The sequence below is a fragment of the Woodsholea maritima DSM 17123 genome, assembly GCF_000382325.1.
Lineage (GTDB): Bacteria > Pseudomonadota > Alphaproteobacteria > Caulobacterales > Maricaulaceae > Woodsholea > Woodsholea maritima.
The window spans coordinates 288,358-346,028 of record NZ_KB908059.1; the positions used below are offsets into that span (position 1 = coordinate 288,358).

Annotated in this window: 50 protein-coding genes and 3 tRNA genes (2 of these 53 only partly in view); 5 read left to right on the forward strand and 48 right to left on the reverse strand. The window is 55.7% G+C overall.

The window, feature by feature from the left end:
• The 39 genes from lpxB to H151_RS0111845 form a co-directional block, all read right to left on the reverse strand.
• A protein-coding gene (lpxB, locus tag H151_RS0111650; RefSeq protein WP_019961845.1) for a lipid-A-disaccharide synthase crosses the window boundary here: on the reverse strand, positions 1-756 show its 5' portion. 408 nt of this gene lie to the left of the window's left edge; 756 of the gene's 1,164 nt are visible here — the first part of the coding sequence; it begins with the start codon at positions 754-756; its stop codon lies off the left edge, out of view.
• A complete protein-coding gene (locus tag H151_RS0111655; RefSeq protein WP_026353984.1) occupies positions 753-1,625 on the reverse strand; it encodes an LpxI family protein in 873 nt (290 codons plus the stop codon). Before H151_RS0111655 ends, lpxB begins: the two co-directional genes overlap by 4 nt.
• Positions 1,626-1,627: 2 nt before the next feature.
• Entirely contained in the window at positions 1,628-2,416 is a 789-nt protein-coding gene (gene lpxA, locus H151_RS0111660; RefSeq protein WP_019961847.1) for an acyl-ACP--UDP-N-acetylglucosamine O-acyltransferase, read from the reverse strand.
• Between the two features lie 31 nt (positions 2,417-2,447).
• Positions 2,448-2,906, reverse strand: a complete 459-nt coding sequence (gene fabZ, locus H151_RS17575; protein ID WP_019961848.1) for a 3-hydroxyacyl-ACP dehydratase FabZ — start codon at positions 2,904-2,906, stop codon at positions 2,448-2,450.
• Between the two features lie 3 nt (positions 2,907-2,909).
• Positions 2,910-3,920, reverse strand: coding sequence for a UDP-3-O-(3-hydroxymyristoyl)glucosamine N-acyltransferase (gene lpxD / locus H151_RS0111670; protein ID WP_019961849.1), 1,011 nt, complete (start codon positions 3,918-3,920; stop codon positions 2,910-2,912).
• 15 nt (positions 3,921-3,935) lie between these two features.
• Complete coding sequence (locus tag H151_RS0111675) at positions 3,936-4,553, reverse strand: OmpH family outer membrane protein (RefSeq protein WP_019961850.1); 618 nt, start codon at positions 4,551-4,553, stop codon at positions 3,936-3,938.
• Positions 4,554-4,557: 4 nt separating this feature from the next.
• Positions 4,558-6,972 (reverse strand): outer membrane protein assembly factor BamA, encoded by a 2,415-nt coding sequence (gene bamA / locus H151_RS0111680; RefSeq protein WP_019961851.1) that lies wholly within the window; start codon positions 6,970-6,972, stop codon positions 4,558-4,560.
• Between the two features lie 29 nt (positions 6,973-7,001).
• Complete coding sequence (locus tag H151_RS0111685) at positions 7,002-8,201, reverse strand: M50 family metallopeptidase (RefSeq protein WP_019961852.1); 1,200 nt, start codon at positions 8,199-8,201, stop codon at positions 7,002-7,004.
• A gap of 99 nt (positions 8,202-8,300) precedes the next feature.
• Complete coding sequence (gene dxr, locus H151_RS0111690; RefSeq protein ID WP_019961853.1) at positions 8,301-9,479, reverse strand: 1-deoxy-D-xylulose-5-phosphate reductoisomerase; 1,179 nt, start codon at positions 9,477-9,479, stop codon at positions 8,301-8,303.
• A complete protein-coding gene (locus H151_RS0111695; protein ID WP_019961854.1) occupies positions 9,476-10,321 on the reverse strand; it encodes a phosphatidate cytidylyltransferase in 846 nt (281 codons plus the stop codon). Before H151_RS0111695 ends, dxr begins: the two co-directional genes overlap by 4 nt.
• The gene (locus H151_RS0111700; RefSeq protein ID WP_019961855.1) at positions 10,314-11,045 is read right to left on the reverse strand and encodes an isoprenyl transferase; all 732 of its coding nucleotides are present in this window, start codon (positions 11,043-11,045) and stop codon (positions 10,314-10,316) included. Before H151_RS0111700 ends, H151_RS0111695 begins: the two co-directional genes overlap by 8 nt.
• Positions 11,046-11,075: 30 nt before the next feature.
• A complete protein-coding gene (frr, locus tag H151_RS0111705; RefSeq protein WP_019961856.1) occupies positions 11,076-11,630 on the reverse strand; it encodes a ribosome recycling factor in 555 nt (184 codons plus the stop codon).
• A 29-nt stretch (positions 11,631-11,659) separates the two neighbouring features.
• A complete protein-coding gene (pyrH, locus tag H151_RS0111710) occupies positions 11,660-12,418 on the reverse strand; it encodes a UMP kinase (RefSeq protein ID WP_019961857.1) in 759 nt (252 codons plus the stop codon).
• Positions 12,419-12,498: 80 nt separating this feature from the next.
• Positions 12,499-13,440, reverse strand: a complete 942-nt coding sequence (gene tsf, locus H151_RS0111715) for a translation elongation factor Ts (RefSeq protein ID WP_019961858.1) — start codon at positions 13,438-13,440, stop codon at positions 12,499-12,501.
• A gap of 33 nt (positions 13,441-13,473) precedes the next feature.
• A complete protein-coding gene (rpsB, locus tag H151_RS0111720; RefSeq protein WP_019961859.1) occupies positions 13,474-14,325 on the reverse strand; it encodes a 30S ribosomal protein S2 in 852 nt (283 codons plus the stop codon).
• A gap of 303 nt (positions 14,326-14,628) precedes the next feature.
• On the reverse strand, positions 14,629-18,102 hold the full coding sequence (dnaE, locus tag H151_RS0111725) for a DNA polymerase III subunit alpha (protein WP_019961860.1): 3,474 nt from the start codon (positions 18,100-18,102) through the stop codon (positions 14,629-14,631).
• A 306-nt stretch (positions 18,103-18,408) separates the two neighbouring features.
• Positions 18,409-19,092, reverse strand: a complete 684-nt coding sequence (locus tag H151_RS0111735; RefSeq protein WP_019961862.1) for an ABC transporter ATP-binding protein — start codon at positions 19,090-19,092, stop codon at positions 18,409-18,411.
• Positions 19,085-20,401: a lipoprotein-releasing ABC transporter permease subunit gene (locus H151_RS0111740; protein WP_019961863.1), complete on the reverse strand. Its 1,317-nt coding sequence runs from the start codon at positions 20,399-20,401 to the stop codon at positions 19,085-19,087. Before H151_RS0111740 ends, H151_RS0111735 begins: the two co-directional genes overlap by 8 nt.
• Positions 20,394-21,731 (reverse strand): proline--tRNA ligase, encoded by a 1,338-nt coding sequence (proS, locus tag H151_RS0111745; RefSeq protein WP_019961864.1) that lies wholly within the window; start codon positions 21,729-21,731, stop codon positions 20,394-20,396. Before proS ends, H151_RS0111740 begins: the two co-directional genes overlap by 8 nt.
• Positions 21,732-21,825: 94 nt before the next feature.
• Positions 21,826-22,209, reverse strand: coding sequence for a DUF1467 family protein (locus H151_RS17175; protein WP_019961865.1), 384 nt, complete (start codon positions 22,207-22,209; stop codon positions 21,826-21,828).
• The gene (gene mce / locus H151_RS0111755) at positions 22,209-22,649 is read right to left on the reverse strand and encodes a methylmalonyl-CoA epimerase (protein ID WP_019961866.1); all 441 of its coding nucleotides are present in this window, start codon (positions 22,647-22,649) and stop codon (positions 22,209-22,211) included. Before mce ends, H151_RS17175 begins: the two co-directional genes overlap by 1 nt.
• A gap of 21 nt (positions 22,650-22,670) precedes the next feature.
• On the reverse strand, positions 22,671-24,290 hold the full coding sequence (locus tag H151_RS0111760) for a ribonuclease J (RefSeq protein ID WP_019961867.1): 1,620 nt from the start codon (positions 24,288-24,290) through the stop codon (positions 22,671-22,673).
• Between the two features lie 64 nt (positions 24,291-24,354).
• On the reverse strand, positions 24,355-25,125 hold the full coding sequence (locus tag H151_RS0111765; protein WP_019961868.1) for a type III pantothenate kinase: 771 nt from the start codon (positions 25,123-25,125) through the stop codon (positions 24,355-24,357).
• 67 nt (positions 25,126-25,192) lie between these two features.
• Entirely contained in the window at positions 25,193-25,936 is a 744-nt protein-coding gene (locus H151_RS0111770) for a biotin--[acetyl-CoA-carboxylase] ligase (protein ID WP_019961869.1), read from the reverse strand.
• A 45-nt stretch (positions 25,937-25,981) separates the two neighbouring features.
• Entirely contained in the window at positions 25,982-27,433 is a 1,452-nt protein-coding gene (nuoN, locus tag H151_RS0111775) for an NADH-quinone oxidoreductase subunit NuoN (protein WP_019961870.1), read from the reverse strand.
• Between the two features lie 15 nt (positions 27,434-27,448).
• Positions 27,449-28,960, reverse strand: coding sequence for an NADH-quinone oxidoreductase subunit M (locus tag H151_RS0111780; RefSeq protein WP_019961871.1), 1,512 nt, complete (start codon positions 28,958-28,960; stop codon positions 27,449-27,451).
• A 2-nt stretch (positions 28,961-28,962) separates the two neighbouring features.
• Complete coding sequence (gene nuoL / locus H151_RS0111785; RefSeq protein WP_019961872.1) at positions 28,963-31,122, reverse strand: NADH-quinone oxidoreductase subunit L; 2,160 nt, start codon at positions 31,120-31,122, stop codon at positions 28,963-28,965.
• 8 nt (positions 31,123-31,130) lie between these two features.
• Complete coding sequence (gene nuoK, locus H151_RS0111790) at positions 31,131-31,442, reverse strand: NADH-quinone oxidoreductase subunit NuoK (RefSeq protein ID WP_019961873.1); 312 nt, start codon at positions 31,440-31,442, stop codon at positions 31,131-31,133.
• On the reverse strand, positions 31,442-32,050 hold the full coding sequence (locus H151_RS0111795; protein ID WP_019961874.1) for an NADH-quinone oxidoreductase subunit J: 609 nt from the start codon (positions 32,048-32,050) through the stop codon (positions 31,442-31,444). The genes nuoK and H151_RS0111795 overlap by 1 nt, the downstream gene beginning before the upstream one ends.
• Before the next feature lie 140 nt (positions 32,051-32,190).
• Positions 32,191-32,679, reverse strand: coding sequence for an NADH-quinone oxidoreductase subunit NuoI (gene nuoI, locus H151_RS0111800; protein WP_026353989.1), 489 nt, complete (start codon positions 32,677-32,679; stop codon positions 32,191-32,193).
• Between the two features lie 41 nt (positions 32,680-32,720).
• A complete protein-coding gene (nuoH, locus tag H151_RS0111805; RefSeq protein WP_019961876.1) occupies positions 32,721-33,791 on the reverse strand; it encodes an NADH-quinone oxidoreductase subunit NuoH in 1,071 nt (356 codons plus the stop codon).
• Positions 33,792-33,797: 6 nt separating this feature from the next.
• Positions 33,798-35,912 carry an NADH-quinone oxidoreductase subunit NuoG gene (gene nuoG, locus H151_RS0111810; protein ID WP_019961877.1) on the reverse strand — a complete coding sequence of 705 codons (2,115 nt, stop codon included), beginning with the start codon at positions 35,910-35,912 and terminating at the stop codon, positions 33,798-33,800.
• 12 nt (positions 35,913-35,924) lie between these two features.
• Positions 35,925-37,232: an NADH-quinone oxidoreductase subunit NuoF gene (gene nuoF, locus H151_RS0111815; protein ID WP_019961878.1), complete on the reverse strand. Its 1,308-nt coding sequence runs from the start codon at positions 37,230-37,232 to the stop codon at positions 35,925-35,927.
• A 3-nt stretch (positions 37,233-37,235) separates the two neighbouring features.
• Entirely contained in the window at positions 37,236-37,919 is a 684-nt protein-coding gene (gene nuoE / locus H151_RS0111820) for an NADH-quinone oxidoreductase subunit NuoE (protein ID WP_019961879.1), read from the reverse strand.
• Positions 37,916-39,106 carry an NADH-quinone oxidoreductase subunit D gene (locus H151_RS0111825; RefSeq protein WP_019961880.1) on the reverse strand — a complete coding sequence of 397 codons (1,191 nt, stop codon included), beginning with the start codon at positions 39,104-39,106 and terminating at the stop codon, positions 37,916-37,918. Before H151_RS0111825 ends, nuoE begins: the two co-directional genes overlap by 4 nt.
• A 4-nt stretch (positions 39,107-39,110) precedes the next feature.
• Positions 39,111-39,539: a GFA family protein gene (locus H151_RS0111830; protein ID WP_019961881.1), complete on the reverse strand. Its 429-nt coding sequence runs from the start codon at positions 39,537-39,539 to the stop codon at positions 39,111-39,113.
• Positions 39,536-40,153 carry an NADH-quinone oxidoreductase subunit C gene (locus H151_RS0111835; RefSeq protein WP_019961882.1) on the reverse strand — a complete coding sequence of 206 codons (618 nt, stop codon included), beginning with the start codon at positions 40,151-40,153 and terminating at the stop codon, positions 39,536-39,538. Before H151_RS0111835 ends, H151_RS0111830 begins: the two co-directional genes overlap by 4 nt.
• A gap of 48 nt (positions 40,154-40,201) precedes the next feature.
• A complete protein-coding gene (locus tag H151_RS0111840; RefSeq protein ID WP_019961883.1) occupies positions 40,202-40,765 on the reverse strand; it encodes a NuoB/complex I 20 kDa subunit family protein in 564 nt (187 codons plus the stop codon).
• Positions 40,766-40,770: 5 nt separating this feature from the next.
• Positions 40,771-41,136 carry an NADH-quinone oxidoreductase subunit A gene (locus H151_RS0111845; protein WP_019961884.1) on the reverse strand — a complete coding sequence of 122 codons (366 nt, stop codon included), beginning with the start codon at positions 41,134-41,136 and terminating at the stop codon, positions 40,771-40,773.
• A 353-nt stretch (positions 41,137-41,489) separates the two neighbouring features.
• Between H151_RS0111845 and H151_RS0111850 the strand changes: the two genes are divergently transcribed.
• The 3 genes from H151_RS0111850 to H151_RS0111860 are packed head-to-tail and all read left to right on the forward strand — an operon-like array spanning position 41,490 to position 44,859.
• Positions 41,490-42,950, forward strand: coding sequence for an efflux RND transporter periplasmic adaptor subunit (locus tag H151_RS0111850; protein WP_156823491.1), 1,461 nt, complete (start codon positions 41,490-41,492; stop codon positions 42,948-42,950).
• Positions 42,950-43,630 carry an ABC transporter ATP-binding protein gene (locus H151_RS0111855; protein ID WP_019961886.1) on the forward strand — a complete coding sequence of 227 codons (681 nt, stop codon included), beginning with the start codon at positions 42,950-42,952 and terminating at the stop codon, positions 43,628-43,630. The genes H151_RS0111850 and H151_RS0111855 overlap by 1 nt, the downstream gene beginning before the upstream one ends.
• Positions 43,627-44,859 carry an ABC transporter permease gene (locus H151_RS0111860; RefSeq protein WP_019961887.1) on the forward strand — a complete coding sequence of 411 codons (1,233 nt, stop codon included), beginning with the start codon at positions 43,627-43,629 and terminating at the stop codon, positions 44,857-44,859. The genes H151_RS0111855 and H151_RS0111860 overlap by 4 nt, the downstream gene beginning before the upstream one ends.
• Before the next feature lie 57 nt (positions 44,860-44,916).
• On the opposite strand, the gene H151_RS0111865 is transcribed toward H151_RS0111860, so the two are convergent.
• The 4 genes from H151_RS0111865 to H151_RS0111885 form a co-directional block, all read right to left on the reverse strand.
• Complete coding sequence (locus tag H151_RS0111865) at positions 44,917-46,989, reverse strand: S9 family peptidase (RefSeq protein ID WP_019961888.1); 2,073 nt, start codon at positions 46,987-46,989, stop codon at positions 44,917-44,919.
• A 192-nt stretch (positions 46,990-47,181) separates the two neighbouring features.
• The gene (locus H151_RS16310) at positions 47,182-49,143 is read right to left on the reverse strand and encodes a methyl-accepting chemotaxis protein (RefSeq protein WP_019961890.1); all 1,962 of its coding nucleotides are present in this window, start codon (positions 49,141-49,143) and stop codon (positions 47,182-47,184) included.
• Positions 49,144-49,429: 286 nt separating this feature from the next.
• Positions 49,430-49,506, reverse strand: a tRNA-Asp gene (locus H151_RS0111880).
• A 57-nt stretch (positions 49,507-49,563) separates the two neighbouring features.
• Positions 49,564-49,640: transfer RNA gene (locus H151_RS0111885), tRNA-Asp, on the reverse strand.
• A 203-nt stretch (positions 49,641-49,843) separates the two neighbouring features.
• Here H151_RS0111885 and H151_RS16315 point away from each other — a divergent pair.
• A complete protein-coding gene (locus H151_RS16315) occupies positions 49,844-51,094 on the forward strand; it encodes a glucuronyl esterase domain-containing protein (RefSeq protein ID WP_156823492.1) in 1,251 nt (416 codons plus the stop codon).
• Positions 51,095-51,138: 44 nt separating this feature from the next.
• Here H151_RS16315 and H151_RS0111895 read toward each other — a convergent pair.
• A tRNA-Val gene (locus H151_RS0111895) sits at positions 51,139-51,214 on the reverse strand.
• Between the two features lie 95 nt (positions 51,215-51,309).
• Positions 51,310-51,966 (reverse strand): TetR/AcrR family transcriptional regulator, encoded by a 657-nt coding sequence (locus H151_RS16320; protein ID WP_019961892.1) that lies wholly within the window; start codon positions 51,964-51,966, stop codon positions 51,310-51,312.
• 136 nt (positions 51,967-52,102) lie between these two features.
• Here H151_RS16320 and H151_RS16325 point away from each other — a divergent pair, with 136 nt between their 5' ends.
• Positions 52,103-53,239, forward strand: a complete 1,137-nt coding sequence (locus H151_RS16325; protein WP_083918572.1) for a sterol desaturase family protein — start codon at positions 52,103-52,105, stop codon at positions 53,237-53,239.
• Here H151_RS16325 and H151_RS0111910 read toward each other — a convergent pair.
• From H151_RS0111910 to lon, 3 genes are all read right to left on the reverse strand, one after another.
• A complete protein-coding gene (locus H151_RS0111910) occupies positions 53,236-54,066 on the reverse strand; it encodes a response regulator (RefSeq protein WP_019961894.1) in 831 nt (276 codons plus the stop codon). The genes H151_RS16325 and H151_RS0111910 overlap by 4 nt on opposite strands.
• A gap of 164 nt (positions 54,067-54,230) precedes the next feature.
• Positions 54,231-55,391, reverse strand: a complete 1,161-nt coding sequence (pheA, locus tag H151_RS0111915; RefSeq protein WP_019961895.1) for a prephenate dehydratase — start codon at positions 55,389-55,391, stop codon at positions 54,231-54,233.
• A gap of 219 nt (positions 55,392-55,610) precedes the next feature.
• Positions 55,611-57,671 carry the 3' portion of an endopeptidase La gene (gene lon / locus H151_RS0111925; RefSeq protein ID WP_019961897.1) on the reverse strand. The gene runs 342 nt beyond the window's last position, so the window shows 2,061 of its 2,403 coding nt (coding positions 343-2,403); its start codon lies off the right edge, out of view; its stop codon occupies positions 55,611-55,613.

The following is a 57,671-nucleotide window of genomic DNA, read 5'->3' on the forward strand; positions in this document are numbered from 1 at the left end:
GGATAAGCCCTCTTCAGCGGCCACCAGGGTGCGGGCCAGATCCGCCGTCGCACGGGCCAAAGGCGCAACCATCACCAAATGCGGATAGCGCGCCTTCAATTGACGCAAGGCTGCAGCAAAGGGGGCAACCAGACGGGTGATTTCACTCTTACGGCTACCAAAAAGAACCAATAATAATGGTGCCTCTGGGGCGATGCCATGGCGCGCTTTGAAGTCTTCGCCATCGCCGCGCACAACACGCTCCAAGACCGGATTACCCACAAAAGTGGTTTTTAAGCCATGGGGCTCAAAATACTCCGGATCGAAGGGGTGAATGGCCAGCAAATGATCAACGGTTTGAGCCAAAACCTTGGCCCGGCCCCGGCGCGCGGCAAAAACCTGCGGGCCGACATATTTGATCAGCTTCACATCAGGCATGGCTTCGCGCAGCTTCCACGCCGCACGTAGCATAAAGCCCCAGCTATCGACCAGCACGACCATATCCGCGTCAAAGGCCTTGGCGGCGGCAGCGGTTTCTTCTGCACGCTGATGAACCAGCTTAATGATCTTCAATCCATCAAATAATCCGAATACGGAAAGTTCGGATATATCAATGGGGCTGACAACGCCCTCACGGGCCATAGCATCCCCACCGACCCCAGCAATCTCAACATTGTCGTTGGCAGAGCTTCGTAACGCCTTGATCAAATCGGCGGCCAAGGCATCACCAGAGGGTTCGGCGGCCACGATGAAAATGCGTTTGGCCCGACTTGTCATTGCGGCGCTCCCTTCTGCGGGGCGGGAAGATCCTCGGCCCCGACGCCGACCAGAAAGATCCCAGCCGCGTTCGCCGCACGAATAACCGCCTCGCGCCCTAAAAGAAAGGCCCCACCAGCCGGGGCAGCAATTCCGGCCAAGCCCGCAGCTTTAACATTCTCAATCGTCGAAAGGCCAATCACCGGCAAATCAACACGCTTTTCCTGATGCGGTTTAAGGCGCTTGGCCAAGACCCCACGTGGATTTTCCACACTGCCGCGAATATCACCGGGCAGCGCCATAATGCGCGACAGCATCGCATCAGTGCCTTCCTGGGCCTCAACAGCCAGTACCAAGCCTTCGCACACAATCGCACCCTGGCCAATATCCAAGGCACCAATGGCCCCGGCCATGGCCAAGGCGCGGGTGATGTCGCCCTTCGCCGTCTCATCCGGCATAATTTCAGTCAGGCAGCCTTCAGGGATCAGCAAGCTATCGGCCAGCTCATGCGCGCCCACAACGCTAAAGCCCTCGGCTTCAAAAATATTGACCATGAAGCGCAACAAAGCATCATCCCCGGTCATCGCGGCTTTGATGGCTTTGGGCAATTGCTTGGCCGCCGTCCAGTCGACTTTGAGGGTGGAAAAATCAGGACGCTTCACAATGCCCGCAAAGCACACCGCATCACACTCAGCGGCTTTAAGGTCTTTGATCACCCCGCCCAACTCACCCAGGCTGCGCTCCACCGCGAAGGGATAGCGCGCAGGCTCACCAAAGCCTTTCAGGCAAATCACTTGGGCCAGCTTGTTATCTTGAACACAGGCTTCGGCGACATGAACAGGTAAATCCCCGCCCCCGGCAATCAATCCTAATTTCGTCCACGACTTCATGACTATTTTTCAGGCATACACAAAGGACGCGCCGCAGGGGCCTTGATAAAGGCGAGAATTTCACCGACCTCAGGACGCTCGGCAAAGATCCGCGCAGCATCCTCAACGCGCTCAGAGAAGGCCCCTTCCAGCGCGAAGATCAAACGATAGGCCGCGCGCAAATCATGGATGCAATCGCGCCCAAAGCCGCGACGCTTCAGCCCCACCAGGTTCAACCCCGCCAGCTGGCCATGATTATCCACCATGCCATAGGGGATGACATCGCCTGTCACCGGTGCGCCGCCGCCAATGAAAGCATGCTTTCCAACCCGGCATTTTTGGTGAATCGCAGACAGCCCGCCCATAATCACCTTGTCCTCAACGGTGACCTCGCCGCCCAAAGTGGCGTTATTGGCAAAGACCACCCCATCGCCGACGATGCAATCATGGCCAACATGGGCGCCGACCATGAAAAAGCTATTCGATCCAATCACCGTTTGACCGCGCGCAAAGGCAGTGCCGATATGAAAGGTGACTTGCTCGCGGATGATGTTTTTCTCGCCCACGATCAAGCGGGTCGGATCATTGGCATATTTGAAATCTTGCGGCGGCGCGCCCAAAACGGCGAACGGATAAATCTCACACTCCGCGCCAATCTCGGTATGGCCCATGATCTGAACCTGGCCATGCAAACGGCAGTTATCCCCAATCTGCACATGCGGTCCAAGGATGCAATACGGACCAATCTCGACATTTTCACCCAGCTTCGCTTTGGGATCAACAAGGGCGGTGGGGTGAATGAGTGTGCTCACAACAATATATCCTTAGGGTTCGCTTATGGGCTTAAGCGTTAGTCTTTTGTGCGGTGGCTGAAAACTCACATTCTGTAACCAATTGATCACTCACCAGAACGCGACCATGGAACTTAAAAATGCCGCGCTTGGATACGATAATTTCAACCGGCATGGTCATCACATCCCCCGGCCGTACAGGACGCTTAAATCGCGCCTTCTCAATACCCATGAAATAAATCGTTGTGTCATGACCCGAGACATCCAGGGTTTTCGTCATGAGAAGCGCACCGGTTTGGGCCATCGCCTCAATGATCATCACACCGGGAAAGACAGGATTATCTGGAAAATGGCCCTGAAAACAAGGCTCCGTCCAGGTGACGGCCTTATACCCAGTAATAGACTGACCACTCACGAAATGGTCTGCCCGATCAAGCAACAGGAAAGGCGGACGATGGGGCAAGCGCGCCAGAATTTCGCGGTGTGAGATGACCTCTGAGGCTTCACTCATAATCTACTCTTTCGGTTTGTTTTTCTTCGCAGCAGACCGGCGCAGCCATGCCGTTTCACGCATGAAACGCTGAATGGGCTGGGCGGGCGAACCGGCCCAGGTCTCACCGGCTGGAATATCGCGCATTACCGCGGAATCCGCCGCCAAGCGCGCGCCCTGACCAATGCTCAAATGATCAGCCACACCAACGCGGCCACCAAATTGCGCGCCCGCCCCGACGCTAACACTGCCAGAAATACCCGCAAAGGCCGCCATCACAGCATATTCGCCAATCACGCAATTGTGGGCAATATGGCAGAGATTATCAATGCGGCAGCCCATTTTCAGCTGGGTGTCATCGAACATGCCCCGGTCAACCGTCGCATTCGCGCCCAAGGTCACATAATCTTCGATAATAACACGGCCCACATGCGGCAGGGTCAACAACTCACCCTTCTCATAGGCCAGACCAAAGCCGATCTCACCAATAACAGAACCAGAGCCAATTTCGCACTGTTTACCAATCAGCGCAAAGCTGATCTGCGTGCCGGTTCCAATACGCGTGCCCTCACCGATCACAACTCCGGGACCAATCACGGAATTGGGTCCAATGGAGACGCCAGCCCCGATCACGGCCCCTTGCCCGATCACAACACCCGGGCCGATCATAGCCTCAGGATGGATGTCAGCGTCTGGGTGGCGCATAGCCTCACCCACATGAAGGCGCGCGCGCACAATATGCGGGGCCGCTTTAGCAAAGGCCGCCTTAGGCGAAGGATGAAGAATGGCTGCGCCCACGCTTTGAGCAAAACGCTCCGCCAGTTCACGATTATCCGTCAGGATGAAACCAACCGCAGGTCTGTCAGGTTGATTTTCAGAAAGAAAGAATAACTCACCAGCCCCAACACGTTCGGCAGAAGCAACTGCGTCCACCACAAGCTGAGGATTGCCAAGCAATACCCCACTCGTGATGGACGCCAGTTCACCGATAGTGCGAGGACCGAGAGCGTCATAAAAGCGCGCGTCGGCCACCATCACCTTGGTCCTATATTACTGTTGGGCAGCGCCTTGTTGAGCTTGCTGAGGCATACGCACCCAATTTACAGGCGTCGTCGTAATGCGCGCATTCAAACGCTCAATCGCTGTCGCCGTGATGTCGACACTCTCATTGGCATATACAACAGAGCTACGGTCGATCAAAATGGCACCACCGCGTTCATCAACGATTTCACGCAAAACCTCTTGCAGGGTTTGCAAAACAGGCTGCATCGCAGAGCGCTCACTGGCCACCAATTCACGCGAACGGATCTCACGGGTCCGTTCAAATTGTTGGGCATTGGCCTGCAGGGTTTGAATACGCTGGATCAAGTCAGGGCGTTGCTGAATAGCTTCCTGGCTTAAAGAGGCCGTTTCAGTGTTGAGCGCTTCGCTCTCTGATTGAATTTGGGTTTGCAGGGGAGACAGCTCGGTTTGAACTTCTTGGCCCATAGCTTGAAGGCGTGTGGCGATATGCTGGCCCACAGTGCTTTCAGCGATAATGCGCTCTTCATTCATAACCAAAACGGTGGTCTGCGCCTGGCTCGCAGTGGCCAGGCCCATTGTTGCCACAACGGCCAGAGCCAAAGTGCCAGCGCCTTGGGTTGTCCATTTAATTACATTGCGAAGCATGGTGTTAGAATCCCGTTCTTGTGCTGAAGCGGAAGAATTCCGCGCGGTCATAGTCTTCTTTCATAAAGGCATGGGCAAAGTCAAAGCGCACAGGTCCAAAGGGGCTATCCCAGAACACACTCAAACCAGCAGACGCGCGTAATGACATCTCATCAATCGTGTAGGCTTGATTGAGTACGGTTGGTCCCGGATCAGCAATCTGATCATCATCGGGCAGCACACCAAGGGTCCCAAACTCTGTGAATAAGGCGGCACCTACCCCATATTGCTCCGGCAGACCGGTAGGGAAGGATAGCTCAATTGCACTAATGGCATAAAAGTTACCCCCCAAGGCATCGCCCGAGCGATAATTATCCTCTTGATCGGTGCTGATATTGCTGACGATGCGCGGACCAATACCGGCGGTTTCGAAACCACGGAAGCTGTTACCGCCTTTGAAGAAACGGTCGTTGATCCGGGTGGAATCCCCACCCCACGATACGATCAAACCTGTATCCCCTGTCACACTGAAGACAATGTCATCACGGAACAGGCTTTTATAATAGGCTCCACGCAATTCGGTTCGGATATGACGCACATCACCGCCAATACCCGCAATCTCTTGATCCCAAGACAAGCGGAAGCCATTGCTCGGTTCGCGATAATCGTCCAATCGCGTCCAAGCCACTGTATAACCCAAGATAGAGGTTACACGCGTACCCGCCGCGCGGCGAATGGATTCCGAAGCGTTGGAATAGGCCCGCACATCATCTGAGCGTAGGGTGTAATTCACATTCGCAGACACCGAGCGCGTCAGTGGGAAGCCCGCACGCAAGGTGAAACCCGTTGAATCCGTCTGGAACGAGGCTTGACGCGAGAAATCTGTGCGCACGCGGAAAATATCAAAACCCGCAGCCAGATTGCGTCCCATGAATTTGGGCTCGGTAAAACGAATATCAATCTGCTTACGCGTCGAACTGGCCGAAACCCGCAAGCGCAGGAATTGGCCACGCCCACGCAAATTGCGTTCAGAAATCGAGAAGTCAACGAGGAAAGAGTCTGTAGACGAGAAACCTGCCCCGAAGGCAAGCTCACCCGTAGGCTGTTCCTTAACGGTCACCGCAACACGTGCACGGTCAGGGGCACTACCCTGGCTTGGTTCAACCGTAACATCCTCAAAGAAGCCCAATTGACCTACACGCGAACGCGACACATTCATCAAAGCCTGATTAAAGGCATCGCCTTCGACGATATCAAGCTCACGGCGAATGACACGGTCAAGTGTACGCGTATTGCCGATGACGTCGATGCGTTCAATGTATACCCGTGGCGCTTCAGCGATCACGTATTCAACATCAACACTTTGCGTTTCACGGTTTGTCACGACGCGTGGGCGAATATCCACAAAGGCGTAACCGGCAGCCCCTGCAGCAAAGGTCAAAGTATCAACCGAATCTTCGATCAAGCTGCCGACATAAAGCTGGTCAGGCTGGGTCGCAACGATGGCTTTGAGGTAATCTTCGTTGAGATCTTCGATCTCAGTGGTAACTTTGATGTCACCGAAATTATATCGAGAGCCCTCATCAACCGTGAAGGTGACGTAGAAACCTTCCTGATCGGGGGTCAATTCAGCCACCGCTGAGACCACCCGGAAGTCCGCAAAACCGCGGTCGGTATAGAAAATCCGCAATTGCTCGCGATCATATTCAATCCGGTTGGGATCATAATTGTCGTTTGAGCTGAAGAATTTCCACCAGCGCGCCTCGGTCGTCACGATCTCTTCACGAAGACGGCGATCAGAATAAACTTGGTTACCGATGAAGTTAATCCGACGCACACCAGTGACTGGACCTTCGGTGATTTCGAACACCACGTCCAAACGGTTTTGGGGCAGTTCGACAATCTTCGGCGTGATCTGAGCGGCAAAACGCCCGGACTGACGGTAAACTTCCAACATACGTTGGACATCAGACTGAACACGCGCACGCGTAAAGATCGCGCGCGGCTGAAGTTCAATCTCTTCAGTCAATTTGTCATCTTTTAAAGAGCGATTACCTTCCAGAATGACGCGGTTCACGATGGGGTTTTCCTGAACGTAAACCACCATGGTGCGTCCATCGACGGCGACGCGCACATCGGAGAACAAGCCCGTACCAAATAAGGTCTGGATCGATAAATTGATCAAACGCTGATTAGGCATGTCCCCAGGCTGAACCAGCATATAAGACAGCACTGTATCGGCTTCCACGCGCTGATTACCCTCAACCAACAGGGTTGAAATCGGTAGCACACGTTGCTCGACTTGTTCAGAGCTTTGCTCTTGAACAGGTGCTTGAGAGGCTGCAGGCGCGCTTGCGTCCTGAGCCCAAACAGTTCCGGCCAGCCCGAGCGAAACGCTCGCAGCGAGAGCCGTTTGGATCACCTTGAAGATGCCCGCCATATTTGCCTCTCTCCCCCTTGCCCGGCACGTCATGAAGTTAACAGACCGTGCAAATAACCTAAATCGTTCCAGGTGGCTACCAGCAAGATCCCCAAAACCAGCACCAAACCCACTTTAAAACCCATTTCTTGCACCGCAAGACTGGGTGGACGTTGTGTAATTGCTTCATAGGCACAAAACACCAAATGCCCACCATCCAGCATCGGAATAGGCATTAAGTTCATCAAGCCCAGACCGATTGAAATCAAGCCGGCAAAAAAGAATAAGCTTCTAACCCAAGCGCCAACGCGTTGATTAAGAGCAACCTCTTGTTCACCCGCATCGACGAGAAGCGTATTCGTCGTTAATTGCCCCGCCGTCGTGGCAATCCCTAAAGGCCCGTTCAATTGTTCCGTTCCAGAGCGCCCTGTAACAATGCGGCCAATATAGTCAAGGATATTTCCGACCATGTCTGCGGTAAATCTTACCCCATAGAGCGGTGCCTCAAGCCAGGAATAGCGCTTGTAGGTACGCTGCGCATCGCGCGACAGCTCAACACCCAAAAACCCCATACGGCGCTCACCGCCTAATCCATCGGGGCGCAACTCACGATTAACACGCGCTTGCAGGTCTATAACTTGGCCATCGCGATTGACGGTTATCACCGCATCACGTGCACCGCGCAGAGCAATCATCTGGCGCAATTCATCAAAGCTTTCGATCGGGCGCCCATCTATGGCAATCACCAAATCACCAGCTTGAACTCCGGCCGCCTCAGCTGCGCCGCCTTCAATGACGCCGCCCACCAAAGGCGCTCGACGTTCCTCGCCAACCACAGCGCCAAACACTGAAAAGATCACAATCGCCAAAACGAAATTGGCCAGCGGACCGGCTGCCGTAATAAAAGCGCGTTGCCAAACGGGCTTAAAATGCATGACTTTGTCAGCATCAGGGCCGCGTTCAGCCCGTAGGCGCTCTAAAGTCTCGCGATCGGGCGCACCGGCCGCGTTCTCATCGCCCAGAAACCGTACATATCCGCCTAAGGGAAAGGCTGAAACCTGCCAGCAGGTACCGTGCTTATCGTAAATACCAAACAGCTTTGGACCAAAACCCAGAGAAAACGCCTCAGCATGCACACCACATAGACGACCGGCCCAGTAATGACCCAGCTCGTGGATCACCACGACAAAGCTCATAACAATCAGGAATGTAAAAATCCCAATCAGACCTGATCCTAGAATGTCTTGCACGCAGGATGGCTCCCCAAAACCTAAATCGCAATTACCTTAGCCGATAGAGCACGACAAAAGTAAGGCTTTCCTCAGACGTATGCATGAATAAACGCAGCCCTAAGCTCGCATCAGGGCCTGCAAAGCGCGCCCGGCTTGATCACGGCCATAAGTATCGGCGCTGAAAACCTCTTCAAAACACGTCATAGACCACTGATTAAGACCATCTTTTGTGGCCTGATCAAGGCAAGTTTCCACGCATTGCGCAATTTCCAGAAACCCAATATGGCCATTTAAGAACGCGGCGACTGCAACCTCATTGGCTGAATTCAACACCGCTGCCAGCCCTCCACCCGCCGCGAAGGCGTCTCGCGCTAAACGTAACGCGGGAAAGCGCAACTCATCCGGGGCCTCAAAGCGCAATGTGCCAATTTTAGCCAAATCCAAAGGCGCGATATCGGCCGCCATACGCTGCGGAAAGGCCAAGGCATGCGCAATCGGCGTGCGCATATCGGGTGAGCCAAGTTGGGCCAACCAACTGCCATCACAATATTCAACCAAGCCATGCACGATGGAATCTGGATGGACCAGAACCTCCACCCTGTTGTGCTCCAGATCAAACAGATGACAGGCCTCGATAATCTCCAGGCCCTTATTCATCATAGTCGCAGAATCGATGGAGATTTTTGCCCCCATGGACCAGGTGGGATGCGCCAGCGCCGTTTCAACACTCGCTTGGCCCATCTCAGCCAAACTTGAGCTGCGAAACGGACCACCAGAGGCCGTCAAAACGATCTTGCGAACATCGTGACGGCGATTATTCGCCAAAGCCTGGGCAATGGCATTGTGTTCAGAATCAACGGGCAACACCCGGGTGCCAAAGCGCGCGCACGTGTCCAGGAATAACACCCCCGAACAAACCAATGCTTCTTTATTCGCCAGCGCAATGGCCCCGCCCTGCTCGGCAGCGGCCAAAGTCGGCTTCAAACCGGCGGCGCCGACGATGGCAGCCATGGTCCAGTCGGCGGGCCGACGGGCCGCGTCAATCACCGCCTCTTCTCCAACGGCCCAGTCTATGCCACTTCCCGCTAAAGCCGATGCTAAGCGGTCCGCACCCTGCGTATCGCCCAAAGCGACACATTGGGGGCGAAACTCCAAGGCCAAAGCGATCAAGTCTTCAACCCGGGTATTCGCCGTTAACGCAACCACCTCGAATTGGTCACGATTGGCGCGCACCAAATCGAGCGTCGCCTCTCCGATAGAGCCGGTTGCGCCCAAAACTGTAATGCGTTTTGTCATGAGGGCGCTCCGCCGGGCCAAAGGCTGGGGTTCAAAGCAAACAGGAACCCCGCCATCAATGCCGCCAACATCAGAGCATCGACGCGGTCCAAAACCCCGCCATGACCGGGTATGAGTGAGCCCGCGTCCTTAACGCCGAAGCGACGCTTGGCTAGGGACATGATGAGATCGCCAATCACAGCTGACATAGCAACAGGAAGGGCAATCGCGCCGCCCACCCACAGCGATCCTCCGGCAAAGTACATAACCACAGCCCCCGCCAGAACACCAAAGGTGAGCCCCGCGATAAAGCCCGTCCAGGTTTTATTCGGGCTGGCTTGTGGCAACAGCTTCGGCCCGCCAATCCAGGTCCCCACCAGATAAGCAAAACTATCGGCCGCCCAGACCACGGCAAAGACATAGATGATCCGATCGAGACCATACGCATCATGTCCGCGCAGCCAGACTAGCATCGCCACGGCACTGGCGATATAAGCCACGCCGAAGACCGCTTCACCCACACCGCCGCGCGGTTTGCGATCAAAGCCCGCCCCTATTGTGCCGCACACAATCCAAAAGACGACCCAGCCCACAGGGGCCTGGGTGGCCAGAAGCGCTGCCCCTACAGCCGTCCCAGTCGCTAGAGCAAAGGCGCGCGGCGGCGCAGTGCGTTCCGACATCGACACCCATTCCCAGCCCATAGCAGCGGCAAAAGCCGCGACAAAAATCGAGAACGCATGCCCGCCCCACCAGGTCAGGCCCAAGGCCAGGGGCGCTAAAATCAAGGCTGATAAGATCCGCTTTAGGAAAAGCGCATCACCCGGGGCCTTTGGACGGCGTAAAACAGGAAGCGGCTTAGGCACGCTTCACCCCCCCATAACGCCGATCACGACTGGCATAGATTTCAAGGGCCATTTGAAGATGCGTCTCATCAAAATCCGGCCACATCACATTGTCTAAAAATATAAATTCAGAATACGCGCACTGCCAAAGGAGAAAATTGGAAATACGATATTCCCCGCTGGTGCGCAACAAAATGTCAGGATCAGGCAGATCGCTCGTATCTAAAAAACTGGAATATAGCTCTTCATTGATCTGATCAGGATCGAGATCACCCGATTTCGCGGCCTTCGCAATGGCCTTGGCCGCGCGGACCAATTCATCGCGCCCACCATAATTAAATGCGACGTTCAAAAAGAAAGCCGAATTCTCACGCGTGCGCACTTCAGCACGCTCAATGATCGAAATCAGGTCAGGCGACAACCCTTCACGGCTACCGAGGATCCGAACCCGAACGCCTTCTTTGTGGAGTTTTTCAAGATCGGCATCGACAAAGCGTCGCAACAACTCGAACAGCGCTTCAATCTCTTCGGCAGGACGGCGCCAATTCTCGGTCGAAAACCCAAACAAGGTCAAATAGCGTACACCCGCATTGCCACAGGCACGCACCGCACGACGCACGGCATCGACCCCCGCCTTATGACCAAAGGCGCGGGGCCTGCCCTTTTGCTTTGCCCACCGACCATTTCCATCCATGATGATGGCGATATGCTGAGGCGTTTGCCCCTGGCTGTCCGGTGTCGTCATCGACAAAACCTTTTCGATCACAGATGTGATCTATACGTGCATGATTTCTTCTTGCTTGTGCTTGAGCATTTCATCAATGTCAGCGATGGCCGCATCCGTCGCCTTTTGCACCTGATCAGCGAACTTTTTATGTTCATCCTCAGAAATTTCGTTGGCCTTTTCCCCCGCCTTCAACTGATCCATGCCGTCGCGGCGCACATTGCGCACAGCAATACGGGCATTTTCCGCATACGTACCGGCCGTTTTCGCCAGATCCACGCGGCGTTCTTCATTGAGCGGTGGGATCGGTACGCGAATGAGCGCGCCTTCAGAAACCGGGTTCAACCCCAAAGATGAGTTGCGGATCGCCTTTTCAACAGCGCCAGCCAAAGACTGATCCCAAACCTGGACTGACAGCATGCGCGGTTCAGGTGCCGTCACAGTTCCGATTTGACTGATCGGGGTCAGGGAGCCATAGGCGTCAACCTTAACCGGATCCAACAGAGCCGACGTCGCGCGCCCAGAGCGCAAACCAGACATTTCTTTTTTTGCCGCATCAACTGCGCCCGCCATACGGCGCTTCAGGTCAGCAAGATCAAAAGACATAAGGTGTTCCTCTTTAAACTCGTGGAGTGTTACGCGCTGGCGTTCGGTTTACCCACGATCGTGCAAACCCCCTGGCCATTAAGAACGCGGGCCAAACCACCTTGATCATGAATGTTAAACACCACAATCGGAATTTGGTTATCACGCATCAAAGTCACAGCCGATGCGTCCATCACTTTTAAGTCACGCGCCAAAACGTCTAAATAGTCAAGGCTTTCGAAGCGCTTCGCGTTCGGATTTTTACGCGGGTCATCATCATAGACCCCATCGACCTGGGTGCCCTTGAACAAGGCATCACACCCCATTTCCGCAGCCCGCAAGGCCGCAGCAGTATCAGTGGTAAAGAAGGGATTACCTGTACCCGCAGCAAAAATCACCACCCGACCACGTTCCATATGACGCATGGCACGGCGGCGAATATAAGGCTCACACACCGTGGTCATGGGAATGGCCGATTGCACGCGCGATTCGACGCCAACCCGCTCCAGCGCGGTTTGCATCGCCAGCGCATTCATCACCGTCGCCAGCATGCCCATATAATCGGCCGAGGCGCGCTCCATACCGCGCGCCGCAGCGCTTAGGCCGCGGAAAATATTCCCACCACCAATGACCAAGCAGATCTCGAACCCGGCCTCAACCGCGTGCTTAATCTCACCGGCAATACGCTCAGTGGTTTCAGTATCGATGCCATAGGCACCGCTGCCCATGAGGGCCTCACCAGAGACTTTCAACAAAACGCGTTTAAAACGCGCCGTGTTAGAAGGGTTAGAGAGAACATCCTCAGTCATGACAGGGCTCCAAAGCATAGCAGGCAAGCCAAGCGCCAGAGCATAGCCCTGGCGCTTGCAACTCTAAAAAAAGAAAAGTATTAGCCTTTCGCAGCGGCGGCAACTTCGGCTGCGAAATCCTCTTCTTTTTTCTCAACACCCTCACCCAGGACCATGCGAACAAAGCCGGTCAAGGCGATAGGGGCACCAACTTCAGCTTCAGCAGCCTTAACAGCCTCTTCAACAGACTTGTCTGGATCGAGAACGAAGCTCTGCTTCAACAGCACGACTTCTTCGTAGAATTTACGGATACGGCCTTCAACCATTTTCTCGATGATGTTTTCAGGCTTGCCAGATTGACGCGCCTGCTCAGCAAACACATCACGCTCTTTCGCCACAACATCTTGATCCAGCTCTTCAACCTGAAGCGCCAAAGCCGGAGCCGGAGAACCCGCAGCCACGTGCATCGCAATGCGGCGGCCCAGATCTTCCAGCTTGGCTTTGTCACCTGTCGATTCCAAAGCCACCAGAACGCCAATACGACCTTTGCCGTCAACGACAGCATTGTGGACATAGGTCGCAACAACACCATTTTCGACAGACAAGCGCGCAAAACGGCGCAGGCCCATATTTTCACCGATCTTAGCAACCAGATCCGTCAAAGTTTCAGCAACAGGCTTGCCAGCCCCCATAGGGGCCTGAGCCAAAGCCTCAACGCTATCAACGTTCAAGGCCAGACCCGCGATTTCACCAACAGCAGCCTGGAACAATTCGTTACGGGCTACGAAGTCGGTTTCAGAGTTCACTTCAACAGCGGCGGCAGTCATGCCATTGCCACTGGCTTGAGCTGTAACGGCAACCAGGCCTTCAGCAGCAGCGCGATCTGATTTCTTAGCAGCCTTAGACAGGCCTTTTTTACGCAACCAATCGATTGCAGCTTCGAAATCGCCATCAGTCTCTGAGAGGGCTTTTTTGCAGTCCATCATGCCTGCGCCAGTAGACTCACGCAGTTCTTTGACGAGGGCGGCGGTAATTGCGGCCATGGGGAAGTCTCCTTAGGTCAGCCGATCGCGCGGTTATTCAGATTTAGTCTCTTCAGCAGATGCATCACCTGCTGCTTGGTCTTGGGCATTGCCGACCAGATCCGCTTCACCGGTCACTTCAGCAACCGCCGCCATCAAGGCCGCTTCATCTGGATTGTCAGCTTCACCCAAATCTACACCCAACGCCATTTGGTTGTCGGCCATACCATCAAGAACGGCTTCCGCAACCAAATCACAATACAAAGACAGAGCGCGAGACGCATCGTCATTGCCTGGAATTGGGAAATCAATATTGTCAGGGTCAGAATTGGTGTCGACCACAGCAATCACAGGGATGCCCAAACGCTTGGCTTCCTGGATAGCAATCGCTTCTTTATTCGTGTCGATTACGAACATAAGGTCAGGCGTGCCGCCCATTTCCTTGATCCCGCCCAATGAACGCTCCAGCTTTTCGCGCTCACGGGTCAAGTTCAAAATTTCTTTTTTGGTGAAACCTTGCGCGCCACCCTCTTGATCCAAAACACCTTCCAACTCACGAAGACGCTGGATAGAGTTTGAAATGGTACGCCAGTTGGTCAGCGTACCGCCCAACCAACGATGGTTCATATAGTATTGGGCGCAACGCTGAGCGGCTTGCGCCACAGGATCAGACGCTTGACGCTTGGTCCCCACGAACAGAACGCGACCGCCTTTAGCCGCAACTTCGCGCACTTTCACCAAAGCTTGGTGCAGCAGCGGAACGGTTTGCGACAGGTCGATAATGTGAATGTTGGCGCGTTCACCAAAGATGTAAGACTTCATCTTTGGGTTCCAACGGTGGGTCTGGTGACCGAAGTGACAGCCAGCTTCCAAGAGTTGGCGCATTGAGAAATCAGGTAGGGCCATAATCTATATCCTTTTCCGGTTTGGCCTAACGCAGAGCGGAACAATCACCAATCCTAAACGGACCGGGTCATGCACCGGACGGTCGCTTGAACTCATCAAGCACCAAGCTCCACGTGTGAGATGGCCGCGCTTATAAGCGCCAATGGCCTTAAACTCAAGCAAGCATGCGCACAAAAATGACATAGAGCGATTTTTGACCCGCCCTGTATGGCCAAAATACAGCTGCGGACCGGGTAAAGACCAAAGGCTCTCGAGATCACGAACGCCATAGTCTGCTTCGAAGGTCTCGTGTTGCGTCTCTGCCTAAAGGGTTTCGATCTCACTAACCCCCTTAATCGCCTTAATGGCGGCTTTGGCTGCACTGTCGATGGCGTGCTTACCGGGTAGGCGAACTTCACCATGGCGACCATCGCTGAGCCGTAGGGCCAGATGAACCCGGCCCCGCAAAGCATCCTCACGCAAATTCGCCCGCTCTAAGCGGGTTTTAAGCAGATCCAGCGCCTCACCCTCACGGATATGAATACGGATCCCCTCACCGGCCGCTTCCGCAGCTAAATTGGATAGGGGCTCAACCGAATCGACAATCAATCGCAATTGCTCATCGCGCATATCCAGGCGGCAACTGACGATCACCGCCTCACCAGGCTCCAGCTGGTCGCGATAAGTGCGTAATACCTCGGGCGGGACCAGCGGTTCAAACTCACCCGACGGATCAGAAAGAGTGAGGAAGGCGAATTTCTCGTTGGATTTGCGCGAAACCTTTTCTTGTTTACGGCGCACCACCCCGGCCATACGCGCAGCACGCCGACCTTCAGCCGCATAAATCGGTGCATCCGTACACAAAATGACCGAACGGCGCGCCAAGGCCTCACGCATATCATCAAGCGGATGGCCTGAAAGATAAAAACCGATCGCACTAAGCTCCTCATCCAAGCGCTGGATAGGATCCCAAGGATCAATGTCAGGCAGATTGGGATGGGCCAAATTAGGCGCTTCATCCCCACCGCCAAAGAGCGAAGATTGCGCACTGTCGCGTTCTGCCTGGGCCTGTTGAGCGAGCGACAACAACATTTCTGCACTGGCAAACAACCGGCCCCGGTCGGGGTCTAGACTATCAAAGGCCCCGGCACGGGCTAAGTTTTCAAAGGCACGTTTATTCACCTGGCGCGGATCAACACGCTCTGCAAAATCAAAAATATCTTTAAATGGCCCGCCTGAACGGCGCACAGCCGCCACATGTTCCATCGCGCTATAGCCAACATTGCGGATCGCACCTAAGGCATAACGAATTGTGCCGTCTTCCACCGCAAAGTCAGCTTCAGATTTATTAACATCAGGAGGACGCACGACCAGGCCCATGGCCTTACATTCCTGGAAAAACACCGCGAGCTTATCGGTATTGGCCATATCCAGGCTCATCAAGCCGGCCATAAAGGCCACAGGATAGTTGGCTTTCAAGAAGGCCGTGCGATAGGCAATCAAGGCATAGGCCGCAGCGTGGGATTTATTGAAACCGTAACCGGCAAATTCAGCCACCAGATCGAAAATGAAAGAGGCCCGCTTGGCCGTCACATCCTTTTTCGCGGCCCCGTCAAGGAAACGCGCGCGCTGCTTATCCATTTCCTCTTTTTTCTTTTTACCCATGGCGCGGCGGAGCAAATCCGCTTCACCCAGGCTATAGCCCGAGAGGATCTGGGCGATCTGCATCACCTGTTCCTGATAGATGATAACCCCATAGGTTTCTTTCAGGACCGGGGTTAAATCAGGATGGAGATAATCCGGCTCTGCGCGGCCGAACTTACGATCAACATAAACGTCAATATTCTTCATCGGACCAGGACGATAAAGCGAAATCAACGCGATGATGTCTTCGATAGTGTCGGGCTTGAGCTTTTTGAGCGTTTCACGCATGCCCGTACTTTCGAGCTGGAACACGCCAATGGCCAAACCCGAAGTGAGAAGATCATACGTTTTTCGGTCGTGAAGACTGATCGCTTCAATATCGAGGGGCTCCAGACCCTGAGCCTCGATATATTTAAGGGCACGCGCAATCACGGTGAGGGTTTTTAGGCCCAAGAAGTCAAATTTCACCAGGCCCGCCGGTTCGACCCATTTCATGTTGAACTGCGTGGCCGGAATATCTGAGCGCGGATCTTGATAGAGCGGCACCAATTGGGTCAACGGACGATCGCTAATGACAACACCGGCCGCGTGGGTTGAAGCGTTTCGATAGAAGCCCTCCAACTGAAGCGCGACTTCAATGAGGCGATTGACCGCCTCATCCTCTTCGCGAAATTGTTGGAGTTTGGGCTCTGTCTCAACGGCTTCGGCCAAGGTTGTCGGCTGGGCGGGGTTATTGGGGACCAGCTTGGCAATACGGTCCACAAGCCCGAGCGGCAGTTGTAAAACCCGGCCCACATCGCGCACCACCGCGCGCGCCTGAAGCGTACCAAAGGTAATGATCTGCGCAACCCGATCCGCGCCGTAATTATCCTTTACATAACGGATCACCTCACCGCGGCGATCCTGACAGAAGTCAACGTCGAAGTCTGGCATAGACACACGTTCTGGGTTCAAGAAGCGCTCAAACAGCAAGCCAAAACGTAAGGGGTCCAGATCAGTAATGGTCAACGCCCAGGCGACAAGCGAGCCCGCACCCGAACCCCGGCCCGGACCGACGGGAATGTCATGGGTTTTTGCCCATTGAATGAAGTCCGAAACGATGAGGAAGTAGCCGGGAAAGCCCATGCGTTCGATGATACCAAGTTCGTAGTCAAGACGCTCAAAATAGGTTTCACGCGGAGCCGCAATTTCATTTTGCGCTTCAAGTTGAACCAAGCGCTCTTCCAAGCCCTCGCTGGATCGCGCACGAAGCTCTTCAGCTTCATTGCGCTCGCCCTTTGTAGGGAAGCGCGGCAAGATAGGGTTCGTGGTCAAAGGACGATAGGAACAACGCCGCGCAATATCGAGGGTGTTGGCGATGGCTTCAGGGAGGTCGCAAAACAGCTCCACCATCTCTTCTGGTGATTTAAAATAATGCTCAGGCGTAACCTTACGCCGGTCATCGACCGTCACATAGGTACTTTCAGAAATGCACAACAGCGCATCATGGGCCTGATGCATGGAGCGCTTAGGAAAGAAGGCTTCATTGGTGGCCACGAGCGGAAGGTCACGCCCATAGGCCTGTTCGATGAGCCAATTTTCCGCCTGAAGCTCTTCCTCACGCCCATGGCGTTGCAGCTCGATATAGAGGCGGTGATCAAAGTGCGCGTTGAGACGATCCAACACGCTCGAGGCTGGGCCTGCGCGGCCATCCACAATGAGCTGGTTCAACACCCCTTCAGGGCCACCGGTAAGACAGATCAAGCCTTCATGATGGACGAGAAGCTTATCGAGCGTAATATGGGGCTCATCCGTTGGGCCAACATCAAGGAAAGCCGCAGAGGATAGAACCATCAGGTTTTGATAGCCGATTTCAGTCTGCGCAAAAAGCACCAACGTGCCTTGCGGTTCGACGCGTTCGCCCGGACGTGGATCTTCAAACCGCACCGAGAGCGTGCACCCCGTCAGGGGCTGAAGCCCCTCACCAGCCAAAACTTCAGAAAACTCCAAAGCCCCAAAGAGATTATTTGTATCGGTCAGGCCAATCGCGGGCATCGCGTATTGATGGGCGAGCTTGACCATATCCTTGATCTTGAGTGCGCCTTCCAACAGCGAATACGGCGAGCGCGTACGCAAATGGATAAAGGGCGAAAGGGTTTGGGGGGCGTCGGTCATGGATCAAGGCTTTCACAGGCGATGAGCTCAGCACACTCTGAGACTCATAATTCACCTAGCATAGCGATACGAGCTTAGCCCGCAAAGGCAGCCCCCCATGTCATCACCACAGCGATGAAGCCCAGAACAGCGAAGGCAGAGGTGGTTTCAGCAAGAACACGGCGCATGGAACATATCCTTTTTCAGATCACATCACTGCGGAAAACAGTGAATTCCTGTTTTGTTCCATTGTGTATATTCGCTTTTTGTTCCAGCCGTCAAGCGTGCCGAATCACTTTTTGAGAACAAAAATGGAATTTGTTTTAATTATAGGGGTTTAACAAGACCGTTTTCGACCGTGACAACCCTATCCATACGCTCTGCGAGCGCTAAATTATGGGTCGCAATCAGCGCGGCCGTCCCACTACCCCGGCAAGCCTGGGTCAGTGCGGCAAAGACTTGATCGGATGTGGCGGGATCAAGATTTCCGGTGGGCTCATCCGCGAGCAGGATTTTGGGGTTGTGTACCAGAGCGCGCGCAATTGCGACCCTTTGTTGTTCACCGCCCGAGAGCTGGCCCGGACGGTGGGTGAGACGTTCACCCAAGCCCACCCGCGTCAACCAATCAGACGCATGTTCACGCGCTTTGGCGAAGCTGTACCCGGCAATCAGCAACGGTAAGGCCACATTATCGCGCGCATCGAATTCCGGCAGCAAGTGATGGAATTGATAAACGAAGCCCATATCATCACGGCGCAGCGCCGTACGTTGGCGTTCAGACAATTTGAGGCCATTGATACCGCCTACCTCAACACTGCCCGCATCCGGGCGCTCTAAGAGCGCCGCCGCATGAAGCAGTGAGGACTTGCCCGATCCTGACGGCCCGATCAGACCCACGATTTCACCGCGATAAAGATCGAGATCGACGCCGCGAAGAACATGTAATTCCTCGCCTTCGGTCTTATAGGTGCGTTTGAGTCCGCGAATGCACAGCGCCAAGTCTTTATTCATAACGCAAGGCCTCCACAGGGTCTAAACGACTGGCGCGCCAAGCCGGAGGCAAGGTGGCCAGCAAGGCGGCGATAAAGCCGAAGAGCGACACATAGAGAACTTCGGTCCAGTCCATTTTCGCCGGCAGACGATAGAGATTATAGACGGACGGATCAAACACATCCCCGCCGGCAATCCAGCTGGCAAAATCCTGGATGGGACCAACAAAGATCACAAACAAAATGCCCAGAATGATCCCGGCAAGAGTGCCCAACACGCCAATCGCCGCACCAGAGATCAAGAAGACGCGCATGATCGCGCCCTGACTGGCCCCCATAGTGCGTAAAATCGCAATATCGCGGGTTTTATTTTTCACCAGCATCACCAAGCCGGAAATAATATTCATCGCGGCAATCGCAACAATGATGGAGAGCAAGATCCGCATCATGGTGCGCTCAATCTGGAGGGCTTGCCAAAATTGACGGTTTTGCGTGCGCCAATCAAAGACCTGAGTACCGGGCGCGGTCATGTCACGAATGGCCTGGATCTGAGCATCAGGATTAGCCGGATTGTCCACCCGCACTTCGATATAATCCCCGCCGGGCGCACCATTAAAGAAGATTTGAGCTTGCTCAAACGGCATAAAGATCATGATCCGGTCGAGATCTAGAACGCCGAAAGTGATGACCCCGCCGACCGTATAGGCTTTACGTCGCGGCACCGTGCCCATCGGCGTCACTGAGCCATTGGGCGAGAGGAGCGTAATTTCATCGCCCGCGCGCACCCCCAGATGGGACGCAATCCCCTGCCCGATCAAAATGACATTGCCACCATTATGACCGGTCCCAAACTCATCCGCATTGCCTTGCGAAAAGCCTGCCCCGCCCGAATGCTCCTCGGAATTGATGATGGCATAATCACTGAGATCTTCAGGACGCACCCCGATCACTTGAACACCGACGCCCAAACGCCCAGAGCTGGCCAGCGCCTGGCCCAACACGACCGGACCCGCCTGATTGACGCCCGGGATCTGACGGATCTGATCGGTCAGGGCATGAGTGGTGTCATTATCACGCTCAACCGGCACGACATAGACATGGGCCTGAGCCCCCAAAAGGCGTGATAGCAGCTCCGAACGGAAGCCATTCATCACACTCATCACCGCAATCAACGCGGTCACGGCCAGCATAATGCCGACAAAGGATATGACAGAGATCAAAGTCACCCCGCCATGACGGCGCTTGGTCATCAGATACCGCATCGCCAGCATGAACTCATAGCCACTAAAGGGGCGCGAGTTTTGAACACGGGGTGAGTTGACATCAGCCATGGGCAAAGGCCCCTTCACATAGACGGTTGATCGCATCATCCAGGCTCAGCTCATGCTTTTCGCCTGTCGCACGCACTTTAACCTCAGCCTTACCGTCTTTGAGCCCTTTAGGTCCAATGACAAGCTGGTAAGGGATACCGATCAGCTCAGCGGTGGCGAACTTGCCGCCCGGACGCTCTTTGGTGTCATCGAGCAGCGCATCCTTGCCCGCCGCCAATAGGCGCGTATAGGCATCGTGCGAGGCCGCATCGGTGGCGTCATCACCCGCTTTAAGATTGATGACCACCACATCAAACGGCGCGATGGCTTCGGGCCATTTACAGCCCGCCTCATCATGGTGAGCCTCGATAATCGCGCCCAACAGACGCGAAACACCCACACCATAAGAGCCCATCTGCACCGGACGTTCCTGCCCATCGGGATACGCCACATAGGCCTTCATCGGTTCAGAATATTTGGTGCCGAAATTGAAGATGTGACCCACTTCAATCCCGCGCGCTGACAGGCGACGTTCTGCTGGGACTTCGGCTTCAAAACGCGCCGCGTCATGCATTTCTTCGGTCGCGGCATAAAGGGCGGTACGCGCATCGACCAGGTGTTGAAGATCGCTGTCGAAATCAACATCAGAACCCGGAACGGCCATATCGACCAGCTGAGCATCGCAGAAGACCTCGCTCTCACCGGTTTCGGCGAGCACGATGAATTCATGGGACATATCGCCCCCGATCGGGCCGGTATCGGCGCGCATGGGAACTGCCTTCAAGCCCATACGCGCAAACGTATTGAGATAAGCCACGAACATGCGGTTATAGGAATGGCGCGCGCCATCCTCGTCCAGATCAAAGGAATAGGCATCCTTCATCAGAAATTCACGCCCGCGCATCACGCCAAAGCGCGGACGGATCTCGTCGCGGAATTTCCACTGGATATGATAGAGAATTTTCGGCAGATCTTTGTAAGAGCGGGTATAGCCGCGGAAAATCTCCGTGATCATTTCCTCATTCGTGGGACCGTAAAGAAGATCGCGCTCATGACGGTCGACAATGCGCAGCATCTCTTTACCGTAATCATCATAGCGCCCACTTTCACGCCACAAATCAGCCGGTTGCAAAGTCGGCATCAACAGCTCGATGGCCCCGGCGCGGTTTTGCTCTTCGCGCACAATGGCTTCGATTTTACGCAAAACCTTTAATCCTAAGGGCAGCCAGGCATAAATCCCGGCTGCTTCCTGGCGGATCATACCCGCACGCAGCATCAAACGGTGAGAGACAATCTGCGCCTCGGCAGGGGTTTCTTTTAAAACGGGCAGGAAAAAGCGAGACAAGCGCATGGCGGTCAAACGCCCCTATCAGAACAGTGTTAAATCCAGGGGGTCACGCTTAAACCGCTCTGCGCGCGCGCACAAGACGGGCGTGAGCCCCGCTTCAGTAAAGGCCCAAACTGATGAGCCCGACTTTAAAAGGTTCAGGTGCGAAAATCGTGGGAAGATCTTCTAAATCCAACAGGTGGAATTCAACAATGACGAAGAAGATCAACCAGAAAACCCCGGTGATCTGGCTGGTCCACCAGGCCTTCTTGCCCAACATAGGGTTGACCGGGGCACCGGGTTCAGATCCCGGCACAACACCATCCACGCTTTCTTGTTGACCCTGGACCCCGATGGGCAACATGGCAAAGAAAATCATCCACCAGCTAATGAGATACACCACCAACCCGGTGACAAACCCCACGCCATTATCAGGCAGAAACAGCTGGGCGATGACCAAAATCGCCACCAACCCCAAAATGCCATAGCCGAAATATTTCATCACGCAGGGTCCCCGTGATCGCCTTCGCCGGGCGCTTGCATCAATTCCACCAGAACGCCGCCGGTGTCTTTGGGATGGACGAATATCACTGGCACCCCATGGGCCCCGATATAAGGCTCGCCTGTGCCTAAAACTCGTGCCCCACGCGCGATCATGGCATCACGCGCCGCGATGATGTCTGCCACTTCAAAGCACATATGATGCTGGCCGCCTGCGGGGTTTTTCTCCAGGAATTTATGGATCGGGCTCGCCTCCCCCAAAGGTTCAATCAGCTCAATCTGCATATTGGGAAGGCTGACAAAGACCACACGCACACCTAAGTGGGCGAAATCCTTCGCCGGTGTTGCCTCGCTCGCCCCATAAAGCTCCGCATAGACTTTGGCGGCGGCCTCTACATTGGGGCAAGCCACCCCCACATGATTTAAACGTCCGATCTTCATGGCGCTCCTCCCCGTTCGTATTTAGGCTACGCTCAAAACGCTGACCTCAACATGGGGTTTCTTACCCCATATGCGTTGGGCTTCACGTCTGACAGCCAGGCGTACTTCTTCTTCGACCTTTTCCTCATCGCGCTTATCGCGTTTTGACAGGCGATCAAAGGCCCGCTCGGCCACATCGGCGAGATCGTCCAAGAACTCATCCAGCCCATAATCTGGCGTATCGGGCAGCCCCATCGCACGCACATCCGGGCCAGCCAACAGCTTTCCGTGATCCGACATCACCATAGCCACGCCGACATGACCGGCGAAACTCAACCGACGACGTTCTTTGATGGAGAGGGCATCGGCCTCGGTGATGAAATTGCCATCAACATGCAGGCGGCCCGCGGGCGCTTCATCCACCACAAAGGCCCCGTTCTGAGTGATGCGGATCATGTCACCATTCTTGGGTGAAAGCGTATGGGGGATCTGCAAGGAGGCTGCGAATTGTGCATGTTCCATCAAATGGCGACGCTCCCCATGGACGGGGATGGCGATATGAGGTTTGGCCCATTGATACATTTGACGAAGCTCTTCCCGGCAGGGATGGCCAGAGACGTGAATGCCGCGATCTTTCTCGGTCACCAGCTTAACACCGCGTGCGGCCAGCCGGTTCATCAGATCAAAAATGCCGCGCTCATTACCCGGAATAACCCGGCTGGAGAAAATCACCGTATCGCCCGCGCCAAGCGTCACATTGCGGTGGGAGCCTTCGGCAATACGCGAGAGCGCCGCGCGCGGTTCGCCTTGCGAGCCCGTACACAGATAGAGGATTTTCTCCGGCGGGAAATAACCGGCCTCTTCCTCTTCCACGAAGGGCGCACAATCAGCGAGCAGGCCGACATGCTTGGCCGCCGCCGTCATGCGATACATGGATCGCCCCACCAGGCAGACCCGGCGGCCATTGGCCTCGGCGGCCTTAATGGCGGTTTCAAGACGCGCGACGTTGGAGGCGAAAGCAGCGATGGCGACCTTACCGGTCTGCTCCCCCACCAGCTTGATCATCTCCTCGCGCACATCGCCTTCTGAGCCAGACTCGCCCTTGTTAAAGACATTGGTGCTGTCACAGACCATGGCCAGCACGCCTTCATCACCCAAGGCTTCCAGCGCGCGCGAATCCGTCACGGCTCCGATCAAGGGATCGGGGTCAAGTTTCCAATCGCCCGTGTGCAGAATAAGCCCCTCTGGAGTGCGAATGGCCAGGCCATTGGGCTCCGGGATGGAGTGGGTCAGGGTCACCAATTGCAGATCAAATGGCCCCAGCACAAAGCGGGAGTTGAGCCCGATTTCATGCAGCTCCGCCTCATCCAGCAAACCATGTTCAGCCAGACGATCGCGCACCAGATAGGCGGTAAAGGGTGTGGCATAGATCGGGGGCTGGCCCAGGCGTCGCCACAAATGGGCCACCGCGCCCATATGATCTTCGTGCGCATGGGTCAGAACAATCGCAATCAGATCATCACGATGTTCTTCAATAAAGCGGCTATCAGGCATGATGATATCAATGCCCGGTGTGGATAAATCGCCAAAGGTCACCCCGCAATCTACGAGAATCCATTTGCGATCACTCTCTGGCCCATAGCCATAGAGGTTGAAGTTCATGCCAATTTCGTCAGATCCCCCAAGGGGAAGGAAATAGAGCCCGTTTTCGGCTGCGTTCACACGTTTATCCTTTGTTTCTTTTCCATATTTCGTAAAGACCGCGAATGGTGACATCCGGGTCGAAATGTTCGATTTCTTTTGAGGCTCCCTCGAACAAGGAGGCAATTCCGCCTGTGGCGATCACCGTCATCGGTGCGCCATATTCATCCTTGACCTGATTAACCAGGCCGTCGATCAGATTGATATAGCCCCAGAACACGCCAGACTGCATGGCCTGAACGGTGGAGCGTCCAATAACTTTTTCCGGGCGCTGAATGGCAATACGCGGTAATTGCGCCGCCGCCTCGTGAAGCGCCATCATGGACAGATTGATGCCCGGAGCAATAATCCCGCCTTCAAACGCGCCATCGCTTGAAACGATGTCGAACGTCGTCGCGGTACCTGAATCGACAATAATCAACGCGCCCGGATATTTGACATGACAGCCCAGAGCATTGACCAGGCGATCCGCGCCAGCTTCAGAAGGGCGATCAATGCGCACTTCAATACCAATATTGACATTGGCATCGCCGATCACCATCGGTTCTTGCTTGACATAGCGCCGCGCCAGATTGCGCAGATTGAACACCGATTGGGGCACGACCGAGGAAATGATGCAATCGGTAAGATCGCTAAAGCGCAACCCGGTAAGGGCCATCAATTGACCCAACCAGACGGCATATTCATCCGCCGTGCGCCCGGTATGGGTCGCTGCACGCCATTGCGCGATCCAGTCGCGTCCATCATGAATGGCAAACAGGGTATTGGTATTGCCGCAATCGATCGCTAACAGCATGAAAAGGCCTTACGGGGTATTTGCGCCAAGATCAAGACGCATGGGCTGAGACGAATATAGGACTGGCTTAGAAAAACACATCCCCTGCGGTGATATACCGTCTGTGACCATCGGGCAAATCAAGTCGCAGAGCGCCTTCAGGGGTCAGATCGGCAAACACGCCTTCAAGCGTTTCCTTGTCCAAACGGACCTGACACGTCCCGCCCAGGCCATAAGCGCGCCTTAGCCATGCATCGCGTAAAGGGGCAAAGCCGCGCTCGGCCCACCGCAAACGCCATTGATCAAAGCTCGCCGCCAATTGGCGCAGCGCCGTATCGCCATCAATGGCCCGGCCATGGGCGGACAAATGGGTCGCCGAACGTTCACTATCCTCAGGGTGGGCGGCCAGATTGACGCCAATCCCAACAGCCAGCCACAAACCACCAGTTGGGGCTTGACCGGACTCCAGTAAAATACCGGCGATCTTTCGGCCCTGAACCAAAACATCATTGGGCCATTTCAGCCCCAGGCAAGACGGATCGTCCAACACACCATCGGCCAGATCGGCGACGGCCAGCGCCGCCGCAAAGGACAGCTGTGCAGCTTCGGCTGGACTGGCGCTCAAACGGTAAAGCCCGGTGGTGAAGAGATTACCCTCCAGCCCGGACCAGGCCCGGCCCCGGCGCCCGCGGCCCGCGCTTTGCCGGTCGGCGCGGATCCAGAGCGGGCCATATTCGCCCGCTTCAACGCGGCGTTTAGCTTCGGCATTGGTGGAGTCCACCTCGGCCAAAGTTTCAAAGCGCAAAGATGGAAAAGAGGAGGAAAGCCTCATGCCCCCCTCCCCTTGTTCAAACCCAACCTTAAAGGCACGACGCGCTTAGCCAAGGCCGCTACCGGCCTGCATGACAAAGCGGAACATCACATACATGAACGGTAGCAGCGCCACAGTGGCCGAACCCGTCACCAACACCACCGCATTGACGCTGAAGGTAGCGGGCAAGAAGCTGGAGCCATCGGGTTCATCAAACCAGATGACCTTCACGACGCGCAGATAATAGGCCATCGACACGACGGATAAGAGACCGGCAATCACCGTGAAGATGATCAAACCCGAGCTGACCGCCGCATAGAAAACGAAGAGCTTACCAAAGAAACCAACGAAGAAGGGCAAACCGCCAATCGACAGCATCAGTGCAGTCATGGACCAACCCAGGCCCGGACGTGTTTGCGCAAGACCGGCCAGATCCTCGATCCGCTCCACCATGCCATCAGAGCGACGCATGGAGAGGACGATACCAAAGCTACCCGCCACCGAAATCACATAGAGGGTCAGGTAAAGCAGTAAAGCCCACAGACCGATGGACGTTCCCGCGGCCAGACCGACCAGGGCAAAGCCCATATTCCCGATCGAAGAATAGGCCAGCAGACGCTTGATATTGGTCTGGGTCAGCGCACCGAACGCCCCCACTGCCATGGACAGCACAGACAGCACCATGACCACTTGCTGCCAATCATGGACCATTTCGGCGAAAGGCTGCATCAAAACGCGGGCAATCAAAGCCATCGCGGCAAGCTTGGGCGCGGTCGCGAAGAAAGCCGTAACCGGCGTGGGTGAGCCTTCATAGACATCGGGCGTCCACATATGGAAAGGCGCAGCTGAGATTTTGAACGCCAAGCCCGACAATAAGAAGATCATGCCGAACATCAGACCCAGGCTGGGCTCTGCGGCCACCGCTTCGGCGATCCCGGCAAAATTGGTTGTGCCGGAGAAGCCATAGATCAAGGACGCACCATAGAGAAGCAAGCCTGAGGACAGCGCGCCCAGTACGAAATATTTAAGGCCCGCCTCAGAGGCGCGCAGCGAATCCCGGTTGAACGCGGCCAGCACATACAGCGCCAAGGATTGTAGCTCTAGCCCCATATACATGGTTATGAGGTCATTGGCCGAAACCATGATCGTCATCCCCAGCACGGACAAAGCCATCAAGATGGGATATTCGAATTTCGCCAGCTTTTCCTGCTCAAGATAGTTTTGAGCCAGGATCAGGGAAATGAACGCCGCCAACAGCACAGCCGCTTTGGCATAACGCGAGAAATCATCAACGATCAATGCGCCCTGGAAGGCGGTTCCGCCTTCACTAGGCACATAGAAGATCGAGACCAAAGCCGCCACCAGGAACAAGGCCAAGGTCAACAGCGAGACGATACGCGCCGCGCCGTCTTGAGCCCTGGTATAGGCCCCGACCATCAAGAAGGCCATGGCCCCAACCGCAAGAAGCACTTCTGGAGCGAGTAACCGAAGATCGGCAAGAAGAAGGTCGCCAGTCATAAGCTACATCCGTCCTTAGCTGGCCGGCGCGGCAAGCGCGGCATTATAATGATGGACCAAAGCATCCACGGCCGTAGTCGTGAAGTCCGTGATCGGTGTGGTGAAGAAGCCGAAATAGATCGTCAAAGCGGCCAGAACGCCCAGATTGATCCATTCGCGTGTATCCAAATCGGTGGCGATATTCAGCTTCTCATTCGTCATCTCACCAAAGACCACTTTCTTATAAAGGGTCAGCATGTAGACGGCGGAGAAAATGACGCCCAGAGCAGCCCCGGCGGCAACACGCGGATCAACCTGGAACACACCGGCCATGGTCATGATCTCACCCACAAAGCCCGACGTTCCGGGCAGCCCGACATTGGCCATGGTGAAGAGACCAAAGATCGCCGCATAGACCGGCATCTTATGGACCAAGCCGCCATAAAAGGCGATTTCACGGGTATGGAAGCGATCATAGATCACACCAACGCACAAGAAAAGCGCAGCCGAAATCAAACCGTGAGAGATCATCTGGAAGATCGCACCTTGCACCCCGACATCGGTCATGGAGAAAATCCCCATGGTGACAAAGCCCATATGCGCCACAGAAGAATAGGCGATCAGTTTTTTAATGTCTGTCTGACGGAAAGCCACGATGGAGGTGTAGACGATCGCAATGATCGACAAGACGAACACCAAAGGCGCAAACAACTCAGACGCATTTGGGAACATCGGGATCGAGAAGCGTAAGAAGCCATAGCCGCCCAGCTTCAACAAGACACCGGCCAGCAGAACCGAACCGGCCGTTGGGGCCTGAACGTGGGCATCAGGCAACCAGGTATGAACCGGCCACATCGGCATCTTCACCGCGAAAGAGGCAAAGAAGGCCAGCCATAGCCAGGTTTGAACTTGCGCGCCGAACTCAAAGGCTTGCAAGGCTTCGATATCGGTGGTGCCGGCCTGGATGAACATCACAATCATCGCGACCAGCATCAAAATCGAGCCCAGGAAAGTATAGAGGAAGAATTTGAACGCGGCGTAGATCCGGTTCGCGCCCCCCCAGACCCCGATGATCAAGAACATCGGGATCAATGAGCCTTCGAAGAAGATATAGAAAAGGATGATGTCTAGCGAGCTGAAGACCCCCATGATGAGGGTTTCCAGCAGCAAGAAGGCCGCCATGTAATCGGCAACGCGGGTTTCAACCTTCCAGCTGGCCAGCACGCAGATCGGCATCAAGAAACCGGTCAGAACGATCAGCAGAACGGACATGCCGTCTACGCCGAGCTTATAATTGATCCCGACCGCTGAAAGCCAGCTGACTTGCTCAACAAATTGATAGCCCGTAGCCGATTTATCAAAATCCAGCGCCAACCAGCAGGTCAGAATAAAGACAAAGCCCGTTACGAAGAGCGCGGCACCGCGGACATTTTTCTCCATCAAGGTCTGGTCGCTTTTGCGCATGGCAATTTTCAGCGCCAGGATCAAGACCGCCCCAATGGTGGGGAAGAAAGTGATCGCGGAGAGGATAGGAAGTTGGTCTAACATCTTTAATGCGCTCCGGTACCAGCGACGAACCACAAGGTGAGCCCGAGCACCCCGATCAACATCACAAAGGCGTAGTGATAGAGATACCCGCTCTGCAGACGTGCGAGACGACGCGCACTGGCCAGTACAGTGGCCGCGACGCCATTGGGCCCGAAGCCATCAATGATGCGCTGATCACCGACTTTCCATAACAGATCCCCGAGGCCTCGAACTGAGCGCACGAAGAGGAAGTCGTAAATCTCGTCCACATACCATTTATTGGACAAGAAGGCGTGCAGAGGACCGCTTTTCTCGGCAATTCTCGCAGGCAAACCTTCTTTGATGACGTAGAAATAGATCGCCAACACGAAGCCGAACAAGGTCGCGCCAAACGGCATCCACAACACCCAAACCGGGGGATGGTGACCATGATGATCGCCCTCATGAGCCTCTGCACTGTGCTCATCCCCATGAACGCCGCCATGAGTGTCTGTGACAGCGCCATGATCATCGCCATGGCTGGCCTCAGCCTGAGCCACTTCACCATGGGTATCGCCCGCCCCATCATGGCTTTCACCCTGGGATTGCGCACCTACGCCCTGTGCCGTTTCATAAGCGGCTTTGTATTCAGGGTAATTGCCCTCGGCATATGGCCCGGCAGGCAGGCTATCGCCCCAGAAATCAAAGGCATGCTTGCCGACAAAGTGATCTTTGAAGACCGCACCGGCAAAGACCGCACCGACCGCCAGAACCAAGAGCGGGAACAGCAAAATCGGCGTTTCATGAGCATGATCGAGCGTATGCTTGTCGCCGCGATACTTGCCGTGGAAGGTGAAGAACACCAAACGCCAAGAATAGAAGGACGTCAAACCCGCCGCGATGACCCCAATCCAGAAGGCCATCATGCCAAACGGCAAGCCCTCTTGGCCCATCATGAAGGCTTCTTCGATGATCATATCTTTGGAATAGAAACCGGCGAAACCCAAGCCCAGCATCGGAATGCCAACCCCTGTCAGAGCCAAAGTTCCGATCAGCATCATCACCCAGGTCACAGGGACCATGCGGAAAATGCCGCCCATATTGCGCATATCCTGTTCGTGATGGAGGGCATGAATGACCGAGCCCGCCCCTAGGAATAACAACGCTTTAAAGAAGGCGTGCGTGAAGAGGTGGAACATGGAAGCTGAATACAGCCCCAAGCCCGCGGCAAAGAACATATAGCCAAGCTGTGAACAGGTTGAATAGGCAATCACGCGCTTGATATCGTTCTGCGCCAAACCGACGGTGGCGGCAAACAAGGCGGTGAACGCCCCGATAAAGGTAATGAAGGCCGACGTGTTGGGTGCCAGCTCGAAAACAGGATGCATCCGGCACACCAGGAATACACCGGCGGTCACCATGGTTGCAGCGTGGATCAAGGCCGAAACCGGCGTTGGGCCTTCCATCGCGTCTGGCAGCCAGACATGAAGGAAAAACTGTGCCGATTTACCCATTGCCCCAATGAACAAAAGGAAGGCGATCAATTCCAAGGCGTTGAAATTCATGCCAAAGAAGGTGAGGATCGTATCCTGATGCGCGGGAATGGCGGCAAAAATCTCATCAAAGCGAATGGTGCCAAAGATGGTGAAGATCGCCATCACACCGAGTGCCAAACCGAAATCACCAACCCTGTTGGTCACGAAGGCTTTGATCGCGGCATTATTGGCGGAGGGTTTTTTATACCAGAAGCCAATGAGAAGGTAGGACGCAAGACCCACACCTTCCCAGCCGAAGAACATTTGTAGCAGATTGTCCGCCGTCACCAAGGACAGCATGGCAAAGGTGAAAAGCGAGAGATAGGAGAAGAAACGCGCACGATGCGGATCTTCAGCCATATAGCCCCAAGAATAAATGTGCACGAGCGCCGAGACGCTGGTGATCACCACAAGCATCACTGAGGACAGGGTATCCAGCTTGATCGCCCAGGAAAACTCAAACGCGCCCACCGCCATCCAGCGCGCCAGCTCAATCGTGCGTTCATTGCCGCCCAAGGCGACATCAAAGAACATTACGATGGACAACAGCGCCGAGAGCACAACCAGGCCGGTGGTGATGGATTGCGCCACCCGATCACCGATCTGCTTTTGGAAAACCCCTGCGATAATGGCCGCAAGTAAGGGGCCGAAGACAATGACATATGCCATAATGGTAATCAGCCCTTCATCATATTGACGTCTTCAACCGCGATATCGCCGCGGTTACGGAAGAAGACCACGAGAATAGCCAGACCCACGGCCGCTTCCGCAGCCGCCACGGTCAGAATGAACATGGCAAAGACCTGACCCGACAAATCGCCCAGATGGGCAGAGAAGGCCACCATATTGATATTGACCGCGAGCAAAATCAGCTCCACCGACATCAACAAAATGATGACATTCTTTCGGTTCACGAAAATGCCGAACACGCCGGTGGTGAATAAAATCGCCCCAAGCGTCAAATAATGTCCCAGCCCGATCTCTAACATTAGCCGATCCCTTCGCCGGATTTAAGAGTTACCACTTCAATCGCCTCATCCCGGGTCCGGTTGACCTGCGCGTGAATATTCTGGCGCTTGACGCCTTCACGATGGCGCAGGGTCAAGACGATCGCGCCGATCATCGCCACCAACAGCACAAGGCCCGCAGTGATGAAGAAGAAGGCGTAATCGGTATAGATCACCGCACCCAGGGCCGCGATATTGCTGACCCCTTCAGGCGTCGGCGATGCCAGCGTAGCCCCGGTATAGCGATGATCTGCCCAGCTCCATCCCACCAGGGTCAATTCCCCGATCAAGATGAGGCCGATCAGACCGCCGAGCGGCAGATAATCCAAAAAACCTTGCTTGAGCGCCACGAAGTTCACATCGAGCATCATGACCACAAACAAGAACAACACTGCGACAGCGCCCACATAGACAATGACCAAGATCATCGCCAGGAATTCCGCGCCCAAGAGCACGAACAATCCCGCCGCCGAGAAGAAGGTCAGGATCAAGAAGAGCACGGCGTGCACAGGGTTACGCGCGGACACCACCATGAGAGCGGAAATCGCGGCAATACCTGCGAGAATGTAAAAGGCTGCACTTTGCAGCATGAGCGCCCCCATTGGGTCGAACAGTCGCAAGACTTATATCAAGGGGTTCAAAGGATTTTGAACCGGTGGGTGATGCCCCCTCACCTTCATGCGAAGAATCAAGGACACCAGGTCAGTGTGCGTTCGCGAGGGGTTTACCCCTAACGATAGCGTGCGTCGAGTTCCAGATTACGAGCAATTTCACGTTCCCAACGATCGCCGTTTTCTAGCAGGCGCGCCTTGTCGTAATACAGCTCTTCACGGGTTTCGGTCGCAAATTCGAAATTCGGGCCTTCCACGATCGCATCCACGGGGCAGGCTTCCTGACAGAAGCCGCAATAGATGCATTTGACCATGTCAATGTCATAGCGCGTGGTGCGGCGCGATCCATCCTCGCGCGGCTCGGCCTCAATCGTGATGGCCTGGGCCGGGCAAACCGCTTCACACAGCTTACACGCGATGCAGCGCTCCTCGCCATTGGCGTAGCGGCGCAGCGCATGTTGACCGCGAAAGCGGGGACTGAGCGGACCCTTTTCAAAGGGATAGTTGATGGTGGGCTTTTTGCGGAAATAATACCGCATAGCCAGCGCAAACGCCCCCCAGAAATCCATCAGGGCCGCGGCGCGCAAGGTTTGAGCAATTCGGCTCATCGTATTCATCCTACCTTTTAACGTTCAGGCACTTAAGGGGGTTAACCCGCATTAGCGTAGACAACGATACCGCCCATGATGGCCACGGCGGCCAAAGAGGTCGGCAAGAAAATTTTCCAGCCCAGACGCATCAGCTGGTCATAGCGATAGCGCGGGACCAGGGCCTTCACCATGGCGAACATGAAGAAGAAGAACACCACTTTGGCGGCAAACCAGAAGAAGTGCCATGCGCTGGCCAAGGCCACAGGCCAGTTTTCTGCGCCCAGATCAATCGGGGCATTCCAACCGCCCATGAACAACAAGGTCATGAGGGCACACATCAAAACGATGTTGAGATACTCCCCGATCATGAAGAGGAGGTAAGGCGTAGAGCTGTATTCCACCTGATAACCGGCCACCAGCTCTGATTCCGCTTCGGGAAGGTCAAAGGGCGGACGGTTCGTTTCCGCCAGCGCCGAGATGAAAAACACCACAAACATCGGAATGGTCACGAGGAAGGCTGGCCAGGGCAGCAGATCAAAAGAGAAGACGTGCCAATTCCAGAACCCGCCGGCCTGAGCCTCTACCACATCGGTCAAATTCATCGAGCCGACCATCAACAAGACGGTGACGATGACAAAGCCGATAGAGACTTCGTAAGAGACCATCTGCGCGGCCGAGCGCATCGCGCCCAAAAACGGATATTTCGAGTTCGAGGCCCAACCGCCAATGATGATGCCATACACCCCAAGCGATGAAATCGCGAAGATGTAGAGAATGCCGACATTGATGTCTGAAATGACCCAGCCCGGCGCAACCGGAATAACCGCCCAGCCCACGAAGGCGAGCGCGAGGGTCAAGAGAGGGGCAAACAGGAAGAGGAAGCGATCAGCCCCCGCCGGGACCACGATTTCCTTGAAGACGAATTTCAAAAAGTCCGCAAACGATTGCAGAAGACCAAAGGCCCCCACGGTGTTGGGACCTTTACGCATCTGAACCGCGGCCCAGACCTTACGATCAAACAGAAGCAAATACGCCAGCGACAGCAAAAGGACGATCATAAACGCCAGGATCTGACCGAGCGCTAGGAGTGTCCCGATGACAGGGCCGTTATTTTGGACAAATTCATACATCCTGTCTTACTCCGCCGCTTGAACGTGAGGCTTCAAGATCGCAGCAACCTCGCTAGAGCATTGCGCCATCGTCTTGGACGCCCGGGCAATCGGGTTGGTGAGGTAGAAGTCTGACACCGACAGGGCAATCGGGGCATCCAGCACATCGCCATCCGCGCCCAGCTCTGCCGGATCGAAGTCCGCCGCACCCTCTGCGCCCGGCGCGTGATCAATCTGACCAAAGACCGTATGGGCCTCAATCAGCTTGGCACGCAGCGCATTCAAATCATCATAGGGCAAGGTCCGACCCAGACGCGCCGACAGCGCGCGGAAAATCGCCCAATCTTCCTTGGCTTCGCCCTTAGGGAAGACTGCGCGTTCAGCCAGCTGCGCGCGCCCTTCGGTATTGATATAAATGCCGTTTTTCTCGGTATAGGCCGCAGAGGGCAGAACCAGATCCGCCGCATGCGCGCCTTGATCCCCATGCGAACCCACATAGATCGTAAAGACATCGCCCAGATGCGTGGTATCAAACTCATCCGCGCCCAAAAGCACAACCGTATCAAGCTCGCCCTGACCCGCTGCCGCCAAAATGCCTGGGGTATCCAAACCCTCAGCGCCAGGAATAAAGCCAAGATCAAGCCCGGCTACGCGAGAGGCCGCAGTGTGCAGAATGTTGAAGCCATTCCAGCCCTCACCCACCGCACCGACGGCTTTGGCAAGCTTACCGGCCAGGCGCAGGATCTGCGCGCCATCTTCGCGCGCCAAAGCGGCCTGACCCACGATAATCATCGGCTTCTTGGCATCTTTGAGTGTTTTGATGAAGCCTGAACGCTTGCGCGGCAGGCCTTCTAGATCGCTGGCATGAATGCCAAGATGCTCATAGCCATAGGTGAGATCAACCGCTTCGCCAATCAGCGCGACTTGCAGATTATTATGCAGCCAGGCTTGGCGAATACGCTGATTGATGACCGGCGCTTCGGTACGTGGATTAGCCCCGATGATGATCAAGGCATCGGCCTCATCAATTCCGGCAATCGTGGAGTTGAAGAGATAGCCTTGGCGCGGACCACCGCCCAGTTTCGAGCCATCTTGACGGCAATCGAGCGATTTCACGCCGAGCGAGTCAAAGAGGTCTTTCGCCGCTTTCAAGCCTTCAGCATCGTTTAGATCGCCGGCAATCACGCCAATCTTCGACGGATCACCGCCCAGACGGTCTGCTGCCAGGCCCAAAGCCTCATCCCAGCTCGCTGGAGCCAGCTTGCCTTCGCGGCGGATATAAGGCCGGTCCAGGCGTTGACGGCCTAAACCATCCCAAATGAAGCGCGTCTTATCGGAAATCCACTCTTGGTTCACACCTTCGTGGATGCGCGGCATGATGCGCAGAACCGCCCCGCCCCGGCTATCAACACGAATATTCGACCCGGCCGCATCCATCACATCGATGGTTTCGGTCTTGGTCAGCTCCCATGGGCGCGCATTAAAGGCGTAAGGCTTAGAGGTCAGCGCACCTACTGGGCATAGATCAATGACATTGCCTGACAGCTCAGAGGTCAAAGTCTGTTCCAGATAGGTGGTGATTTCCATGTCTTCACCGCGCCCGGCCGCGCCCAATTCGGACACACCGGCAATCTCGGTGGCAAAGCGCACACAGCGCGTACACTGGATACAGCGGGTCATTTCGGTCTTGACCAAGGGGCCCATATATTTGTCTTCAACCGCGCGCTTATTCTCAGCAAAACGCGAGCCCGTACGGCCATAGGCCAGCGACTGGTCTTGCAGATCGCATTCCCCGCCCTGGTCACAGATCGGACAATCGAGCGGGTGGTTGATAAGGAGGAACTCCATCACCCCTTCGCGGGCCTTTTTGACCATGGGTGAGAGCGTATTCATCACCGGGGGCTCACCATTCGGCCCGCCGCGCATATCGCGCACCAAGAAGGCGCAAGACGCGACCGGTTTGGGTGCCCCGACCAGCTCAACCAGGCACATGCGGCAGTTACCGGCCACCGACAGGCGCTCATGATAGCAAAAGCGCGGAATTTCCTTGCCCACTTCTTCAGCGGCCTGCAACAGCGTGTAATGGTCAGGAATGCTGACCTCATGACCGTCAATGACAATCGTGCGGAGATTATCGCTCATGATCTCGCTCTCCTACTCGGCTGCCGCTGAAACAAAGACCGGCTTACCGGCGCGGTAATTGGCAATTCGCTCTTCAATCTCATGGCGGAAATGGCGGATAAGACCCTGCACCGGCCAGGCCGCCGCATCGCCAAGCGCACAAATCGTATGGCCTTCAACCTGGCCCGCCACGTCCAACAGATCATCAATCTCGCTGGTATCGGCTTCGCCGCGCGCCATACGCTCAAGCACACGCCACATCCAACCCGTACCCTCACGGCACGGCGTACACTGGCCACAGCTTTCATGCTTATAGAAATAGGAAATGCGCGCGATGGCTTTGACGACATCGGTGGATTTATCCATCACGATGACCGCAGCCGTGCCCAGACCAGAGCGATGCTCGCGCAGCGCATCAAAGTCCATCAGGACATCGTCGCAAATCTCTTTGGGCAGCAGCGGCACCGAAGATCCGCCCGGAATAACCGCTTTAAGGTTATCCCACCCCCCGCGAACACCACCGCAATGGGTTTCGATGAGGGTTTTCAACGGGATCGACATCACTTCTTCGACATTACACGGCGCATTCACATGGCCTGAAATCGAGAAGACTTTGGTGCCGGTATTATTCGGGCGACCAAAGCTGGCAAACCAATCAGCCCCGCGGCGCAAAATGGTCGGCGCAACGGCAATCGATTCCACATTATTCACCGTGGTTGGGCAGCCATAGAGGCCCGCCCCCGCCGGGAAAGGCGGCTTCATGCGCGGCTGGCCTTTTTTGCCTTCCAGGCTTTCTAACAAGGCGGTTTCTTCACCACAAATATAGGCCCCGGCCCCGTGGTGAATATAAACGTCGAAATCCCAGCCATGGATATTATCCGGACCGATCAGCTTGGCCTCATAGGCTTGCTTGACGGCCGCTTCCATGCGCTCGCGCTCAAGAACGTATTCCCCGCGCAAATAGATATAGCACTTATGGGCCTGCATCGCGAAAGAGGCGATCAAGCAGCCCTCAATCAAATGCTGCGGGTCATGGCGCATGATCTCGCGGTCTTTACAGGTCCCAGGCTCAGACTCGTCCGCATTGACCACCAGATAATGGGGGCGATTGCCCACTTCGCGCGGCATGAAGGACCATTTCAACCCAGTGGGGAAGCCCGCACCGCCGCGACCGCGAAGGCCAGAGGCCTTCATCTGGTCAATGATCCAGCCGCGACCCATTTCCAGGATCTCTTTGGTGCCATTCCAGCTGCCGCGTTCTTTAGCGCCCTCTAAAGTCCAATCATGATGGCCATAGAGATTGGTAAAGATGCGGTCTTTATCTTGGAGAAGCTGCGTCATCAATTAGCCCTCCGCCTTGGCCGGTTCGCTATTGGGAAGCGTGATCGGCTTCGCGCGTGAACCATCATAAAGGCTTGGATCTTTTAAGGTCTCAACAGTGCTCTGGGTCGGCTCAGAGGCATGGCGGCCTGAAATCGGGCCCTGCTTAATCTCTTTACCGGCTTGAAGGTCATCCAGGATTTTCTCCAAACCTTCTGCCGTAAGGTCTTCATAGTAGTAATCACCGGCTTTATTGGCGATTTGAACCATGGGTGCGTTCGCACAAGCCCCAAGACATTCAACCTCTTCCCAGGAGAACTTACCGTCCGCTGAGAGGTTTTCACGCCCCTTCTTGCCAATGCGCTTTTCACACACAGCTTTAAGATCGTCCGCACCGCGCAGCCAGCACGGCGTCGTGCCGCAGACCTGGATCAAATGCTCACCGACCGGGGTCAGGTTGAACATGGTGTAGAAGGTCGCGACTTCATAAACGCGGATATAGGGCATGCCCAGGCGCTCACCGATCAAACGGATCGCCGGCTCGCTGACCCAGCCTTCCTGCTTTTGCGCCAGCCATAACAGCGGAATAACCGCAGAGGCCGCACGATCTTCGGGGTATTTCTTCAGCCAGAATTGAACCTTTTCCTCGCTCTCAGCGGAAAAAGCAAAGCTTTGGGGTTGTTCGGCGGCTAGACGGCGAACACTCATCGGTCAATCTCCCCGAACACGATATCCAGCGAGCCCAAAATGGCAGACACGTCTGCCAACATGTGGCCGCGATTGAGGTAATCCATGGCCTGAAGGTGGGCAAAGCCCGGCGCACGGATTTTCACGCGATGGGGTTTATTGGTGCCATTGCCAACCAGATAGACGCCAAATTCACCCTTTGGCGCTTCGACGCAGGCATAGACCTCACCCTCAGGCACGTGAACACCCTCGGTATAGAGTTTAAAGTGCTGGATCAGCGCTTCCATGGAGCGCTTCATCTCAGCGCGGCGCGGCGGCGCGAACTTGGTGTTCGTCGGCAGAACCTCGCCCTGATTTTCTGGCAGAGACAGCCACGCACAGCACTGCTTCATGATTTTCGCAGACTCGCGCATCTCTTCCATGCGGCACAGATAGCGGTCATAGCAGTCGCCGTTTTTGCCAAGCGGAATGCTAAATTCCAACTCATCATACACTTCATAGGGCTGCGAACGGCGCAAATCCCATGGCATGTTAGACCCGCGCACCAAAACGCCGGAGAAGCCCCAGGCCAGCGCGTCTTCCTTGGTGACCACACCAATATCGACATTACGCTGTTTGAAGATCCGGTTATTGGTCAACAGGGTCTCAAGATCATCCAAAGTCTGAGGAAACTCATCACACCAGTTTGAAATATCATCAATAAGCGCCTGCGGCAGATCCTGGTGAACCCCGCCTGGACGGAAATAATGGGCATGCATGCGCGAGCCTGAGGCGCGCTCATAAAACACCATCAATTTCTCGCGCTCTTCAAAACCCCATAGCGGCGGGGTCAATGCGCCCACATCCATGGCCTGAGTCGTGACATTGAGCATATGCGACAGGATACGGCCAATTTCGCTGTAAAGAACGCGGATATAAGAGGCGCGCTTGGGCACGGGAATGCCCGCCAGCTTCTCAATCGCCAGACAGAAGGCATGCTCCTGGTTCATCGGCGCACAATAATCCAGGCGGTCAAAATAGCCCACGCCCTGAAGATAAGTTTTGTGCTCGAGAAGCTTTTCCGTCCCGCGGTGCAACAGCCCGATATGGGGGTCGACGCGCTCAACCACTTCGCCATCCAGCTCCAGCACCAGACGCAGAACGCCGTGCGCGGCCGGGTGCTGAGGCCCGAAATTGATCGTGAAATTACGGATATCGGTTTCAGCCATGGCGCTACTCCCCCTGGCTCGCGCTGAACGCCGCAACCACTTCAGCACCCGTCATGGTCTTGGTGGCATTGGCGAAAGCATAATAGTCAGGCTTCTCATCGACGAAGACCTGTAAGGTAAAATCGGCCCTTGATGACAAAGGCACCGCCCCGGCGGACACGATGGTCATGGCCTTATCTTTGGTGCGCCAAAAAAGGCTCGACCCGCAAGACTTGCAAAAGACGCGCTCACCCCACTCAGAAGAACTGAAAACGCCCAACGCGCCATCCTTGGTAAAGCTTGGGGTCTCGCACGCTACGCCCATGAAGGGGCCAGCGGCCCAGCTGCGGCACATCGAACAATGACAGGCATCGACATGCTCGTCCTTCAAGACCACCTCAAAGGCGGTCTCGCCGCACAAGCACTGCCCTTGAACCTTCAACGCATCACTCATGAGGCAGATCCTTCGGCCTTCTCATCGCCCGGCAACACATATTTTGCGCCTTCCCAGGGTGAGAGGAAATCAAAGTCGCGGAATTCCTGAACCAACTCAACCGGCTCATAAACCACACGTTTTTGCTCATCATCATAGCGCACTTCAACATAGCCCGAGAGCGGGAAGTCTTTGCGCAGTGGATAGCCGTGGAAGCCATAATCGGTCAGGATACGGCGCAGATCTGGATGACCCTCGAAGAGGATGCCATACATGTCAAACGCCTCACGCTCCAACCAATTGGCGGTGGGATAAACATCCACGGCGCTCTCAACTGCACTCGCCTCATCCGTGGTCGTCGAGACCCGCACGCGATGGTTCAGATGCATGGAGAGGAAGTGATAGACCACCTCAAACCGCTCAGAGCGCGCAGGATAATCCGCCCCGCAAATATCAAGAAGCGTTGTAAAGCGACACGCCGGATCATCACGCAGGAAGCGTAACACCTTCACCACGCGATCGCGGTGAATGCGCACGGTCAATTCCCCATGCTCAACCGACCATTCGCGCACATCCGCCTCAAGGGCTGAGGCAATGTGGGCACCTAATTCATTCAGCGCTTCGCTTTGGCTCACAATACGTCTCGCTTCGTTCACATCAATCCGAATAAGGGCTCAAACGGCTTAGCGCTCGATCGACCCCTCACGGCGAATTTTCTTCTGCAATTGCAAAATGCCATAGACCAGGGCTTCGGCTGTGGGCGGGCATCCAGGAACATAGACATCCACAGGGACTACCCGGTCACACCCACGTACAACCGCATAGGAATAATGGTAATACCCACCGCCATTGGCACACGATCCCATGGAGATCACATAGCGCGGCTCTGGCATTTGGTCATAAACCTTGCGAAGCGCGGGGGCCATTTTATTGGTCAAAGTCCCGGCCACGATCATCACGTCGGATTGGCGTGGGGAAGCGCGCGGCGCAAAGCCCAGGCGCTCAACGTCATAGCGCGGCATGGAGGCTTGCATCATCTCCACCGCACAGCACGCCAGACCAAAGGTCATCCACATCAAAGACCCGGTACGCGCCCAAGTGATGAGATCATCAGCGGCGGCAACCACAAAGCCTTTATCGGCTAAAGCATCGCTGACCCCATCAAAGAAGGGGTCATGCTTTTTCGGGTCATAGTGCGGGGTCGAAACGCGAGCGCCAGAGCCCGCAGGAACGAGGGGTTTCGTCATGGCGATTACTCCCACTCCAGGGCGCCTTTGCGCCACTCATAAAGGAAACCGATAAGAAGAATGCCCAGAAACACCATCATCGACCAAAATGCCGCAATATTGCCTTCAAACACCGGGAAGACCCACGGGAAGAGGAAGGCGACTTCCAAATCGAAGATGATGAAGAGGATGGCCACCAGATAGAAGCGCACATCAAATTTCGTACGCGCATCATCAAAGGCGTTGAAGCCACATTCATAGGTCGAAACTTTTTCCGGGTCGGGATCAGACGGGGCCACGATGAAGGCCGCCAGCATAAAGACCAGTCCCAAACCGGTCGCGATGCCGAGAAAAATCAAGATCGGCAAATATTCGAGCAGAAGCGCATTCATCGGGGCTCGAGCCTTCCTCTGCAAAGACCTGTGGACCGGGAGTAGGAGGGATAAGGGCGAAGGTCATGATTGGAATCAACATGAACCCGCGCACCAGTCCCGGTCGCGATTGAGCCGGAAGCTAGTCCGCTCTGCGCGCGCTCGCAAGGTCTTAGCGCGGTTGTTTTCACTTTATCGGACCTTATTTCACATCTATATTTGCGAATTATTCTCATTTACAATCAAACTCTGTTCATTTCAGCATCATCGAAGACGAATTATCATTGACTCGCGACGGAAAAAATTGAGCCTTCGCGTTAACATTGCGTTGCGGGAGACGACGCAAGCACGTGAACACCGGCGGGGATAACTTTATGAAGCGCAATTGGATGATTGGCTTAGGCCTGGTAATGGGCCTGATTGTCCTCGTATGGATCTTTAATCCCTTTAAGTCCTCCACACCCGGGGGCCTGACAATTGAGACGGTTCAGGTCGAGGAGCGCGATTTAGCGCGCCTTGTCTCCTCGACCGGTCCGATTGCGCCGCTCAACACCGTGGAAGTCGGTTCTCAGCTCTCAGGCCTGGTTCTCTCCCTCCATGCCGATTTTAATTCTGAAGTTTCTGCTGGCGATGTGCTGGCCCAGATCGACCCCCAAACCTTCCAGAGCCGCGTGCGCGAAGCCGAGGCCAATTTAGAGGTTGCCTCCAGCCAGGTCACCGTGCGCGAAGCCAATCTGGTGAGCGCGCGCGCACGCCTTCGCGAGGTGCAAAACGCCTTTGGTCGCGCGCAAGAGCTGGTGGAGCGCGGAACGTATTCACGCGCGCAGTTCGACACCGCCCAGAGTGCGTTTGAAAGCGCTGAGGCCGAGGTTCAAGTCGCCCTCGCCAATCTTCGAAATGCCCGCGCGGGCCTGGATCAGCGCCAAGCCTCCCTTGAAAGTACGCAAGTTGATTTGGATCGTACGGTCATTCGCTCGCCCATTGATGGCGTGGTGATTGATCGCCAGGTCGATGTCGGCCAGACGGTTGCGGCGAGCTTCAATGCCCCTGTCCTCTTCATGATCGCGCAAGATCTTTCACGCATCCAGATCGAAGCCCAGATTGATGAGGCCGATATCGGCCAGATCGAAACCGGCCAAAGCGTCAATTTCCAGGTTGATGCCTATCCCGAGCGCCATTTTGAGGGCGAGGTCAAACAGGTCCGCCTCGCGGCGCAGTCTGAACAGAATGTTGTGACCTATACTGTGGTGATTGAGGCCGATAATCCGGGCCAGCGCCTGCTGCCCGGTATGACGGCGAATGTCAGCATCATCACCGGCGAGGCCAATGGCGCGTTGAGCCTTCCCACAGCTGCACTGCGTTTCACCCCGCGCGGGGCTGCGGAGGCCCTCGTCGATCAATCCGACGGCAATGGCGGGGCCTCCACCGGGCCGGGCGCGAATATCATTGCGCGCTATAGCGAGGCTTTGGCGCTGAGCGAAGAACAGCAACGCGATGCGGTTAATGCGCTCAATCGCGCGTTTGAGGAACAGCGCTCCAGCGCGCCCTGGCGGCGCGGCGGCAATATGCGTGCCATGGTGCGCGATGCCCTGGATGGTGTCCTACCCGAAGACAAGCTGATCCAGCTCTCCGCCTTGATGGCTGAGAACGAAGGCCGGCGTGGCGGCGGTCGCGGCGGCGCGCGCGCGACGGTCTGGGTCAAAACGCCAGAAGGCCGCCTGCGCCCCGTGCGGGTGCGTACCGGGCTCTCTGATGGACAATATACGCAAATCCAGGGCGGTGAGCTTACCCCCACCGATGATGTCGTCATTCGCGTTACCGAGAGCCCAGCCTGATGGGCGCGTTGATCCAGGCACGCGATCTGCGCCGTACCTATCGCATGGGCGGCATGGATGTCCATGCGCTCAGCGGGGTGACACTGGATATCGAGGCCGGGGCCTATGTCGCCGTCATGGGGGCCTCGGGCTCTGGCAAGTCGACCTTCATGAATATGCTCGGCGCGCTCGATCAACCCAGCAGCGGGCAATTGATCATCAATGACATCGCCCTGCATGAGCGCAGCGCCGATGAGCTGGCCGCCTTTCGTAATCAGACCATCGGCTTTGTCTTCCAGCAATTTAACCTGCTGGCGCGTACGACGGCCTTGGATAATGTGGGCCTACCCCTGCTCTATTCAGGTATGGCCACGAAAGAGCGTCATGCCCGCGCCGCACACTGTTTAGAGATGGTGGGCCTGGGCGATCGGATGGATCACCATCCCAGCCAGCTCTCAGGCGGTCAGCAACAAAGGGTCGCGATTGCCCGTGCGCTCGCGAATAATCCGCGCATTCTTCTGGCCGATGAGCCGACCGGTGCCCTCGATAGTCGCACGACCCAGGATGTGATGGCGATTTTTGATCAGCTTAACCGCGAAGGCATCACCCTCATCATTGTGACCCATGAAGATGAGGTTGGGGCCCATGCGCGCCGCCAGATCATTTTCCGCGATGGCCATGTACTGGAGGATCGCCGATGAGCCCGCTTGCCGCTTTTGGCACAGCCCTGACCGCGCTACGCGTCAATGCCCTGCGCAGTTTTCTCGCCATGTTGGGCGTGATTATCGGTGTCGCCGCCGTGATCACCACCGTCTCCATCTCACAAGGGGCCAAGCGCGCCATTGAAGAGCAAATCTCCAGCCTGGGGGCCAATGCGCTGATGATCCGGCCCAATTCCAGCTCTCGCGGGGGACGCCGGGGCGGATTTGGCTCGGGAACGCCGTTTTCCGATGCGGACACGATAGCCCTACGCGATCTGCCTTATCTGGCCGGGGCCTCGGGTACGATTGGCGCATCAGGGACTTTGGTCGTTGATGGCATCAACTGGCCCAGTGATGTCGAAGGGGTGGATGCGGATTATTTCGACATACGCGATATCATCATCGAAGATGGCCGCGCCTTTACCCAGGCCGAGACCGAGGCCCGCGCGCGCGTCGTGCTGCTGGGTAAAACGGTCGAGCGTGAACTCTTTCCCTATGGCGGGGCCATAGGATCCAGCGTCCGGATCAATAACATCCCCTTTGACGTCATTGGCCTGATCGCCTCATCGGGTCAAAGCTCCGGCGGGCGCGACCGCGATGATATTGTTTATGCCCCCGTTTCCACCGTGCGCAGTCGCCTTTCGGGCTTTCGCTATCCCGGAGTGCGCGATCCGGTCAATGCGATCTGGGTCGAAGTGCGCCAGGGCTATGATGTGGAGACCGTCACGGCCCAGCTCACCGACTTTATGACGGCGCAACGCAATCTGCGCATCGGTCAGGAAGCGGACTTTGTTGTCAGCAACTTCGCCGACTTTATTCGCGCACGAAATGAAAGCGAGAAGATGTTCTCCGTCATGCTCGCCGCCGTTGCCGGGGTCTGTTTGTTAGTGGGCGGGATCGGGATCATGAATATCATGCTGGTCTCGGTGACCGAGCGTACGCGTGAGATTGGCTTGCGGCTGGCTGTTGGTGCGCGACCGCGCGATATTCGCAATCAATTCCTGGTCGAGGCGATTGTCTTGTGCTTGGCCGGCGGGCTCTTCGGCCTCGCCTTCGGGGCGGCTGGGGCCTATGGCGTCGAAAAAATTGGTGAGTTTGCCGTTTCGATTGAGCCCATGGTGGCGCTGATCGCAGTCGGGGCCTCCAGCCTGGTTGGGATCATCTTCGGCTTCTATCCGGCCCATCGCGCCAGCCAACTCAACCCCATTGATGCGCTGCGTTATGAATAGGCGCTAAGGCGCTCTTCCATAAAGAAAAGGCCGGGATCGCTCCCGGCCTTTTTGGTTTTAGTCTTGGCTGTCGGCTTTCAAATGACGATCCAGCCAATTGATCACAGTGTGATGCCATTGGATGGAGTTATTCGGGCTCAAGACCCAGTGATTTTCATCCGGGAAGACCAACAACTCAGACTCAATGCCCTGGCGTTGCAGCGCAGTGAACGCCCCCAGGCTTTGCTCGGTCGGTACGCGGAAGTCTTTTTCGCCCTGAATGACAAGCATTGGCGTCTGCCAGTTCTGGACATGGTTCACCGGGTTCCAACGCTCATAAACCTCAGCGTTTTCATAATATGGCCCACCAAAATCCCATTCGGGGAACCACAATTCTTCGGTGGAATAATAGAAGCTGCGCAGATCAAACAGACCATCATGGTTGACCAGGCAGGTGAAGCGATCGGCCCAATTGCCCGCAATCCAGTTGATCATATACCCGCCATAGGAGGCACCCAGAGCACAGACTTTTTCGCTATCGAGCCAGTCATAACGCTCAGTGGCGGCCGCGAGCCCTTTTTGCAGATCTTCTAACGGCTTACCGCCCCAATCTTGATTGATGGAATCGGTGAAGGCTTGGCCATAACCGCTAGAGCCATGGAAGTCGATAAAGACCACCCCATACCCGGCCCCGGCATAGGTTTGCGGGTTCCAGCGATAGGACCACCCTTCAGAGAAGCTGCCCTGTGGGCCGCCATGAATGATAAAGGCCACAGGGTATTCTTCGCCCTCTTCATAGCCCGCTGGCTTCATGACATAGCCATAGACGGTTTCGCCTTCAGCCCCTTCAAAGCTGAACTGCTCATACTCACCCATCTCGATCGCAGCCAGGGCATCCGCATTGACATGGGTCAATTGGCGACGTTCGCCGCCTTCCAGAGGCTGAGCGTACAGATCAGCGGGCGCGGCCAGTGATTGCTCCACATAGACCAGCTGGTCACCGGCCACGGTCGGTGAATTGGCCGACTTGCCTTGCGTGAGGGCCGTCACTTCGCCGCTGGCGACATCGACTTTGAAAATCGGATGGGTGCCGGTATCACCCGCAGAAAGATAAAGGGTCTGGCCATCATCGGAGAAAGCAAAATCAGAGACGGAACGATCCCAATTGGCCGTCAGATTGCGCTTTTCACCGCTTTCCACATCCATCAACCAGATATTGAGCTGATCGGCCTCATAGGTCGCCCGGTCCATGGAGAGCCAGGCCAAAGTCTGTCCATTGGGCGAAACTTGTGGCTGGGTATCCGTGCCCTCACGATCGGGGGTCAAATTGGTAATCTCGCCGCGCCCATCAATGGCGACACGATAAATATCGAGATCGGTGGACCAAGGCTCGCTTGCGCCCGCCTCACGAAGGGCGAAATATACGCTGCGCCCATCGGGAGAGATAGTAAACTCTTCACGCCCGCCAAACGGCACGCTGGGGCTGTCGCCATCCAGAGACCCAGTGAGGTTGACCGGCGCCCCCGCGCTGCCTGAACGATTGAGGCGTGCAGAAAACAGCACATTGCGATCACCGGTTTCCCAGCTATCCCAATGGCGCACAAACATGCGGGTATGCAAAGTTCCAGTATCCAGGCGCTCACCTTGCGCCATCTCATAATCGTGGGCACAGGCCAAATCTTCGCACGCATCAGGCAGGCTGACCGAGAACACGAAATTATGCCCATCCGCGCTCAGGCGCAGATTAGACACTGAGGCTGGATAATCACTAACCTGTTGGGCCTCACCGCCGCGTGCGGCAATGCGCCAGATCTGGGACGAGCCCGAGCGCGTGGAAAGGAAATAGACCCATTGGCCATCCGGGCTCCATTGCGGGTCAAAATCACTCGCGGGGTCCTGGGTCAAACGGCGTGGCTCACCAGCGGCGAGATCCACGACCCAAATATCGCTGCGACCCCGGTCTGCGGCCAGATCGGTTTCGCGCATCACATAGGCCACATGATCACCATTGGGCGAAGCCACCGGACCCATGACGCGGTTAAAATTGGCCAGGTCTTCGACCGTCAGCCCATCGGCAAAGACCGGAGTTGCCATCGCGGCAAAGCTAAAGACGGCCCCGCTTAACAGCGCGCGTTTGGTGTGCTTGGTCATGATATCTCATTCCCCTCAATTTTTTTATGGTCGCTCATCAACCCATTTGGGAGGAGCGGGTCCGACCCAGAAATTAACCGAGTTTGAGATTAAGCGCGAACGCGCCCTTTTCAAGGCGCAAGCCCACCCCGCGCCCTTTGCCCTGGTAGCCTGCGCTGTAAAAGTCGCACTTGAGCGGACAGATCTCAGCGCTTAGGCCGTGCGAATATAGGCAACAAACTTGGTGACTTCGCTTTGCAGGCGGCTCGATTGTTCTGAGAGGTCTTGAGAGGCCATCAACACTGCGCCTGCCGATTGGCCTGTCTCCCCTACGGTGGAGGACAAATGACCAATATTTGAAATCACATCATGGGTGCCCTGGGCGGCATCATTGACACTGCGCGCAATTTCCTGGGTCGCACTGCCCTGCTCTTCCACCGCGCCGGCAATCGCCGTGGCGATATCGGACACCGTGCGGATGGAGGTCGAGATATTAGTGATTGCCGACACGGCTTCATGGGTGGTCGATTGGATGGTCGCGATCCGCGCACGGATATCTTCGGTCGCGCGCCCCGTTTGATCGGCCAGGGCTTTTACCTCGCTCGCCACTACGGCAAAGCCCTTTCCGGCTTCACCGGCGCGTGCGGCTTCAATCGTGGCGTTTAACGCCAACAGATTAGTCTGCTCGGCCACGGACTGGATCATGGTGATGACCTGACCGATTTGCTCGGCCGCTTGAGCCAGGCCCTCAATGGTTTGCCGCGAATTTTCGGCCTCATCTACAGCCTGGCGGGTGGCATCAAGGGATTGGCTGACTTGATGACCAATTTCGCGAATAGAGGCGCTTAATTCTTCGGTTGCCGTTGCAACAGCTTGGGCATTATGCGCCGTGGTTTCGGCAGAATTAGCCACTTGCGAGGTGCGTTGACCGGCCTCATCGGCCGCCCCTTGCATGATGGACGCCGTTTCCGTCAAAGACCCGGTTGCATTGACAAAGCTCGCGACAATACTGCCCACAACATGTTCAAACTCATCGGCGAGTTTAGATTTCGCCGCCATGCGCTCCCCGGCCGCCTTATCGCGCATTGCCTGACGCTCCGCGCGCAGACGCTCATTATCACGCAGATTATCGCGAAATACCTCAACCGAGCGCGCCATTTGACCAATTTCATCACGGCGCTTGGCCTCTGGCACATCCATATAATCCTGCTCAACAATGCGCGCCATAACCCTGGTCAAGCGCAATATCGGGCGGGCAATGGAGCGCCCAATCCACAGGCTTAACATCATGCCCAACACGATCACGCTGGCCGCAACACTGATCACCCACATCCGCACATGCGCACGGTCATGGGCCAATTGGGCCACAGCCTGACCATTGCCCGCTTCGGCCATGTCTTTCAAAGCGATTAGATCAGGTTGCAAGCTTTGATAATGACCGGCCAAGATCGCCAATTGTGCATCACGCGCCATTTTCAAGTCGGCCCAAGCATGGAAATCGCTTTGATAGCGCTCCATCAGGCTCATGACTTCACGCTTTATGGTATCGGGATAGTCTCGGCTCTGCCAGATCGCGCGAAATTCGCTGACCCGATCATCCAGACGCCCGATATATTTATCATCGCCGCGCATCATGAAATCTTTCTCATGACGGCGCATCATCAACATTTTGACGGTCAGCTCATAATCATTGAACTGCGCCAAACGGGTCTCAACATTATGAACCGCGGTGCGCAAAGCCCCTTCCAGACCCAGATCTTGATTGAGCCCCAAACGCGTGGATTGATCGACCAATTGATTGAAGGCGCTCGCATAACTGGGCAATTTATTCTGCAAATTGCTTAAGGTGATCTGGGCATTTGGGTCATCAACCTGAGCATAGATATCACGCAAGCGCGCATTCATCGCGGTAAATTGCGTACTGAAGGCCTGGGCATGGTTTAGATCACGCTCATTGACGAATTGAGTCTCTAAATCGCGAAGCCGCAGTGCGCCCTGGGCCATGTCATTGGCCCCATCTTTGACGCTGGCAAAGTGATTGACCCGCTCAATGGCATGCTGTGTCGCCCGATCGCCCATCCAAAACGCCACGCTCAACGCCAAGGCAGAGATAAGGCTAAGCGCCCCCAACAAAGCAACGCGTTGGAGAATCGATAAATGACTGAGCTTCAGCATGAACAGGCACCCTTACATGATTTGCAGGCCAGCAAATCCAAACATGGCGCGCTTTTGACATGAGGAAAGCTAACAAAAACTGAACCCCTATTCCCCTTTAACATAAAGAGAATCAGCACTTTCTCCGATCACGGAAGATATATCAATTAAGTGAATGATGACATAACCTAGTGCGTCTCAAGCGAATGGCTTGGACCAATCCGGTCTCACACAGGCCTCGAAGAGCTGAAAAAGAACGCAGCCCTACATTGCGGCATAAAATGGTGATGAGGGAGAGAAAGAAGACTGGCGCGAGTGACGGGGCTCGAACCCGCGACCTCCGGCGTGACAGGCCGGCGCTCTAACCAACTGAGCTACACCCGCCAAGGCGCTCAGCGCACAGTCTTATCTGCAAGCCTCCAACGCCTCTAAAAAAAGAGATGGCGCGAGTGACGGGGCTCGAACCCGCGACCTCCGGCGTGACAGGCCGGCGCTCTAACCAACTGAGCTACACCCGCATAGCGACGTGATGTCGTTTGCAGCGAGGCGTGATGTCTATAGGTCTCAGGTTTTTGGGTCAAGTCGGTTCGCTCACTTCTTAGCAGTCCGAATACAGCCCATTTCAGCACCTCACACGATTGTGGCTAGTGCTTAAGACTTGAAGGATTAGCATAACCCCAAATTCCATCGGTGTGGGGATGCCAAGATGATGCGCTTTATCATGACGACACTGACGCTGCTCTTTTTCGGGGGGGCGTTTTTTCTTACCTCTTGCACCTCGCTGAGATATGTCACTCAGCCTGCGCCTAATAAACCACCCAGAACGGATGCACTGCTGGCGCTGGATCCCGGCCTTGAAGGCCCCCTCAGCCTTGCTCAATGGGAAGACAAGGTCGCGCCGCGTCTACGCACACTTTTACAAGAGACTGTCTATGGCCCTTATCCAGATCCTGCGCCCGTCTCGTTAAGGGCGCGCCGTTTGATTGAAGCGGCTGCTTTTGACGGTCAAGCGCGGTTAGAGGAGATTAGCCTCACCATTGATCATCCCGCCCGCCAGTTTCAGGTTGATCTGGCGATCGCCTTACCCGCACGCAGAGCAGTCAAAGGGCTTTTCTTGATTCCCAATGATTGCGGCAATGCCTATGCGATGAAGGATGCGCGCTTCACGCGAACCTCCGCCTATGTGATGTCTTATTGCAATAGCCAGCCCGGCTTTGGCCTGTGGTCGACCAAGATGATTTTCGGACGCTATGTGCAATGGCCCCCGATTGAATATCTGACCCAGCAAGGTTATGGCGTCATCACCTTCCATGAAGGTCAAATCGTGCCGGATAAAGCCGATGAGGCCCAGCCGATTCTTCAAGACTTCACGCGTGAGGATCACCGCCCCGGCGTCATCACGCTGTGGGCCTGGGGCATGTCGCGCATCACTGACTATCTCAAAACTGATACGGCCCTCAGCGAGGCGCCGATCATTGTGATGGGCCATTCGCGGCGCGGTAAAGCGGCGCTATGGCTCGCGGCCATGGATGCGCGCATCGACATGGTTATCGCCCATCAATCGGGTACGGGCGGAGCCACCCTCACCCGCTCCGATAATGGTGAACCCCTGGCAGATGTCGTGGCCACCTATCCCCATTGGTTCACCCCCGCCTATGCCAACTATGTCGGGCGTGAAACCGAAATCCCGGTGGAGCAGCATCACTTGCTGGCTCTGATCGCGCCGCGCCCCGTTCTGTTGGGCAATGCCTGGCGTGATGTCTGGTCAGATCCGGTCGGGACGTTTGAGGCCGCCCAAAGCGCCAGTCCCGCTTATGCACTTTATGGCGTTCAAGGGCTGGATCAGAACCAACTGCGCCCCTTCCACCCTGAGCACAATCTCGTCTTTCATATCCGCCCAGGCACACACGGCGTCGTGCCCGAAGACTGGCAGGCCTTTATCGCCTTCACCAACGCCCATATTGACAATTAGGCACAAAAAAAGCGCCCCGTGGGGCGCTTTACTTTGGTCTGTCATGGTGGGTGGTGAGAGGCTCGAACTCCCGACCTACTCGGTGTAAACGAGTTGCTCTACCAACTGAGCTAACCACCCGCTGCCGTGACAGGACGCGTCTTGTAGGCGGGCCGACGCGATCAGGCAAGCCCCTTTTTACCGCAAATCTGCAGTCGATGACAGTTGATCTGCACTTATATGAAGGTGCGTACAAATGCGCCCACGATAATCTGGATCTGGGCCAGGCTTTCCTCGCGTGCATCGCTTTGATCAGGGCGCAGCACAGTCAATGTCACCATGCCATGAACCGAGGCCCACAGCGCACGCGCACTACGCTGGCGCTGTGTCATTTCTGTTAGACCTGAAAGCCCTTCTAGCGCCTCTTCCACCAGCTCGAACAAAGCCCGTTCGCGCGCGCGATAGCTTTGCGGAGTGCTGGCCTGTTGGCGGCGATTAAAGGCGAGAACACCCAACCAGGCGCGAGGGTTCGCGCCGATGAAATCAATATAGGCCCCGGCCAGCGCCATCAGGCGATCTTCAACGCTAAGGCCTTCGCGCTGGGCTTTATCCAGACAGGTTTTTTGATGGGTATAGAGCCGCTGATAAGTGCGCGCATTCACGGCGCGGATGATATCATCCATATCGCCATAGAATTTATAAAGCGATCCGGTGCTGATCCCGACGCGCCGGGTTAAGGCCCGCGCCTGCATCCCCTCCAGCCCCTGCTCAGCCATCAAGGCTTCGGCCTCTTCCAGGATCCGCCCTTGCAAAGTGGGATCCAGCGGGGGACGCCCCCGTGTGCGTAGGGGCTTATCGTGTTTTGGGCCGGGGTCAGACTTGGGTGTGCTCATAGCGCACGTCATAGCGTAAAAACTTTTTACGAACAAGGTTCATTTTATCCCTTGATCTTCGGGAGCCTCACCTCTATTCCATTTTATGAACAGCGTTCACAAATAAATATAGCGCCCAGATCTAGGATGGATAACGATGTCCGACATATCTTCAGATGTAATCCCCAGCCGCTTTCGCGTAGGTTGTGGCGGCTTATCCGCCAGCTTATGTGTAATGTTTGGCACTTTAAGCCTTTTGAGTGTGCTAGCCTTTCACTTTCCGGCTTATCTCACGATCCCAGAATTACGCGCAGGCTATGACATCGCCCTGTTGCGTGCGGGGTTGGCCGCCATAATGGCTGCCTGTGGAGCCTTAGGGCTTTATGCGCTGATGAAGGGACGTATCGTCCCCGCCAGCGTGGGCCTTATCGCGCTGACCTTTGCCGCCTTAATGGGCGGTGCTGATACCCCGGTTGGCACCGTGCATGCCAGCCCCTTCTATATCGGCGTAGATTGGTTCGTCATCGGCTTATTAAGCACGGGCATCGTGTTTATCGCATTAGAGAAAGCCGCGCCCTTACGTCCTGACCAAGCTGTGCTGCGCCGTGAATGGAGCCTGGATCTGATGCATTTCTTCATCATGCATTTATTGCTGGGCTTTTACCTGATGATCACCCATGCGGCCTTGACCCATGGCCTTAGCTGGGCCCGGTTTGACACGGTCGTGACCTTTATCCAGTCCCTACCCTTTATCGCTCAATTCTTGCTGATCATGCTGAGTGTTGATCTGGCTGAATATGCCATTCACCGCTGGTATCATCGTGGCGGCTTCGGTTGGCGCATTCATGCGGTCCACCATTCCAGCGAGACCATGGACTGGCTGGCCTCTTCTCGCCTGCATCTGTTAGAGGCCTTGTTCACCCGTACCGCCAGCCTGGCCCCGATCTTCCTTCTGGGCTTTGATACGGCGGTCGTGAATAGCTATGCGATGTTTGTCGGCATCCATGCGACCTTCATCCATGCCAATGTCCGCTTTGATTTTGGCTGGCTGGAATACTTCTTCGTCACGCCGCGCCATCACCACTGGCACCATGCCGACGAAGCCGGCGCGCATAACACCAATTTCGCGGTCCATTTCAGCTTTATTGATCGGATGTTTGGCACGCTATACATGCCCCAAAACGCCTGGCCAGCGCTTTATGGCGTCAGTGATGGGGAACCAGCACCAGACTATATCGCCCACCTGGCCTATCCCTTCTTTCCCAATTGGGCGGGCAAACGCGTGAAAGCTTAGCTCTGCGCAACCAAGGCTTCGGGAGCCTTACCAAGGCGGGTCGGCGTCACATAGTGACCGCTGACCGCTTTGCGCAGCGCCGCCTGTAAACGTAAAATCGTTACCGGCTTCATCACCAGATCACTGACCCCGGCCGACCAGGCTTTGGCGATCTCAATGGAATTACGCGCCCGCGCCATCAAAATGAAGGGCGTATGGGCCAGCACCGGATCATCGCAATTGCGTAGCGCATCCAGGAAGGTCAGGCCCGCCTCGCCTTCCATCTGCCAATTGGCGATAATGATATCCGGGCGTAGACCGCGCGCCAAATCCATCGCCATCGTGGTGCTTTCCGCCATAATCACACGCTCGGCCTGCAGGCGATAGAGCATGACCCGCAGATAGGCCAGGCTCTCGCTTTCATCATCGGCGACCAAAATCGTCAGGCGCTTGAGATGGGCTTCCTCATCGGTGAAATGCGGCACATCATTGAGTTTGGTCTGGGCCGAACGGCCAAACAGGCGCGAATGGCGCGGGGCCAGGCTGGACGCCGCCTCCATGGCGCGCTGTAAAGCTTCGCGCAGAGAATCCCAATTCAGGCGATCATCCGCATCGAGATCAAGCACGCTGAACGCGATCTGCTCGACCTCATCAAAACGCTGCGCCAGGCCATCAAAGCCCAAAGTGCGCGCGCGGGAAGTGAGCGTATGGAGAGCTTGTCCGTGTACGGTGAAAGCCCCTTTGAACTGCTCCACATTGCCAACCGCGATCAAACCTTCATAGATCGGGCTGAACACCCCTTCGATGGAGGTGGCAAAGGCATTGAGAGAGGCATCAAGCTTAGGCATTAAACAATCCGACACGATAACCAACAGGACGAATCAGACACATAGGTCTGCACTCTTGTCCATCAGGCTGCGCTCGGGACGTAAACCCTTCGTTAATGACAAAGGCGCATGCGCAGAACCCTGGGGGTGATCCTGCGCACGCAAGGCCTTATAAAATAACGCGCCTAGGCGCCTTCATGGCTAACGGGGGCCAGACGGTCCGCCCCGTAAGAGCCAAAGTTGTGCACCTTGACCGAATAGCGGCGCAGCACGGAGAGCGCACGGCCGACTTTAGATTCGCTCTCATGCCCTTCGAAATCGAGGAAGAAGAGCTGCTCCCATGGTGAACCGGCAATCGGGCGGCTTTCCAGACGGGTGAAATTGATCCCTTCGGCCTTAAAACCCGACAAGGCATCGAGCAAAGCCCCCGCCTGGTTCGAGGTTGAAAACACGATGGAGGTTTTGCACGGCAATAGGGGCGAAGCGGGCTCTGGATTACGGGCCAGTGCAACAAAACGGGTGTAGTTTTCCGGGTGATCGGAGACATCTGAGCGAATGATGTTGAGCCCGAACAGGCGCGCAGCATCGGCGCTGGCGATCGCGGCAACGCTTTCATCGCCATCCATAGCGAGCTCCAGCGCGCGGGTCGAGGAGGATACGGCCTGGATGCGCATCTCCGAATGATCGCTCAAATAATGCTGGGATTGGCGCAGGGCTTGGGAATGACCATAAACGGTCTTGACGCTGGCCGCGTCCTTGGCCTTACCGACCAGGCAATGCTCGACCTTATAATGATGCTCACCAGCAATTTTCAGCGGGGTATCGCGCATCAGGTCATAGACCTCAACGATGGCGCCGGTGGTGGTGTTTTCAATCGGCAAAAAGGCATATTCGGCCTCGCCTTGATCGACCGCTTTAAAGATCGCCGCAAAATCACGCTTGATCACAGGCTCCAGCGATGAATAACGCCCTTCGAAATGGGCCAGAGCCGCAAAATGGCTATAGCTGCCCGGACCGCCCAGATAGGCCACGCGCGCTTCACGCAAGGCCTGATTGGCGCGCGCATCCAGCCCGGCACGCTGGCGGCGCAGGCTGTCATCAATGATGGTTTGGAAAATCTTCTCAACATAGCCCGAATCCAGGCCCAGCTCTTTACCGCGTGCTACGGCGTGTTCGATCACTTCGCGCTCGCGCTCGGTATCGCGCACCTGCTGGCCGCGCCCGGCTTTCAGACCACCCATACTTTCGCCCAGCTTGCGCCGTTCAGCCAGAATATCGACTAATCTTTGGTCGGCTTCATCAATGGCGGCCCGCAATTGAGCGCGCTCATCCCCCAGTCCCGTCATGGCGATCACCTTTTCGTTTAAGCCATAAAAAAAGCCCCTTCCGTTGGGAGGGGCCGCTTGCCAATTCGCTTTTTGAACACACGCGAACGGTTAGCTGCCCCCTATGGGATAGCCAAAATAAAAGCCAAAAAAGAAAAAGCCGCGCATGTTCATAACGAACAGATTGCGCGGCTCTTGCCTGTGGGTCAATCCACTTTTTAAACTCTATTGCAGTGCAGCTTAGTGGGCGCGGGCCTCACCTGTGCCCTCACCGGCCTTGGCCGCGATACCCGCCAAGGCTTCGGCATCTGCCTCCGTCCATTCCACAGGCTCAACTTTCGCGGTCAAAGCCTGGGTTAGAACTTCATCGACATGCTCAACCGGGATGATCTCCAAGCCTTCTTTGACATTGGCCGGGATATCTTCCAGGTCTTTGACGTTTTCCGACGGGATCAGAACTGTCTTCACACCGCCGCGCAGCGCTGCCAACAGCTTCTCTTTCAAGCCCCCAATCGGCAATACCCGGCCGCGCAAGGTCACCTCACCGGTCATGGCAATGTCTTTACGCACGGTAATCCCACTCAAGGCGGAAACAATCGCCGTCACCATGGCAATACCCGCAGAAGGGCCATCTTTGGGCGTTGCCCCTTCAGGGACGTGAACGTGAATATCGGTATGACGAAAGACGCTGGGCTTCACCCCTAAAGAGGGCGCACGCGATTGCACGAAAGAACTCGCCGCAGAGATCGATTCTTTCATCACATCACGCAGATTACCCGTGACCTTCATCTGGCCCCGGCCCGGCATAGTCACCGCTTCGATGGTCAAAAGGTCGCCGCCGACTTCCGTCCAGGCCAGGCCGGTGACCAAGCCCACACGGTCTTCACCCTCGGTCTCGCCAAAGCGGTATTTCTGAACGCCAGAAAACTCAGCGATATTAGCCTCGGTGATGGTGATCGCCTCAGCCGAGCCTTCAACCAGCTTGCGCACAGACTTGCGCGCCAGGTTGGAGATTTCACGCTCCAGATTGCGCACCCCGGCTTCACGGGTGTAATAGCGGATCAGGGCGCGGATCGCGCTGTCCTCGACCACCCATTCGGCGTCTTTCAACGCATGATTTTTGCGCTGTTTCGGGATCAGGTGACGCTTGGCAATCTCAACCTTCTCATCCTCGGTATAACCGGCAATACGGATGATCTCCATCCGGTCCAGCAAAGGCTGAGGCAGGTTCAACGTGTTCGCCGTGGTGATGAACATCACATCCGACAGATCGTAATCAACCTCCAGATAGTGATCATTGAAGGTTGAGTTTTGCTCTGGATCCAAAACCTCTAACAAGGCAGACGACGGATCACCGCGATAATCGGCACCCAGCTTGTCAATCTCATCAAGCAAGATCAGCGGGTTGGAAAACTTCGCCTTTTTCATCGACTGAATGAGGCGCCCCGGCATGGAGCCGATATAGGTGCGCCGGTGACCGCGGATCTCGGCCTCATCGCGTACACCGCCAAGCGACATGCGGACAAATTCACGATTGACGGATTCGGCGATTGAACGCCCCAAAGAGGTTTTACCCACACCTGGCGGGCCAACCAGGCACAAAATCGGACCACGCAATTTTTTGGTGCGCGCTTGAACGGCCAGATGCTCGACAATCCGGTCCTTGACCTTCTCCAGGCCATAATGCTCGTCATCGAGTTGTTTTTGCGCCTTGGCGAGATCGATCTTGGTGCGCTTTTTCTTGTTCCACGGAATGGACAAGATCCAGTCGAGATAATTGCGCACCACAGTGGCCTCAGCCGACATTGGGCTCATCTGCTTGAGCTTTTTCAGCTCAGCATCGACCTTCTCGCGCGCCTCTTTAGAAAGCTTGGTGTTTTCGATGCGCTCTTCAAGCTCGTTGAGCTCTTCACGCCCATCATCACCCTCACCCAGCTCGCGCTGAATGGCTTTCATCTGCTCGTTGAGATAATATTCGCGCTGGGTTTTTTCCATCTGACGCTTAACGCGTGAGCGGATCTTTTTCTCGACCTGAAGGACGGAAATCTCGCCCTCCATCAAGCCAAAGATTTTCTCCAGACGCTCGGCGACATTGGGATTGGTCAGCAATTCCTGCTTATCAGCGATCTTCACCGCCAGATGCGCCGCAATAGTATCGGCCATCTTGGCGGGATCAGAAATCTCAGCCACCGATGAGAGCGCCTCAGGCGGCACTTTTTTATTGAGCTTGACGTATTCTTCAAACTTCTCTGCCGCCGTGCGCATCAAAGCCTCAAGCTCAGAAGAGGACGTATCATCCTC

Bases quoted from the DNA above. Each gene is read 5' to 3' on its own strand.
- H151_RS0111655 (WP_026353984.1), bottom strand. From the start codon at position 1,625: ATGAAGTCGTGGACGAAATTAGGATTGATTGCCGGGGGCGGGGATTTA.
- fabZ (WP_019961848.1), bottom strand. From the start codon at position 2,906: ATGAGTGAAGCCTCAGAGGTCATCTCACACCGCGAAATTCTGGCGCGC.
- lpxD (WP_019961849.1), bottom strand. From the start codon at position 3,920: ATGGTGGCCGACGCGCGCTTTTATGACGCTCTCGGTCCTCGCACTATC.
- H151_RS0111675 (WP_019961850.1), bottom strand. From the start codon at position 4,553: ATGCTTCGCAATGTAATTAAATGGACAACCCAAGGCGCTGGCACTTTG.
- bamA (WP_019961851.1), bottom strand. From the start codon at position 6,972: ATGGCGGGCATCTTCAAGGTGATCCAAACGGCTCTCGCTGCGAGCGTT.
- dxr (WP_019961853.1), bottom strand. From the start codon at position 9,479: ATGACAAAACGCATTACAGTTTTGGGCGCAACCGGCTCTATCGGAGAG.
- H151_RS0111700 (WP_019961855.1), bottom strand. From the start codon at position 11,045: ATGACGACACCGGACAGCCAGGGGCAAACGCCTCAGCATATCGCCATC.
- frr (WP_019961856.1), bottom strand. From the start codon at position 11,630: ATGTCTTTTGATCTTGCTGACCTGAAGCGCCGTATGGCGGGCGCAGTT.
- pyrH (WP_019961857.1), bottom strand. From the start codon at position 12,418: ATGACTGAGGATGTTCTCTCTAACCCTTCTAACACGGCGCGTTTTAAA.
- tsf (WP_019961858.1), bottom strand. From the start codon at position 13,440: ATGGCCGCAATTACCGCCGCCCTCGTCAAAGAACTGCGTGAGTCTACT.
- rpsB (WP_019961859.1), bottom strand. From the start codon at position 14,325: ATGGCCCTACCTGATTTCTCAATGCGCCAACTCTTGGAAGCTGGCTGT.
- dnaE (WP_019961860.1), bottom strand. From the start codon at position 18,102: ATGACCGACGCCCCCCAAACCCTTTCGCCCTTTATCCATTTGCGTACG.
- H151_RS0111735 (WP_019961862.1), bottom strand. From the start codon at position 19,092: ATGAATAAAGACTTGGCGCTGTGCATTCGCGGACTCAAACGCACCTAT.
- H151_RS0111740 (WP_019961863.1), bottom strand. From the start codon at position 20,401: ATGGCTGATGTCAACTCACCCCGTGTTCAAAACTCGCGCCCCTTTAGT.
- proS (WP_019961864.1), bottom strand. From the start codon at position 21,731: ATGCGCTTGTCTCGCTTTTTCCTGCCCGTTTTAAAAGAAACCCCTGCC.
- H151_RS17175 (WP_019961865.1), bottom strand. From the start codon at position 22,209: ATGAAATATTTCGGCTATGGCATTTTGGGGTTGGTGGCGATTTTGGTC.
- mce (WP_019961866.1), bottom strand. From the start codon at position 22,649: ATGAAGATCGGACGTTTAAATCATGTGGGGGTGGCTTGCCCCAATGTA.
- H151_RS0111760 (WP_019961867.1), bottom strand. From the start codon at position 24,290: ATGAACTTCAACCTCTATGGCTATGGGCCAGAGAGTGATCGCAAATGG.
- H151_RS0111765 (WP_019961868.1), bottom strand. From the start codon at position 25,125: ATGCTGTTAGCGATCGATTGCGGCAATACCAATACCCTGTTTGCCATT.
- H151_RS0111770 (WP_019961869.1), bottom strand. From the start codon at position 25,936: ATGAGGCTTTCCTCCTCTTTTCCATCTTTGCGCTTTGAAACTTTGGCC.
- nuoN (WP_019961870.1), bottom strand. From the start codon at position 27,433: ATGACTGGCGACCTTCTTCTTGCCGATCTTCGGTTACTCGCTCCAGAA.
- H151_RS0111780 (WP_019961871.1), bottom strand. From the start codon at position 28,960: ATGTTAGACCAACTTCCTATCCTCTCCGCGATCACTTTCTTCCCCACC.
- nuoL (WP_019961872.1), bottom strand. From the start codon at position 31,122: ATGGCATATGTCATTGTCTTCGGCCCCTTACTTGCGGCCATTATCGCA.
- nuoK (WP_019961873.1), bottom strand. From the start codon at position 31,442: ATGTTAGAGATCGGGCTGGGACATTATTTGACGCTTGGGGCGATTTTA.
- H151_RS0111795 (WP_019961874.1), bottom strand. From the start codon at position 32,050: ATGCTGCAAAGTGCAGCCTTTTACATTCTCGCAGGTATTGCCGCGATT.
- nuoI (WP_026353989.1), bottom strand. From the start codon at position 32,679: ATGAGCCGAATTGCTCAAACCTTGCGCGCCGCGGCCCTGATGGATTTC.
- nuoH (WP_019961876.1), bottom strand. From the start codon at position 33,791: ATGTATGAATTTGTCCAAAATAACGGCCCTGTCATCGGGACACTCCTA.
- nuoG (WP_019961877.1), bottom strand. From the start codon at position 35,912: ATGAGCGATAATCTCCGCACGATTGTCATTGACGGTCATGAGGTCAGC.
- nuoF (WP_019961878.1), bottom strand. From the start codon at position 37,232: ATGACGCAGCTTCTCCAAGATAAAGACCGCATCTTTACCAATCTCTAT.
- nuoE (WP_019961879.1), bottom strand. From the start codon at position 37,919: ATGAGTGTTCGCCGTCTAGCCGCCGAACAACCCCAAAGCTTTGCTTTT.
- H151_RS0111825 (WP_019961880.1), bottom strand. From the start codon at position 39,106: ATGGCTGAAACCGATATCCGTAATTTCACGATCAATTTCGGGCCTCAG.
- H151_RS0111830 (WP_019961881.1), bottom strand. From the start codon at position 39,539: ATGAGTGATGCGTTGAAGGTTCAAGGGCAGTGCTTGTGCGGCGAGACC.
- H151_RS0111840 (WP_019961883.1), bottom strand. From the start codon at position 40,765: ATGACGAAACCCCTCGTTCCTGCGGGCTCTGGCGCTCGCGTTTCGACC.
- H151_RS0111845 (WP_019961884.1), bottom strand. From the start codon at position 41,136: ATGAATGCGCTTCTGCTCGAATATTTGCCGATCTTGATTTTTCTCGGC.
- H151_RS0111850 (WP_156823491.1), top strand. From the start codon at position 41,490: ATGAAGCGCAATTGGATGATTGGCTTAGGCCTGGTAATGGGCCTGATT.
- H151_RS0111855 (WP_019961886.1), top strand. From the start codon at position 42,950: ATGGGCGCGTTGATCCAGGCACGCGATCTGCGCCGTACCTATCGCATG.
- H151_RS0111860 (WP_019961887.1), top strand. From the start codon at position 43,627: ATGAGCCCGCTTGCCGCTTTTGGCACAGCCCTGACCGCGCTACGCGTC.
- H151_RS0111865 (WP_019961888.1), bottom strand. From the start codon at position 46,989: ATGACCAAGCACACCAAACGCGCGCTGTTAAGCGGGGCCGTCTTTAGC.
- H151_RS16310 (WP_019961890.1), bottom strand. From the start codon at position 49,143: ATGCTGAAGCTCAGTCATTTATCGATTCTCCAACGCGTTGCTTTGTTG.
- H151_RS16315 (WP_156823492.1), top strand. From the start codon at position 49,844: ATGACGACACTGACGCTGCTCTTTTTCGGGGGGGCGTTTTTTCTTACC.
- H151_RS16320 (WP_019961892.1), bottom strand. From the start codon at position 51,966: ATGAGCACACCCAAGTCTGACCCCGGCCCAAAACACGATAAGCCCCTA.
- H151_RS16325 (WP_083918572.1), top strand. From the start codon at position 52,103: ATGTCCGACATATCTTCAGATGTAATCCCCAGCCGCTTTCGCGTAGGT.
- H151_RS0111910 (WP_019961894.1), bottom strand. From the start codon at position 54,066: ATGCCTAAGCTTGATGCCTCTCTCAATGCCTTTGCCACCTCCATCGAA.
- pheA (WP_019961895.1), bottom strand. From the start codon at position 55,391: ATGACGGGACTGGGGGATGAGCGCGCTCAATTGCGGGCCGCCATTGAT.